A 57671-nucleotide genomic window follows, 5' to 3' on the forward strand; every position below is an offset into this window, starting at 1 on the left:
AAATAATTCATAGCGCCGCTCCATTTCTTCGACAACCCATTTTAATGCAGCAGTTGCCGCTTTGGCATCTGTGATGACAGGACTGACGAGATGAGGAATTTTATTATACGGAGCAAGCTCCACCATCTTAGGATCGATAAGCAGAAGCTTGACATCCCTCGGCGCCGATTTGAACAGCAGACTGACTAAGATCGTGTTGATGCATACGCTTTTCCCTGATCCCGTAGCCCCGGCAATCAACCCGTGGGGCATTTTTTTCAGATCTGCCACGACGGGCTTTCCGGAAATGTCGAGTCCGAGGGCTGCGGTCAGAGGGGACGGATTCGTTCTGAATTCCGAACTTCTGATCATTTCGCGCAAATAAACCATTTTACTATGCAGATTCGGCACTTCAATTCCGATCGTATTTTTTCCCGGAATCGGCGCTTCGATCCGAATATCTTTCGCTGACAGGCTGAGTTTAATATCATCTGACAGATTTGTAATTTTGTTTACTTTCACTCCGGGTTCAGGATGCACCTCAAATCTTGTCACAGAAGGCCCCTGGGTGACATGAACGACATTTGCTTTGACATTGAAGTTCTCAAGCGTGACGTCCAACAGCTCGCGCTGCTCGTGTATCCAGGCCTGATCATCCTGCTTTTGCGCCGGAGGCACATCAAGCAAAGACATATTCGGGAACTGATATCCTTGAGGCGCTTTTTCTTTTTGTTTATCTGATGCAAGCATCATGACATTAAACGGAACAGAGCCTTTCTTCGATCCCGGAGCAGCTCCTGTTTCCCGTTTCCGCGGAGCCTCAGGCCGCCCCTCAACTGTCCCTGTACTCTCCCGGTCCTGTTCGCTGTTTTCGGGTTCACCCGCGCTTGACGCTGTCTCTTCCGGTTCCGGTGAAAATGATGCATGCTCATGTCTCCAGCCAGCCTGGCTGCTTCCGCTTGTTTCTTCACGAGCGTCAGCCGGCGTGTTGGAATCTGTCCGGTTTTTGTTATCGGAAGGACCATCGCTCTGGTCGGATACTTCAGAACTGCGGCCAGTGTACTGCTTTTCTGGAATTGAAGCTTCCGGGTCAGGCAGCATTTCGTCCGAGCCGTTAGTCTCCCCATGTTCTTCTACGATGGTTTCTGCATCCTCTGCAGTTTCCTTCTCTTCTCCGGTTTCCTCGATCTGATCCAAAAGCTTTTCGATTTGTTCCGGCGTTTGCTCGGCGGGAATTGCTTCTTCTTCCGTTATGTTCCATGATGCGGTGGCTGTCTCTTCTTCAGCTTCATACCGCAGCGCTTTCTCTTCGGCAAGCCCGCCGCCTTCTGTCATTCGCTCTTGGCGGATTTCCGTTTCTTCCGGAGTATGCGTTGAGACAGAGGTTTCCGTTCGTTCGGATTCATGCCGCAGCGCTTTCTCTTCGGCGAGCCCAGAATCTTCTGTCATTCGCTCTTGGCGGATTTCCGTTTCTTCCGGAGTATGTGTTGAGACAGGGGTTTCCGTTCGTTCGGATTCATACCGCAGCACTTTTTCTTCAGCGGCTTCGCCACCTTCTGTGATTTGCTCTCGGCGGAAATCCGTTTCCTCCGACATATGCGGGACATCTTCAAATTCGGCTCGCCATGTCGGATTGCGACTCTCGCTTTTAGTCAGCGGACGGCCGTTCTTTTCAGTTTGCAAGGAAGGTTCTTCTCGTACCGGCTGCTTATTTCCGGCAACCTTCTGCTCTTTTTCAATTTCTTCGTTAAACAGCGTGACACGCGCTTCCATTTGTTTGTTTGCACGATATGTATAATTTTCCGGTTTGGCTCTTTTCTGTTCATGAAAGCCGTAAACCGGTGACGGGATGACGGACGGCCTAAAGGGTTTTTTCGCCGCTTTCTCTTCATGATGATAGGAATTTCCGGGTTTCGGCTGAGAAGCTGTGTGCCGGCCTGCCGGGCGGCGGGTCCTTTGTTCGCGGCTGTCATCCTTTTCCCGCGGCCGCGAGTTTTGATCAGGTATAACCGGGAAGCGGAATTTCCCTTTTGGATATTCATATACGACTTTTGCGTCGGAAATTTGCGGCATTTCTTCTTCTTTCTCTATAAATGAATCCGCCTCAAACTCTTCTATGTGCTTTTTTTGTTTTTCATTATCTTCATCATCGCCTAAAAACAGGCTGAACATTTTATTAAACCAGCTCATGAATCATCACTCTCTAACTCCCTTAAATTTTTCGGGGACGGTTTTAAGTATACCACTGCTTCCCCACCCAGAAAAGGACAAGTCCTTCTCATGTGTCCGCCCTCCGAATAAAAAAGCCGCCAAGTTTGTCTACCCAGCGGCTTCTTTTTTACATCTATTCGAAAGTTTTGTTCATTTTATGCCGTTAAAATGTAAAAGCTTCTCCTGCTTTACGGCTGTCATCAAGGACAAGAATGCCTTTTTCCTTCGGCGCGTCTGGGAGGTTCAGTTCCTTGGCAGAACAAATCATACCGCTTGACGCCACTCCGCGAAGTTCCGCATCTTTAATAATCATACCGCTCGGCATCACGGCTCCAACTTTGGCTACGACGACTTTTTGGCCGGCTTCAACATTAGGAGCTCCGCAGACGATTTGCAGCGTCTCGCTCCCTGCATTCACTTTGCAGACACTCAGTTTATCGGCATTCGGATGCTTTTCTTTTTCTTCGACATATCCGACTACAAACTTCGGAGAAAGATCGACGGTCAGCTCATCTTTCAAACCGTTGCGGACCAGAATTTCATTCACATCCTGGACAAAGGATTCGGAAAGCGCAACAGCTCCGCTTTCCTCAATGCTCACATATGAGGAGACATTAAAAATGTTATAGCCAGCTGTTTCCTTTGTGTCTTTATGAAAAATTTTCACGACGTCTCCGCAGCGCTCAAAAGCGATCTCTTCGCGCGGAATATCGTTCAATGAGATGAGCAGCGTATCGCCTACGCCTTCTGGATTATAAAATGCGTTCATGAGAAAAATTCCTTTCTATCATTTCTTTTTAGGGCGGTTTTTAGCCAGAATAAAGATCGGTTCAAGCTTTCCATCCTCATAAAGGAAAGAAAGCGCAGTGATCGGCACTGTTCCGTTTGCAAAAAAGCTCATCGACATTTGACCGAGAATATCGTATCCGGCATTGTTGCGGATGTCGGCAATAATCAGCACATCCTGGTGCGGGATTGACACCGCCAGTGTCCCTTCCGCGCTTTTCTCATACTCTGCGAGAATCGATTCGTTCAACACCCTGCTGGCGTCATAGCCGTCATTTGCTCTGAAAAAGTAGAAGTGATTGCCGGCGACTGCGTCTTCTTTGACAACGGTTTGGAGCGAGCGAAGGTTAAAGGAAGCCGTTTCCCGAATCCTTTCCTTTGTCCAGCCCTCTTTTTCAAGCATTTTTTCGTCGATCAGCCGGTATGTGTTGCCAAGATCGAGCGCGTAGTATATTCGTGTTTCAGCCGTGTGGCCGTCAAAAATCAAGGGAACGCCTGCACTGGATTTCTCGGGAAAGGAAGTCGATCGGATGACGGGATAGATGAGACTTTCCCGCCCTTCCATTTCCTGCGACTGGCCTTTCATGGCATTGAGTGCTTCCTCAGTATAATAGACGACTTCGTCAATCGCATCATCTTTTTTCTGCTCCCATTTGGCGATGATCCCCGGGAGTTCGAGTGTAATGCCTTTTCCTGTATTTTTATCCTCGATTCTCAAGGTGTCTTTTTCCCTGTCGAAATGAAAGGACCAGTTGTCATTTTGCAAACGTTTTTTTAATATATCGGAAAGTTTCCTTGACGTCATTTTCATAGAGGAACTCTCCTTTCGGCTACTTATTCAGGGAATCTGTCAAAAATTGCTCGATTTCCTCTTTCGTTTTTCGGTCTTTGCTGACAAAGCGGCTGATTTCGTTTCCTTCTTTAAATACGAGGAAGCTCGGGATTCCGAAAATGTCCCACTCCGCGCACGTATCAATAAATTTGTCACGGTCAACATAATAGAATGTAAATTCCGGATAGTTCGCCTCAAGCTCGGGCAAAAACGGTTCTACAAAACGGCAGTCCGGGCACCAGTCAGCCGAAAACATCAACAAGGATAAATCGTCTTTCACAACTTTTTGCAGTTCTTCATTCGTCTCGATTGTTTTCATCACTCAACGCCTCCAATATATGTTCTTATCATCCATTCGGATCATACCAGACAACCGGCTCCATATCCAGCCTTTTGCTGTCCACCTGCTTTTTTAAAAGATGGACGATTCTTTATGTATCTTACCCGTTTTAAAAAGGGAAAATCTTAACGATCCGATCCTCTTTCATATCATAAGCATAATTTTTTTGCTTTATCAAGCCATTCTCGTTTAACATGGTAAGTAATAGGGTAAAAATATCGGTTAAGGCGCCTTGCGCCGTGATCCCATGACAGTCAGGAGGAGCATGTATGGAATTTATCGTTTATCTTGCCGGAGAAATACATAGCAATTGGCGTGAAGAAGTGAAGGAAAAAGCAAAATCGCTCAAGCTGCCGATCACGTTTGTCGGACCGATGGAAAATCACGACCGCTCCGACAACATCGGTGAAGAAATTATGGGCAAGCAGGCTGATTCGATCGCGAAAGATGATGCAGCCTCGGATTTGAATAATTTTCGAACTTCCGTTTTAATGAACAAAGCGGATGTGGTCATCGCTCTTTTCGGGGAAAAATACAAGCAATGGAACACGGCGATGGATGCTTCATACGCGATTGCCAAAGGCAAGCCGCTGATCATCATCCGTCCTGAGTCACTCCATCATCCGTTAAAAGAACTGTCAAACAAAGCGAACATTACCGTAGAAACTGTCAATCAGGCGATTAAATCGTTGTCGTACGTATTTGAAAGCCGGTAGCTGTATCATCAAAAAGAGACCCTGTGCGTAAAGCGGCACAGGGTCTCTTTGTTCAATCATTTCGCAAAATCGATTGTACGGCAGAACTGTCGCAAGCTTTGACAAGCTTGAGCAGCAATTCTTTTGCAGCAAGGTAGTCATCAACGTGGATAATGGAAGCAGATGTATGGATATATCTTGAACAAATGCCGATCACGGCCGAAGGAACGCCTTCATTTGAGATGTGAACACGACCGGCATCGGTTCCTCCAGGGGAAACAAAATATTGATACGGGATGTCATGAGTCTCTGCCGTATCCAGCACAAAATTTCTCATTTCGCTGTGCGTCACCATCGTCCGGTCGAAAATCCTTAACAACACCCCTTTGCCGAGCTGGCCAAATTGATTTTTGTCGCCGCTCGCATCGTTTGCCGGACTTGCATCAAGCGCGAAAAACAAGTCAGGCTGTATCATATTGGCCGCAGTTTGCGCGCCTCTTGTGCCGAGCTCTTCCTGAACGGTCGCGCCTGAGTAAAGCGTGTTCGGAAGTTCTGCTCCTTGCATTTCTTTCAGCAACTCAATGCTGAGTCCGCAGCCGTAGCGGTTATCCCATGCTTTCGCCATGATCTTCTTTTCATTTGCCATCGGGGTAAACGGACAGATCGGCACGATTTGCTGGCCTGGTTTGACACCGATGCGTTCGGCATCTTCCCTGTCATCCGCACCAATATCAATCATCATGTTTTTGATATCCATTGGACGTCTCCTCTGCTCATCTGTTAAAAGATGAGGAGGCGTGCTCGCGATGACGCCGGGGATCGGCCCGTTGTCCGTATGGATTTCCACCCGCTGAGCCAATAAAACCTGGCTCCACCAGCCGCCCAGTGTTTGAAACCGAAGCAGTCCGTTGTCTGTGATTGATGTCACCATAAATCCCACTTCATCCATATGGCCGGCCACCATAATTTTCGGACTGTCTTCAGGTCCATGTTTAACGCCGAACACGCTTCCCAGTCTGTCCTGGAGGATCTCATCAGCATATTTTTCAAGCTCTTTTTTCATGAAACGGCGGACTAGATGTTCATTTCCCGGGGCGCCGGGGAGCTCCGTCAGCGTTTGAAAAAGCGTTCTCGTTTCCTGATTCATCTGTTTCCCTCTTTTCTTATGTATCTCTCTACATTTTACATAAGTGTGCGATGTGTTTCCAGAAGAGAGCCCATCCTTAACACGGACGGACATGTTCTGTATAATGAAAAAAACAAGCTTTGGAGGTGCTGAAAAGATGAAACTGCGCCATTTTCTTCTTGGGGCCGGCATCGGCATTGCCGCGGCCGTTGTTGTCAAACAATATGTCATGCAGCCTTACATTTCTTCTGAAAAAGCGCTGCGCATCGTCAAGTCCGCTTTTAAACAGAGAGGCCCGATCGACGGTTCATGGATATATACCGTTCCGGAAGCCTATACCGTAAACGGCGAAACCGTCATGGTGTACAAAACAGGCATTACACGTTCTGCTTTCGGAGAGCTTGAACAGTACGAAGTCATGGTTGATGCGAAGACAGGCATGATCGTAGATGTGATTGATACCGCAGCATAGCATATAAAAAATGCGGCCTGAAATGGCCGCATTTTTTTATATGGCGCGAATCGGCCGGTAGACCGGATGCCACATCGCATCCTGTACAGCTTGAATCACATCGCCCGGCTCATTTTCTGCAACTCCGTCTTTTATGGCTGCTTTAATAACAGCCGTTGCCACTGTTGCGGAAACCGTGCGCAAATCCTCAACCTCCGGAAGGAGCGCTGCGCCGGGCCGTCCGGTGTCAACCATACCTGCGATCGCAGCTGCGCTAGCGTAAAACATGTTGTCCGTAATCAGCCTTGCTTTTGATACGAGCGTTCCGAGACCGAGACCGGGGAATACAAAGGCATTGTTCGCCTGGCCGATCGCATAACGGGTGCCGTTGTAATCGACAGGCGCAAACGGGCTTCCTGTGGCGACGAGCGCCCGCCCTTCCGTCCATTTGATCAAATCTTCTGGTCTTGCTTCAGATAACGGCGTCGGATTGGACATCGGAAATATAGCCGGCCGTTTCACATGCTTTGCCATTTCTTTTACGATTTCTTCTGTAAATGCGCCCGATACAGTAGAGGTTCCAATCAAAATGGTAGGCTGCACTTGTTTTACCACCTCAAGCAGATCGATTGTATCCCCCGGGCCGTTCCGGCTAAAGTCTTTGACCTCGTCGGCAGGCCGTGCATACGGCTTTTGAATGTCCTGCAAGTCGTTCATATCATCTGTCAGCAAACCGTTCCGGTCAACACACCAAAAACGGCGGTATGATTCCTCTTCCGACACCCCCTCTTGAATAAGAGCGGCGCGAATTTGCTCTGCGTTGCCGATCCCGGCCGTCCCCGCTCCGAATATGACCACTTTATGATCTTTTAGGGGCATTTTCGATATTTTGACGGCCGCAAGCACCGCTGCAAGGGTGACTGCTCCTGTGCCTTGAATGTCGTCGTTAAAGGTGCAAATTTTGTCTTTGTATTTTTTTAAAATCTGACGTGCATTTTGCGTTCCGAAATCTTCCCAATGCAGCAAAACGCCCGGAAACGTCTCGGTTGCGATTTGAACGTATTGATCAATAAACGATTCATAACGCTCGCCTCTGATTCTTGAATGCTGATTCCCGACATAAAGCGGATCATTGAGAAGCCTTTCCTGGTTCGTCCCCGCATCAATGACAACGGGAAGGACCTTGTTAGGATCGATGCCCGCAGCCGCAGTATAAACGGCAAGCTTTCCGATCGAAATGGCGATGCCTCCGACTCCCCAATCCCCGATTCCGAGAATCCCTTCAGCATCAGTGGCCACAATCAAATCGATCCGGCTTTTTTTAGCGGCCAGATTTTCAAATGCTGTTTTCATGCCTTCAGGGTCATTAACCGACAAAAACAGCCCCCGCGGCTTTCTGTATTCATGGCTGTATTGCTGGATTGCCGTTCCGACAGTCGGGGTATAAACAATCGGCAGCATTTCTGTCATATGGTCGTTCAGAAGCCTGTAGAACAGCACTTCATTTCGGTCATGAAGCGCCGTTAAATAGACGTTTTTGCTCAAGTCATCAGGTTGTGATTGGAACTGTTTATACGCCCGTTTTGCCTGTTCTTCAAGCGTCAGCACCTTGGGAGGAAGCAATCCTGTCAAGCCGAGAGCTTCCCTTTCCTCCGGAGGGAAGGCAACCCCTTTGTTCAGCAGGGGCGTTGCAAGGACTTCAAATCCTCTTAATTGCGTCTCGATCACTTGTTCATTCAGATTATTGTGGCTCACCCGTCGTCTTCCTTTCAAAAGTTAGTTATCCTTAGGATGGATAACTACAAAGCAAACCATTCACCAAAATAGCTTAGCGCCTTTCTCTCTTTACTGACTCTGCAATCTCGCCGTTTTCATCCCATTTTAATGCCCTATAAATGGCGTCATGGTAAAAAATGTACCAGGCGTTTTTCTCGGCGGCTTTCGCCTGCCATGCTTGCTTCGCCGCAATCGATGTCATCGGATAATCGTCGTACGCCAGCACCCAGAGAGGATTCTGATGGGCATGCGTCGGCATAATATCAGCCATATGAAGGGCCGTTTCGCCGGCATCCTCAAGAACGATCACGGAATGACCGTCGCTGTGGCCGCCTGTATGATGCATCGTAATTCCCGGCAAAACTTCGAGCTTCTCATCGAAGGTCCTCACTTGATGCTGAACTGCTTCCCAGTTTTCTTTCCAATATGTATTTTTGGAGCGGATATTCGGATTTCTCATCTCTTCCCATTCGATCGCAGACGTGTAAATCGCTGCATTTGGAAACACGGAAACAAGGCTTTCTCCCTCATAGCGCGTCAATCCGCATGCATGGTCAAAATGGAGATGTGTCATCAGAACGGCGTTGATATCTTCCGTTGAGAGCCCGAGTGCTTTTAACGAGTCAGCAATTGACGATTCTTCGGTGACCCCGTAATTTCGTTTCTGCTTATCCGTCAGTTTGCCGCGTCCGATACCGGAATCGATCAGCAAATTTGTGCCGTCTTTCTGAACAAGTATAGGGTCTGTTCTCAGTTCGATCTGATTTTTCTCATTAACGTCATACTTTTTAGACCAAAGCGGCTTGGGCACAACGCCGAACATGGCGCCTCCGTCCATGTGTGTGACGCCTCCGTTCAGCCATGTCAGCTTGATTCGTCCGATTGTTAAAGTTTCCATGATCATCCCTCCTTCTCCTATCGTAGCAAAAAACGCAACCCGAAGCTTCATTTGAAAGCAAAAAAACAGACCGCCGGAAGCAGTCTGTTTTTTATGTTCGCCATTCAGCTTCTACTCTGTAGATCGGCTGGCCTTTAGCGGCGAACTTTTCTTCGTATTCGGTCATCACGTTTCCTTGAAAATCGCTTTGATGCAGATCAAGGCTGACGAACGTCAAAACGAGTCCGTATTCGGAAAAACTGGTAAGGGAGTACTCAAATAACCCGCGGTTATCGGTTTTGAAATGAATCGCTCCCTTGCCTCCGAGCACCTGCTCATACTTTTTCAAGAACGCTTGATTGGTCAGACGGCGCTTTGCATGGCGTTTTTTCGGCCACGGGTCGGAAAAATTCAAATAGACCCGGTCGACCTCCCCATCTGCAAAAACGTCTGAAAGCATATTGGCATTAATGTTCAAAAGCTTTACATTCGGCGCCTCTGTCTGCTTTACTTTATCAACAGCGGTTACGATGACGCTTTTAAATAATTCGATTCCGATATAGTTTACATCCGGATTTTGCAGGGCCATTCCTGAAATAAATTGCCCTTTTCCGGTTCCTACTTCGATGTGGATCGGGTTGTCATTTCCAAAAATGGAATGCCATTTCCCTTTACATTGAGACGGCTCGCTGATCACAATATGAGAGTTTTCAGCCAGGTAGTCATCCGCCCAAGGCTTGTGACGCATTCGCATGTACTTACACCTCTATTTGTTATATCGTCTTACAACATACCATGAAATCCCGGAATCCCGCAAGGCCTCTTCCAAAGCAAAAAAGACCGAAGATCGGCCTCCGGGTCTTTCGCGTATAAATTACAGCTTTCTGAACATTTTAATCCATATACTCCGAGAATGAAGGGAAGTGCCAATATTATGGGCTTAAATCAGCAAAATCAGATTCATCTATTAAAAGATATTCTCTCAGACCATCAGGCAGACTGCACCGGAACCGTCGCTGAGTGCGAACAGATGGAGCGGATTATCAAGTCTTTAATGGCAAATACGAATCTTGACGCCGGCCTGAAAGGCGTTCTCGAAGACATTTATTTGTACAGCCAGAGGGGAAAATCGTCCGCTTCAATCAACAGCCACATTCAGGAACACCAGGATCATCTCACACAATGGGTGGAAGATATCGGCTCATTTTCATGAAGCTCCGGCGAGACGCTTCATTAATGCGTGAAGCTGTTCCAGCCCTTGGTGAAAGCCTTCCTGATTGCCTTTCGCTTCTTGCCAGAGTGTTGTCATTGCTTTTTCCGCCAATACGTACCAGGCCATTCTCAGCCTGAGATTGTCCGTTAACGAAGAGCCGTAGCGTTCGAGCCAGCTTCCCCATTCCCGCTCTTCAACGTAATGATAAAGAAGCGGCCCCAGATCGATCGCGGGGTCTGCAATCATCGCTCCATCCCAATCGATTAAATAAAGCTGGTTCTGATCTGTAAGAAGCCAATTGTTATGATTCACATCGCAGTGACAGACGACCTTTTCTCCGGACTGTACATCATCGAGATGGTGCTCCAGATACAAAAGGGCTTGGTCAAGCTGCGGTATCGGATATTGCCGGGCCTGGATAAACTGCTTCAATTGAGTGATTACAGAGCTTGGCTGAAAAGGCTGCTTGCCGAGTCTCTTCAGCATGTCTAAAAGCTCTTTGGAGCTGTGAATTTTCCGAAGCATCTCAGCCACCGCCTGGCTGTTCATATCCTTCGGCTTCAGTTCTCTTCCCTTGAGCCAGTGCTGTGCTGTAATCACATCCCCGTTTTCCATTCGTTTTGTCCAAACGAGCTTAGGAACAATTCCTTCCGCGGACAGGACAGCCAAAAAAGGAGAGCTGTTGCGCTTTAAAAAAAGCTGCTGTCCATTATGTTCTGCATAATATGCGTCTCCTGTAGCTCCTCCTGCGGGGGAAATCTCCCATTCGCTACCTAGTAATTGTCCCAACCAGTTCATATCGATTTTCAACCCATCATTTCATTAAAAGATTTTAAAAAGCATCTGCTCCCTAGAGCGGGCAGCAAACCGCTTGTATTGTCGTCTCTTTATATTCAAATAAAAAGACGGCTATTGAGAGTCATTTGTGCTAAACAATAGCCGTCTTTTAAATTTTAGCGCTAGACGCCAAACTTCGTCAAGCAAAACTAAAAAATCCCTTTTGGTTCGTATAGAACATAGGTTCCGATGCCGTTCAGCCGAAGCCTTTTTTCCGCTTGAACCTTCCCATTGAAGAACGTAAAAGGATCGCAGTGCAGCAAGTACTGTTTCTGGGCGGGCAGCTCAAGCGTTTCCTTTTTTGCAGACGGACAATGCACCACTATGATTTCGTTCCAGGGATCAAATGCTGCAATGTTCTTCAGCTTGTAGGCCGTCACTTCTCCTGTACCGCTCATAAAAGAAAGATGTTCCTTGACTTCCTCCTCTTTTTGCAGACGAAAAGCGGGATGGCTTCTCCGCAGCCTGATCAGCTGGCGCACATATTCGACGTCCTCGCAAAGCTCCGCCCGCTTTTCCCAATCGAGCCTGTTGATGCCATCTCCCGACCTGTAGCTGTTGCTGTCCCCATTCTTTGTTCGGCAAAATTCCTGCCCGGCATGAAGAAATGGAACGCCTTGCGAAAGCAGGACGATCGACAGCGCGAGCCTTTGCCTGAGCCGTTTTGTGCAGGCATCTTCTTCCGAACAGAAGGCCATCTTATCCCAAAACGTATGATTGTCATGGCACTCCGCATAATTGATTGACTGTGGCGGCAGCAAGAATCCCGGTGAGCCGGCAATTCCATGTTGAAGCTCAGCTTTTTTTCCAGTGTCCCCTAAAGCATATCCGCGGTCACCGAGCTCAAATGTACTCCCTTTGACTGCGTTTCTGAACCGATCATTAAAAAAGCCGACCGCCGGAACTTTCCTGGCATTTTGCAATGTTGCTTTTTGCCCGCTTTCAAGCGGGGTATTTAAATCCCAGCCTTCTCCGAACAGGAGCGCGCCCGGCTTCACATTCTCGGCAAGCTTACTGATTTGGCGGACGGTTTCAATATCAAGAATGCCCATTAAATCAAAACGAATTCCATCGACATCATATTCTTCAAGCCAATAGCGGACAGAATCGAGAATATATTTTCGCACCATCAGCCGCTCAGATGCAATGTCATTTCCGACGCCTGTTCCGTCGGCTGGAAAACCGTATTCATTATGTCTGAAAAAATACCCGGGAACCGTTTTTTCAAAAGGGGATGTTTCCCTCTTGTACACATGATTATATACGGCATCCATGATCACGGAGAAGCCGTGTTTGTGCAGCGTCTGAAACATCGTTTTCAGCTCGGTGATTCTGCTTTTGGGGTTCTGCGGATCGAGCGAATAGCTTCCTTCAGGCGCATTAAAATGAAGGGGGTTATAGCCCCAATTATAGGATTGGTCCGGAGACAGCTCGTCAACTCCGGCAAAATCGTGAAAGGGCAGAACCTCGATATGGGTGACACCGAGCTCTTTCAAATAGGCAATTCCAGTTGAGAAGCCGCCGGACGTTTCAGTTCCGTCCTCTGTAAAAGCAAGATATTTGCCTTTATGGCGCATACCGCTGTCTTCATGAATCGAAAAATCGCGGATGTGAACCTCATATATAATCGCATCACACGGACTGTGAAGGCTTGGCGCACGGTATTTTTTCACTTTGACTTCCTCAGGATCTATTACAACGCCCTTTTCCCCGTTTACCGTAACAGCTTTCGCATAAGGATCGACTGTCAATAACGGCGTCCCGTTTACATAAAGCTTATATAAATAGGACCAGCCGTTCAGATCGCCTTCGACCGTTACCTCAAAAACACCCTTTTCTCTGCGCATCATTTGAAAAGTATTTGTTTGAAGCGAATCAGGGCTCTCCAGCTTGATCGCTGCCGTACTCGCGGTCGGCGCCCATACCTTAAATAAAGTACGCTCTTTTGAATAAAAAGCACCGAGACGGCCGTCATAAAAAAAAGCCTTGTCAAACGCCGCACTTCGCGTAACAGAACCAATTTGCAGGTCTGTCCAGACGCTTTCTTCACAGCATACTTTATGAACTCTTCCGAATGGAACGGGGCGGCTGCTTTCGAGAACATACTTGAATTTCTCCTCAAGCTCCTCCGTCGCTTTTACCGAAAGCTCTATCTTCCCTCCTTGATCATCTTCAAGCAGAAAAGGGGGGCTGCAGCTTGACGCGCGGCTCTTCGGAACTAAAACAGTGATCGTTCTCATTTCATCGAGATAAGCTTCAAAGGGGCGGCTGATACCCGGCATCTCAGTCTCTCCTTCATTCGAAAGATTTATGCTCTTAACCGAAGAGATTCGGTCCCTGTTTTGATGAAAACGGGCGCCCAGCCGATCACCTCTCCATCCGCTTGAAAGAGCACCCGCTCATTCGTATGAAAATAAATTTCTTTCGTCTTAAACGCCGTAACACCGTTTTTACCGATGTGTTTGCCGAATATCATTGCAAACAAGAGGCCGGCTTTTTTCAATAAGGAGCGGTCTTCAATAATGATCACGTCTAAAAACTCATCCCGCGGATTCGCGTTCGGTGCAATCTTCATGTCTCCGCCATAGTAGGGGTGATTTGAAACCGACGCAAACCAGATTTTTTTAAACGTACGCTTGTCATCCCCATTCTCATACGAAAGAACAAACGGTTTAAACGTAAACGCCGTAACAAAGAAAATCAGTGGCTGAATCAAATGATTCAGCCTGAGAGCAGCCGTCCATTTCGGCAAAGCAGTCATCTTTTTGACGGCGCAGGCATCAAATCCTAGGCTGAGATAATTGGCAAAATAAAGTTCGTTTTCACTGTCTTTCGTATGAAAGCTTCCGAGGGCATAGGTCCGGGTCAGCGATTGCCCTTTTCGCTTCATTTCTTTAATGACATTCGATTTTTTCACGGCAAAGCCGCGTTTAAAATCATTATTTAAGCCCGACGGGATGACGCTCAGCTGAATATCCCGCAAGCTGACTAAGCCGTTGAGCACTTCATGGACGGTTCCGTCCCCGCCGATCACCAGCAGACGCTTCAGCCTGTCATCCTGCATCGTTGATATTTGCCTTGCCAACACTTCAGCATGCCCGGGATGCTGGGTCATAAATGAGCGGTACGATATATTTGCCTTTTGAAGGTCTTTCTGCAATGATTTCCATACTCTGAAGGCCGTCGCATTTCCCGCCTTTGGATTTATGATGATATACCAATCGCTCATGATTCCATTCTCCATTTTATAGTATGAAAAAGCCGGGATAACGTTCTGGCGGTCAGCTCAGCCATTCCTGTCTCCGCATCGAGTCGGAGACGCCGTGCGACAACAGAATTTTCGCCGTTTTCAGCTGCTGGCTTTTAATCGGGGCGAAGTTCTTTTGCTGCTTCTCCAGCCACTCTTTCCAGTGTCTTTTGTCGCAAATGCTGATACCGTAAGGAGGTTCCGGATAATCGATATACGATGTCCGGCTGACAACGACTTTGCGCACAGGCAGTTCAATCCCCGATCCCTTTAACAAGCCGGAAAGAACCGTGCCTGTCCTGAGAAGCTCAACAGCCGGATTTAACAGTGACCGTTCTCTTCCTCTTACCGTTTTTTCTTTCCAAAAACGATCTTTGGAACCGATAAATGCGCTGTCCTTCTCACCTTCGAGAAATGATATACAGTAGATCTCAAGAGGTGTGAGAATCAAGACGCTGAGCTCTACCGCAGCCTGATTCACCTGCAGCACCGGCCGATACATGATGAAATATGAATCCGGCAGCTGCTGTGCCAAAATGTGCAGGATTTTATCGCTTTTTATTTCCCGGGAAAGCCTGGATATGTCAGAGATTGTCGAGCTTGCCCATTTCAGCTGAAACTCGTACACGTATTCTTTGAAAAACGACACGAGTTCCTCCCCTGCCGCAGGAATTCTTGCAATCAAGCTTTCATCCGTTTCTCCATCCAGTCCGTTAAACCATTCATCGGCTTCTTTTCCTTTATTAATATCGGATGCTTCTTTTTTTCTCTTTAATGTAAATGTCTTCTTTCTTTTTCCGACCGCTTCATCATCGGCGGCTTCTTTATCGTAATGAAGGCTGTCTTTCTTTTTCTCAGCTATCTCTTTAATTGACTGCCAGCGCTGCTTTTTCAAGCGGATAAACTGGTTGATATAATGATAAGGATCCTGTTCATACCTTGAAATGCAGTCCTGTATTTTAATAATCTGTGCCATCTGCGTTCATCTCCGAATCCTGCTTTTCTGCAGCCGGCCGTTCACCGAAATGGAAAACGGCTTGATGCTCATATTTGGGAAGCCTGTCTAAATGAGTTTGAAAGATGGTGAAATGCCCGGCCGTAAAAGACACCGCGTCTTCAAGAGGCTCCAGGCGGCCGTTAAAAGAAGCCGATCCATTCCACTTTCTAGCAACCGTCATATGTGGATGAAAAGGCCGTTTTTCAATTTCAAATCCCGCCGCATCTGCAGCATGCTTCACCCGTTCCCTCACGTGAAAGAGAGCGTCTGAGTATTCCGGTTCCGCATGAAGAATTCTCGGCTCCGACGGCTTGCCGAAGGTTCCGAAACGTTTCAATGCAATCTGAAACGGAGCCGTCTCAGCGGAGATCAGCTTGAGGCTGTCAGCAAGCATAGCCAGCTGCTCTTCTTCAGCGGAGCCGAGGAACACGAGGGTGATGTGGTAGTCCAAAGGATGCACCCATCTATGAAAAGAAAATTCCGGACGGCTGCTGACTGTTCGATAAAGCGGCTCACTAAGCTCCGCCGGAATTGGAATTCCAATAAAGTAATGCGGTTTGACTGACATATGTATGGCTTCCTCCTCATTCGTCTTCTCTATATTTTAACAAAAAATATAAGGACTTATAACCTCTCTATTTTCCACTTTCCGAGGCCTTATGATAGGATAATGACAGAATCATGTTTTTTGGAAAGGGTGCACAGCCGTGAAAGCCGTTCACAATATTGCAGAATTAATCGGGGAAACGCCCCTTGTCAAGTTGAACCGCGTTCAGCCCGAAAACGCAGCCCAAGTTTATATCAAGCTTGAATCTTTTAATCCGAGCGGAAGCGTGAAAGACCGCGCGGCCTACCAAATGATTGTGGATGCCGAAGAAAAAGGCCTGCTGAAACCGGGTTCAACCATCATCGAACCGACGAGCGGAAACACCGGCATCGGCCTTGCGATGAACGCTGCGGCAAGAGGCTACAAAGCCATTCTTGTTATGCCTGATACGATGACAAAAGAGCGGATCAACCTTCTGAAAGCGTACGGAGCTGAGGTCGTCCTGACGCCGGGGGATGAAAGGATGCCGGGCAGCATCAAAAAAGCGCAGGAGCTTGCTCGGGAAATTCCGGGCAGCTTTATTCCGATGCAGTTTGATAATGAAGCCAATCCGGAGGCTCACCGGAGATCAACCGCTCTGGAAATTGCCCGGGCAATAGAAGAAATCGGCAAACCGCTTGCCGCATTTGTTGCAACAGCAGGAACAGGGGGAACGATTACCGGAACAGGCGAAAAGCTGAAAGCGTTATTTCCGGGGATAACCGTTCATGTGGCAGAACCTGCAGGGTCGCCTGTTTTATCCGGGGGCAAACCGGGAAAGCACAAGCTTGTCGGGACAAGTCCGGGATTTATTCCAAACATTTTAAACGAAAACGTCTATGACGAAATCTTAAAGATCAAGGACGAAGAAGCCTATGAGATGACGCGCAGATTGGCGCGGGAAGAAGGAATCCTTGTCGGCCCTTCTTCTGGGGCCGCTTGCTTCGCCGCTGTTGAAACAGCTAAGAAGCTCCCTCCCGACAAAGTGGTCGTCTGTATGACAGCCGATACAGGAGAACGCTATTTATCAAGCGATTTATTTCAATTTGATTAAGAGAGAAAAGCCTGGTTTCTGTTGTGAAATCAGGCTCAGATTGTTGAAAAAATCCCAAAGCTAAGAGACGTTTTGGGATTTTTTCATCTTTTTAGCGTGAACCGCAACCCTTGCAGTCTAGGAAGGCCGAGCATTGGAGCTGGTTGTGATGACGGCAGTGTTCAGGCAGGACGACGCCTGCTCCGTTAGCCGCCGTTTCTCTTTTGTTCGTGAGCACCGACTTAGCAGGCCTGACAACGAATGCGAGGGTCTGCCGACACGGAAAGAAGCAGATAAAACGCCCGTAACCGAAAAAGAACAAAAAATAAAATGAATAAAACCGTTTCCTCACATGCAGCAATTCCTTTTCCTGCTTCAAAAAGCCCCTCTCCTGAAAACAGCAATGTTTAACAGCAAAAAAGCCGCTCTAGAGAGCGGCCGTCTTCGTTATGCTACACATGCATTCCTGTCCTGGCATCGTTGTGATCCGTTATATATTCAATCCGCTTGAAACCGCAGTCCTTTGCATTTTGATATAGAAGCTCCAGTTTTTTTTGATCTTTGCAGTATATCGTGACAAAACTCGAATCGGCTGTAAGCACAATCAGCTCGCAGCTGCTTTTCATATATGATTCATATGTGCTGACATCTTCAGGATGGCCATCCTTCGGAAAAGCCTTCAGATCGGCGAAGATGAGATAGTACCTTGCGTCTTCCAGCCTTTTTTTAAATGCTTCTCCTGTCATCACCTGCGGATCTTGAGGAAAAAGATTTTCATCTGACAATTCACCGTTTTCTACGAGATAGCATTCGCCATCGGCAAGCAGCCAATTGAAATCGGCCGGTTCAACCGGCTTCAGCATATCGAGAAGAAAGCGCCCGTACCCGTTCGGGATTTCAAATAAAACGCCTCGCTTATGACTCATGTCATCACTCTCTTTGCTACTTCGCCAATTCATAAATGGCCTGTGCATAAATCGATACAGCCTTCAGCAGATCATCAATTTCCATATACTCGTCTTTCTGATGGGCAACGTCGGGACGGCCTGGAAACAGCGGTCCAAATGCCACGCCGGCTTCCAGTGACCGTGCATATGTCGCCCCTCCGATCGAAATTAATTGTGCCGTTTCCCCTGTCTGCTCCTCATAGACCCGCTGCAGCGTTTGGATCAGCTCATGGTCTTTTGCTACATGATGGGGCTTGCTGTCTTTAAAGCTCACCAGCCGGGCGCCCTTTATTTGCGAAAGCCCGGATTTCACCCGATCGCTCTCTTCAGTCACAGGATAGCGGATGTTAATATGGGCTTCTCCGCCTTTTTCCTGTTCATACTGCAGCCGGCCGACATTCAACGTCAACTCTCCACTGATGTCATCGCGGCAGCCGATGCCGATTTTTTTCCCTCTCGTATCTCCGGCAAAAGCCCCGCTAACCGTTTGAACAAACTGGAGCCCGGCTCTGTCAAGGGATTGGGTATGTAAAAACTCGGACAAAATGAGGCCGGCATTGACACCGTTATTAGGCTCCATGGCGTGAGCTGATTTGCCGTACACGGTTAATGTCAGTCTGCCGTCTTCTTGAAAAATACGCCCTTCTGCACGCTTTTCTTTTACAAATCGGACAAATGACTCTTCAAAACCTGATGGGGCAGACCCCTCCAGGACGGCTTCGGCGTCATCAGGCACCATGTTCAGACGCCGGCCGGACCGGAAAGTCTCCAATGTTAAGTCCGCACCTGTTTCCGCTTGATCAGTTTCAATTTTTAAAGCCGCGTCAATCAGGCCTTTTTCCGCATAGATAATCGGAAAATCAGCATCAGGCGCAAAACCGGCCGAAGGCATCTCTTCGTGTTTAAAATAATGCTCCACACAGCGCCAGTCGCTTTCTTCATCAGTGCCGATAATCATTCTGATTCGCTTTGATAATGGGAGGCCGGAGTCTTTGACAATTTTTAATGCATGATACGCGGCCATTGTCGGCCCTTTATCATCAAGCGCTCCCCTTGCATAGATGCGGCCGTCTCTAATTTCTGCAGCAAACGGATCGCTCGTCCAGCCATCTCCGGGCGGAACGACATCAATATGGCAAAGCACGCCGATGATCTCCTCGCCTTTCCCCCATTCGATATGGCCTGCATACCCGTCAAGATTTTTGACCGTAAATCCGCTTTCTTCCCCTTTATTCAAAAGCGCTGTCAGGCATTCTTGAATTCCTTTTCCAAACGGCCGACCCGGACCCGCCGTCTCTTCATCAAGGACGCTGTTGATTTTTAAAAAACCTTGAATATCCTCTACGATCTCATTCCGTCTTTTTGACACTTCCTGTTCCCAGTTCATAATTTCGCCCCTTCTTTTTTTAGTTTAGCCAAAAACCCTTGCAAAAACACCCGATAACGAATAATATAGATATTGTTTTGCTATAATGTTCGTTATTGGAGGAAATGATGTTTAACATAAAAGAAAACCAAACCACAGTCAAAAAAGAAATCCTCGCCGGTATTACAACCTTCTTTACAATGGTTTATATCGTCGTGGTCAACCCTAGTATCCTATCCGGTACAGGCGTCCCGTTTGATCAAGTGTTCACTGCCACAATCATTGCTGCCGTCGTCGGAACGCTTTGGATGGCGCTTTCCGCCAACTTTCCGATCGCGATTGCACCCGGGATGGGGCTGAATGCGTATTTTGCAGTGTCAGTCGTCGGCTCGTCCAACGGCGAAATTTCTTACCAGACAGCGTTCAGCGCTGTTTTCGCGGCCGGTATCCTCTTTATTATCTTATCGCTAACACCTCTTAGAAAACAACTGATCGAAGCCATTCCGGCTAACCTAAAATACGGGATTACCGCCGGAATCGGCTTGTTTATCGCTTTTGTCGGTCTGAGAGGAGCCGGAATCATTACCGCCAATGAATCCAATTTGGTCGGACTCGGCAATCTGCACTCGCCCGGAGTGATCCTGGCACTAATCGGCTTGGCTTTCTCCGTCGTTTTGATGGTCATGAATGTGAACGGCGCTCTATTTTTCGGTATGATCTTAACCGGCCTGATCGCCTTTTTTACCGGCCAGCTTGAGTTTACCAAAGGGATTCTGTCAATGCCTCATCTGCCGGAAAAACTGATCGTCACAAACCCTTTCGCCGCTTTTGGAGATGTCGTCCACTACGGCCTTTATTCGGTTGTCTTCTCGTTCCTGCTCGTCACGATTTTTGATACGACAGGAACGATGATCGGTGTCGCCGAACAAGCCGGACTCATGAAAAACAACAAACTGCCGAATGCAAGAAAAGCCCTTCTTGCCGATTCGACAGCGACGACGATCGGCGCAATGTTCGGGACAAGCCCGACGACCGCTTATATCGAATCATCCGCAGGGGTGGCCGCAGGCGGAAGAACAGGGCTTACGTCTTTAACAGTCGCTGTGCTTTTCGGAGCGGCGCTGTTTTTCAGCCCGCTTGTGAGCGCGGTCTCCGGGATCTCAGCGATTACGTCGCCGGCATTGATCATTGTAGGAAGCATGATGATCGGCGCTGTCACCAACATTCGCTGGAAAGAGCTTGACGAAGCATTCCCGGCCTTTCTCGTCATTTTGACAATGCCGCTGACATCATCTATTGCGACAGGCATTTCCCTCGGGTTTATTTCTTATCCGATTGTCAAAGCCGCGAAAGGCAAATGGCGCGAAATTCATCCGCTTGTCTTCGTGTTTGCCGTTCTCTTTTTCATACACCTCTTCTTTTTGGAAGGGCATTAAACGACTGAACCCCGTCTTTTTTAAAAAGACGGGGTTTTCAGCATCAGGCTGAGCGCGATGACGAGGCAGCACCAGATCAACCCCGGATAGAAAAACCAGTCAATGGAATTCCGCCTGGCTTCATAAAAAGCGTCGCTTTCTTTGTCTGCCCCCAGCAAAAAAACGCGTTCCATCACCTTGTCAAAATGGACGGACAACAGACTTCGATAAGCGAAGGCAAAAACCAGGAGAGCGCCCGCTTTCATCCAGATCGGTCCAACCATGATCAGCGCCGTAAAAATGCCGATCATTTGCATAACCTGTCTTTTATAGTCCGGATGGCGCAGCATCACTTTAAAAAAGATTTCCTTAAGGCCATTTTGCACTGTACGGGCTTTAAAGATGTTCCGAGATTTTTTAAAGAACAGCCGCGGCCCTTTTGCCCCTCGTTTCCCCTGCTTCGGCACGCTTCCATCCAGGTTCAGCGACAGGAAAAATTTTGCGAGTCTCAGCTTTCTTCTGTTATCAAATTCAACCTCTTCATAAAATAGATACATGTTGCCGAGAGTGCCGCCGGCGGTCTTCAGCGCGGCCACAGACAGCACCATGCCGCTCAAGAGTACAACCGGCCAGGAAAACAACAAAACAACTGCACAAGCCGACAGCCACACGAAAAAGATCAGTCCGGCGTTCAGCACCCGGTGTTTCAGCTTGTACTGCCATCCGATGTTCCGCCTCTTCAAGACGGTGATCAAGGAATTGAGACAGAAATAAAAAAAGAATACGGCGAGACAAGCGGGCAGTTCAATCCCAAATTGTCTGACGAACAGAGGAGTAAACACGGCCGCCGCCAACAGCCATTTGCAAAACTGGATAAACAGACAATATAAATAGCCGCACCTTTTCATGTCCAGCACGAGTGTCTTTTTTTGCAACAAATAAAGCTGATCAGCTTCCATTAAAAATGTCCTCACAGACCCAAACAGCGTAAAAACGGCCGGAGCAAGCACAATCAATCCGGCCTGCCATCCGTTATCAAACGACCCTCCATTCAGCCATTTGATATATTGATAAACGCCGATTCCAGCCGCAGGCAGTACAATATACAGCGCAACCGTCCAATCGATGACCAGTTTGATGATCCGGAGCTGATAAAGACAGTCCGCTTTCAGCCTGCTGATAAACAGAGCCCGGCCGCTCATGCGGGAGCACCTTTTACAGCAAAGTAAAAGCAGTCAAGCAGCGAGCCACCCGAAAGGCCGGTTTTCTCCTGCAGCTCTTCGAGCGTACCTTCCAGCATCAGACGGCCATTTGAAATCAGCAAAAAACGGTCACAGATCTTCTCGGCGGTATCCAGCACATGCGTACAAAGCAAAATACCCGCTCCCCGCTTCTGCTCTTCTTTCAGCATATCCAAAAAGAGGCGGCTTGCGATCGGGTCGAGCCCGATAAACGGTTCATCGATAATATATAGATCAGGCTGCATGAGAAAAGCATGGATCAGCATCAGCTTTTGCTGCATCCCTTTCGAAAAGCTCCCCGGATAATCATGAAGCGCATGCTCCAGCGAGAATCGCTCGATGAGCCGATTCGCCCTCGGCAAAAACGAGGACTCGTCCTCCTGCAAAAACGTCCCTAAAGCCGTGATATGCTCCCATAAAGTCAATTCGTCGTAAAAACTGGGCTGTTCAGGTATGTATGCATAGTTTGACGTTTCAGCCCATTCAACCTGCCCGGCCATATGCCTTGTTAAACCGAGTATCGTTTTAATTGTCGTGCTTTTCCCCGCTCCATTCGGTCCGATTAATCCGACAAGCTCGCCTTCCCCCACAGTAAACGATATATTTTCGATCGCCGATTCCTTTTCTTCATAACCGGATTTCTCAATATGCACTTTTAATTTCATTATCTTTACCACCTCTCTTTTACTACGTATGAAGCTAGAAAAAGTTTAAAATTTTTTTGGCAAAAAAACGTGATCGTACTGCATGTTCTGCTCACGATTTTCATTTTTTCATTAATTTGGCTCCGGCTTTTTTCTGGATATTTGGCAAAGAGATCGTGTATAATATTTATTGATCATTTTCAAGAAATGGTCGCTAACCGTCCATGCTGCATTTTGGAGTCGTAAGTTGTGGTAGTCAAGTCCATTCGATCATACGATAGGGAGTGGTTGTTTGAAACCTTCAACAAACCGAATGCTAACCAGGATCAAATCAGTATACATGTTCATTCAAGAAAAAGGACTCGTTACAACCCAGGAACTGGTTGATGAATTTGGCACTACACCGAGAACAATCCAGCGTGATCTGAATGTGTTGGCATACAACGATCTAGTACACAGCCCCAGCAGAGGCAAATGGGAGACTACAAGAAAAAAAGTGAAAATCTCCTCATAGTAATATTCTGAAAAATTGAACTTTAGCGCTGAATATCATATAGGACAGCCATCAAACATAAAAAGCATCAAACCCGATGAAGTTTGATGCCCCATAAACCAGCTCTACAGGCACTCGACGAATCAGAGTGTCTTTTTGTTTTGCAATGCGGCAAGCTCGTGCTCAGAGAGCTCTCTGTATTCCCCCGGCAAAAGCTCTCCATCAAGATCGACATCCCCCATTTTCAGCCGCTTTAAATAGATGACGTCACGGCCGACCGCCTTCAGCATTCTTTTAACCTGATGAAATTTTCCTTCCGTTATTGTCAAAAGCAGACGTTCCACGCCGTTTTTGCTTGCCAAAAGCGACGCTTCAGCCGGTTTTGTGACATATCCTTCACCGATATCGACCCCTTTTTCAAGCTGATCGAGAGCCGCCTGATCAATAGGCTTATCGACATGTACTTCATACGTTTTAGGCACGTGTTTTTTCGGCGATAAAAGCTGGTGTGCCAACTGGCCGTCATTCGTTAAAAGCAGCAGCCCCTCGGTATCCTTGTCAAGCCTTCCGACCGGAAACGGCTCAAACCTCAACAGCTCCGGATCGAGCAAATCAACAACCGTTTCCTGGCGGCTGTCTTCTGTCGCTGACAGCACGCCTTGCGGCTTGTTCATCATCAAGTAAATAAATTCCTGATAAACGACGGGTTCGCCGTAAACCGTGATGTCGTCTGATTCCGGGTCTACATGCTCTTTTGCGTCTTTGATCAGTTGATCATTCACGCGTACCGCCCCGTTTTTCAGCATTTTTTTGACTTCTTTTCTCGAACCGTAGCCGCTGTTTGACAACAGTTTATCCAATCTCATGAAGACACTCCCTTTTTTTACATAAAAAGAAAAGCCCTTTTTAGGAGGCCTTTCTTTTGAAAAAGCGATTCAACCGCTGACCGAACATTTTTTCGAGCAGTTTCACACGGTAAGCCAAGTACAGATAAACCGATCCGCCGACCGCGGTTGTGATGAAAATGACGACAGCAGATTTGATCTGCCCGCCTTCATATGAAATAAACAGACTGAGTAGCGCCTGAACAAGCAGCAACATGATGCCCATGACCGCCGTCAGGATCAGCATCAGCAAAAACCGTTTAAACAGTTTGCGATACGAATAGCCGGCATGACGTTTAATCATAATAAATCCGTACAGGAGTGACGCTGAATAGCCGAGCGCCGTTGCCAAAATCGATCCGCTTCCTTGAAACAGCTTGATGAGCGGAACGTTAAGCCCGATTTTGATTACAATCCCGATCATCAGGCTGACAACCGCAAATTTCTGCTTGTTCACCCCCTGCAAAATCGCAGCGTTGACGGTGAAGAGCGAGAATAACAGCGCCACGGGCGCGTACCAGAACAAAATATCTCGTCCCATTTCAGGGAGCAGGCTTTCCGAGCCGTAAAAGAACGTGTAAACCGGACCCGATAAAAGAGCCATACCGACTGATGCAGGAAGAACGATAAAAAGAATGATCTGCATCGCCTGATCAATCTGTTTATTTAAAGCAGGGAAATCTTTGTTGGTAAAGTTTTCAGTCACCGCCGGGATCAATGTCAGGCCGAATGCCGTCGCGAGAGATACCGGTATCATCACAAGCTTTGGCACGTACAGCGTCACGATCGCCATCAAATCCTGGCTGATGTTTTGATAGCCGGCTGCAATCATCGCTTTATTAAACGTATTCGTATCAATGTACTGGTAAAGCGGTATCGCCAATCCGACAAAGATGTATGGGGCGGCATAGCTGAACAGCTCCTTAAACATCTGCCGATACGTAATATTGGCGGAAGGAACCAGGTTCGGCTTCAGCGCCAAAAGCGCCCCTTTTCTTTTCTGCCAGGAAAAATAAAGCGTGAACAGCCCCGCGAATGCGCCGATCAAAGCCGCAAAAGTCGCATAGCCGACAGCTACGACAAGCCCGCCGTCTAATACTTTGATCACCAAATAAGTAGCCGTTAATAGAAAGACGATTCTGGCAATTTGTTCAACGACCTGTGAAACGGCTGTCGGCCCCATCATCTGGTGACCTTGGAAAAAGCCTCTGATCAGCGCCAGGATCGGCACAACAAGTAAAGCGAGACTGACCATGCGAATGACATACACGACATGTTCAATCGTCAGCCCGTTGTTTTCTGTTCCGCCGAGGGCCATCTCCGCAAAAAACGGGGCAGACAAATATAGAATGGAGAAAGCAATGATGCCTGTGACGAGCATCATCGACATTCCGGCGCGCAGCATCCTTCTCGTTGTTTCATAATCGCCCATCGAGTTATATTTTGAAACAAATTTGGACACGGCCGCCGGAAATCCCATGGTCGCAATGCTTAAAAAAATCGTATATTGATTATAACCGTACTGGAACAGGGCACCGCCGGTGGCACCGACCATGGCTCCGAACGGAATCAAGTAAATCATTCCGAGGATCCTTGAAATATAGGTACCAAGCGTTAATACAAAGGTGCCTCTTAACAGTTTGCTTGACATGTTCCCAATCACCATTTTTCTTCAATAGATTCAACTTTTCTATTTTAACATACAGGCGCATTACTCAGGTAATAATAACATGGCTAAATTTTAACATCCCCATGTTTTAACGTTTTTTCATCCAGCCGATCTTTCGTTATAATAAGAAGATGGAGCGCGGATATTATCTGATGAAATCCCTCCCGCCTGCACAGAATGCAGGCTCTACAAGACAGGAAAGTTGAGGATATTGGTATGAAGTATTTTGATGTCATCGTCATCGGCGGAGGCCCCTCCGGGCTGATGGCCGCCATCGCGGCCGGTGAACAGGGGGCGGACGTTCTTTTGATTGACAAAGGAAACAAACTCGGCCGCAAGCTGGCCATTTCGGGAGGCGGACGGTGCAATGTGACGAACCGCTTGCCGGTTGATGAGATCATCCGGCATATTCCCGGAAACGGACGCTTTTTGTACAGCGCTTTTTCTGAATTTAACAACGAGGACATCATCAAATTTTTTGAGCGCCTTGGCGTCAAGCTGAAAGAGGAAGATCACGGAAGAATGTTTCCTGTCTCCGACAAGGCGCAGAGCGTAGTGGATGCACTTTTAACAAGGCTTGAACAGCTTCATGTAAGCGTGCGGACAAACGAAAAAGTGAAAACAGTCCTATACAATGAAGAAAAAGCGTGCGGGATCGTGACAGGCAGCGGCGAAGAAATTGGAGCGGGCTCTGTCGTTATCGCTGTCGGCGGGAAAAGCGTCCCGCATACAGGATCGACCGGAGACGGCTATGAATGGGCGGAAAAAGCCGGACATACGATTACGGAACTGTTCCCGACAGAAGTTCCGGTTACGTCTGACGAGCCTTTTATCAAGCAGAAAACATTGCAAGGCCTATCATTGAGAAACGTCGCTCTCAGCGTATTGAACAAAAAAGGAAAACCGGTCATCACCCACCAAATGGATATGATTTTTACCCATTTTGGACTTTCTGGGCCCGCTGTCCTCAGGTGCAGCCAATTTGTCGTTAAAGAGTTGAAAAAGCAGGAAAACGTCAGGCTGAAAATCGACTTGTTCCCTGATATTCATGAAGAACAGCTTTTTCAAAACATGCATAAAGAATTAAAGGACGCTCCGAAAAAATCACTCAAAAACATGCTGAAGCCTTGGATGCAGGAAAGGTATCTGCTGTTTCTTCTTGAGCGCAACAAGATTGATCCTTCTGAAACGTTTTCATCCCTTTCCAAAGACCGTTTCAGAGCTTTCGTCAAAGACTGTAAAGAGTTTACCGTCAACGTGAACGGCACTCTTTCGCTTGACAAAGCCTTTGTGACCGGCGGAGGGGTTTCCGTAAAAGAAATCGACCCTAAAAAAATGGCGTCCAAAAAAAAGGAGGGGCTTTATTTCTGCGGGGAAATCCTCGATATTCACGGCTATACGGGCGGGTACAATATCACATCCGCGCTTGTCACAGGCAGACTTGCAGGCATGAATGCAGGCGAATTTTCACTTTGCCGAAGAAAAAAATAAAATTGCTCCAAACCCTTGACAAATGTGGAATGGCAGAGTTTCAGCGCAGTGCTGAGACTTGTGCCTTTTTTGAAAAGTATGTTACGGTTAAAGAGTTTTGTTTCACCTGATTGTGGGGTAATAGGGGAAGCTAGGTCAAACTTCCTGAGAGAGAATGAATTTTATATGTGCAACTCATACTAAACATAATGATGGGAGTAAGGACGAAAAATGATTAGAGGGTGAGGATGATTTTGAAAAATATTTCAAGCGTTTTTTGGATTGTGATTGTTATCACAGCAGCAGCTGTATTATGGGGAATCGTTGCTCCTGATAACCTTCAGGCGTTAACGACTTCGATTCAAGGTTATGTTACGAACACACTAGGATGGTATTATTTATTGGTGGTTTCTCTGTTTGTCGCATTCAGCATCTTTTTGATCTTCAGTCCGATCGGAAAGATCAAATTAGGGAAACCTGAAGAAAAACCTGAATTCTCTCGATTATCTTGGTTTGCCATGCTTTTTAGCGCAGGTATGGGCATTGGTCTCGTATTTTATGGCGCGGCTGAACCGATCAGCCATTTTGCCATTAGCTCTCCATCAGGTGAAACAGAAACAGCCCAGGCCTTCAGAGATTCTCTGAGGTATACATTTTTCCACTGGGGATTGCATGCATGGGCGATCTATGCGATCGTTGCTCTTTGCATCGCGTACTTTAAATTCAGAAAAGACGCGCCTGGCTTGATCAGCGCGACGCTGTTTCCGGTCTTCGGCGACAAAGTCAACGGACCGCTTGGAAAAGGGATTGACTGCATCGCTGTCTTCGCAACCGTCGTCGGTGTAGCGACTAGTCTCGGAATCGGCGCCACGCAGATCAACGGCGGACTCCATTATCTATTCGGAGTACCGAACAGCTTTCAAGTGCAGCTGGCAATTATTGCAGTCGTTACCGTGCTGTTCTTAGTTTCCGCATGGAGCGGTATCGGAAAAGGCATCAAGTACTTGAGCAATACGAACATGGTGCTGGCCGGCATCCTGATGATCTTTATGCTGTTCGTGGGACCGACAGTGTTGATTATGAACTCGTTTACGGACACGATCGGAACGTATATCTCCAACGTGGTGCAAATGAGCTTCCGCCTTGCGCCTAATGATCCGGACAGCCGTGAATGGATCAATTCATGGACGATTTTCTACTGGGCTTGGTGGATCTCCTGGTCGCCGTTTGTCGGTATTTTCATCGCCCGCGTATCAAGGGGGCGCACAATCAGGGAATTTTTGATTGCCGTATTGTTTGCCCCTACTGTGCTGGCGTTTCTATGGTTTTCAATTTTCGGGGTTTCAGCGATGGATCTTCAGCAAAAAGGGACTTTTAACGTTGCAAAACTGTCTTCAGACACGATGCTGTTTGGCATGTTTGACCACTATCCGCTGGCGATGATTACATCTATCGTTGCCTTGGTGCTCATTGCCGTATTCTTTATCACTTCCGCAGACTCGGCAACATTTGTTCTCGGCATGCAAACGACTTACGGTTCACTGAATCCTGCGAATTCGGTCAAGATATCATGGGGAATCATCCAGTCAGCAATGGCTGCGGCGCTTCTGTATTCAGGCGGACTATCGGCCCTGCAAAACACCGCCATCCTGGCCGCACTGCCGTTCTCAGTCGTCGTGATTTTCATGCTTGTATCGTTGTATAAATCTCTGTCACAAGAGCGGAAAGAAATTAAACAGGCTGAGAAATTCCAGAAGCCAAGAAGCCCAAGGGTGAAAAAAGCATAATTAAGAGGAACAGTAAATAAATTTGACTTATGGTTATAAAAAGTGCTATCAGCAGTATGCTGATAGCACTTTTTATTCGAATTGAATGAAAATCATCAACTTTTTTCTTTTTAACGCTAAATAACCTCCTAGATATTACCGATAAGGAAACTGAAGGAGGTGCAAATTGGAAAATCTCATATTAAAAAATTTAAGGGAGTGTGGGTATAAATTGAAAAAATTAATTAGTTTTATTTCACTAGCAACAGTAGCTTTATTTTTTATTTTGCCAAACATTAGTTTTGCTTCAACATTTACTAACGCTGGTCCTAGCGATCCAGAAACAATTTATGGATACTCAGGAAAAAACACATGGTCACAGAAAGGTTACTGGGATCTAACTAATCTTGACAGCATTCCAGATACTGCCGTGGTTGAATCACTTAAACTCAATTGGAGTGTCAATTTTAATTCTGGAATGAATTACGCTAATACCTATGTTGCTTTATTTGACGAAAAAGGAAATGGAAGTTATATGGACACAGGTACTGCTAATCCTTATTTTAAAGGTGAAAAAGTTAAACAAAAGTGGAGTACCCAATTTTATGTAACAAAAGCACTTTATCCTACATATATAAAGCCTAAACTTTATATATTCTGGAATGATACTGTTTCAGCGCAAGGTGGAAGTTTTTCAATAGAGAACTAATTAATAACAAATAGGGGCTTACGAGTAGCCCCTATTTCACTTAAGGGGTAAAAATCGATTTTGGATTTTTTATGTCCTGTATAAAATTAACGCAGAAAAACAGTAAAGCTGTTCGCCTTGAGGATCGCATGCGGCTGATACGTCATATTTTATATCGACCAGCTGGTCTTCCGACAGCTTTTTTAAGAATTCATTGATCTCATGCTGCAAATCTTTTTCGTGTTCTTCATCAAATACGGCTACCTTCAGCATACGCTCTCTCCTTTCTATAATGAAAGGTATTCGCACACAGCCGAAGTTATGCTTAAAATCCTGATCGAAAGAACCTTGAAGGTCGCCGGCAGGAGGCTCCGAGCGTTTCCTGACATGTGATAAATAAAAAACTTCTTATCTGTACAGATAAGAAGCCGGACCCGCTTATTTTGTTTTCGGCTTTGTGTTTCCGGTCCATTCGAGCATGCCGCCGACCATATTGGTGACATCAAAGCCTTTATCCTGCAAATAGAGGCAGACATTTTCGCTGCGCTTGCCTGATCGGCAGACAAAAATATAAGGCTGCTCCTTTTGGAAGACATCGAGTTTTTCAGGAATATCCCCCATTTTAATGTGAACGGCTTCAGGGATCATTCCTTCAGCCACTTCTTCATCTTCTCTGACGTCAATAATGTTCAGCGTTTCTCCTTTTGCAAGCCTGTCTTTCAGCTCATCAGCCGAAATCTCTTTTATCGTCATCGTTACTGCTCCCTTCAATTGCCTTTAGGTGAGACTATTATAGCAAAAGTCGGGAGGCAATTTCTATTTCAGCAGGTTTTCTCTATCGTCCACTGTCAGGAAACACTGATTTCCCCAATGTCTGGAACGATCCGTCCTGTGCTGCAGAATCGGCTGTGAAGCTTCCCCCTATCAGACAAACAAGCATGACGGTGAAAAAACAAATGGATTTTTTCATATGAGCCCCTCCTTCATTTTATATATTTGATTCTTGGCATGCTGCGATTTTTCCAGGTAAAGCGCGCTTTTTTCATAGTCGCCGGACTTCATGTAGTAATCGGCTATATCTTTTGTCAGTTCGGCAACATGAGGCCATAGCCGTTTATCGCTCATGTATTCAAGCGAAAGTTCAATATCGAGCGGATGGCCCGCATCATACAGGGCGAAAATCAGCCTGAATTTCGCCGCGTATTCATCCTCCCCTTGTTCCGCCGCTCTGGTAAATCCCTCTTTGCAGAGACGTCTCGCTTCTTCGGGAGAACCGTTTTTGTACATGAGGTGGGACAGCTCAAAAAGGGTGTTAATGCCAAAGACCGATTGCTCATGGACACCGATTGAAAGAGCTTTTCTAAAGTGCTCCTCCGCCAAAAGCGGCATGCTGCATTTGGCGTAGTTCAGACCCATATTATGATAGATCAGCCCGATGATTCGCCGGTTTTGGAGGGAAACGGCCTGATCAAGCGCCCGGCCGTAGTGTTCCTCGGCTTGTTTGATGCGGAACAGTTCAAACTGAACCGACCCGAGAATCATTTCGCACCCGATCGTTTTGTCTATGTATTCTTTATGCTTGCTGAAAAGTGAGAGCGCTTTTTCGGAGTAGTTCAACGATCTGAAATGATCATCTATTTGGTAGTAGGCAGTCGCGAGCTTATAGTAAAATTCCGCTTTTTCAATTTCATCGGTCAGTTTATGCAGCTTCATTTCCGCTTTTTTGTAACAGCTGATCGCCTCAAGATAGTTTTTCTCATAAAACTCATACATGCCTGAAAAAAAGAAAAAATAGTACTGAATGATGTCATCCGCGTTCTTAACCGTTTCCTTCTGCCTTTTAATCTTCCGGAAGAGCTCGGCTGATTCTGCAAACTGCTCCATCATCAATTTGCAGCGGTAGTCCAAAAGCTGAAAATAGAGCTCCAAATCTCTGTTTTTCTCCATTTTAGAGAGCAGGTTTCGGATCTCGTATCTCAAAGATACAGCCTGGAGCGCTTCATGGCGCTTGATCATGGTGTACCACTGATTCAAGAGCCCGGCCGCTTTTTCGTATGCCGCTTTCGCTTCCACTTCTTCATTCATCCTTTCTTCTTTTTAAAAACACAAAAATTACATTTATTAACTTTATTTTACAGAAAATAATTGTTATTGGCAATTATTTTTATGAATAAGTGCAAGGAGTGGCATCAGCTCCAATATTTGAGCTGGCTTTCGAGGTTTTTGGCTGAAACAAGGCCTTTTTGGAATTGGTTCGGACAGGTGAGGTTGTATTTTTTAATTTTTAGGTTGATGGCATCGATCAGCGCTTCGCGCTGATTCGATTTGATCGCTTTTTCAATCTCTTGTTTAATTTCCTTTTGCAGCTTCAGCCACTCCGGCAGATAACGGGCGTTTTTAAGAGTTGACGAAAGCGCATCCCCTTCGAGCGCCTCTTTGCTGAGCGGTCTTCCAAAACCGGGGAGGGACTTGAAGTCGTCTTTCTTTTCGCTTTCCTTTACAGCTTGATCAATCCAGTGAAGATATCGTTTTTCAAATTCTTCACTCATGTGGGCCATCTCCTCTCATCACACCTGAAGCAAAGGTTCAGGTGTGTCTTGTCGTTACGACAGTTCCCCTCTGTTCTACGGCCTCCGCTTTTTTCAATACTTGATATGCCAGCCACATGACCGCATAGCTGAGCAGGCTGACGCTGAAAAAAGGAACAATTCCGGGCAGAAAGGCAAAAGCGATATAAAGCACGGCAGCAACCGCCATCATTGTTAATGTATACTGTAAATACGATATGCCCAGAATCAGCGAAAACTTAAAATACATCCGCTTCTTCCAATCGAAATGGGCGAGCAGCGGGAACATATAAAACAGCATAATTAAAAACAAAAACCCAAAAATCATAATGACGAACCGGAGAACGTGCAATAGGAAATGCTCCGGATAAATAAAAGCAAGGTCAACATAAATGATGATGCCAACTGCCGCCAGAATAAGACCGATGACGTTGGAACGAAAAAACTCGCCGCGGTACGCCTGCCAAAACGTTTTACATATCGGAATATCGGTTTTGCCCATAATCCATTTTCTCATCACGGAAAACAATGCAGTCGTCGCCGGCATAAACCCGAAGACGCCAAGGCCGAGCAGCGTAAAAACAAACCACAGCAGATTGGCGTAAAAAAACTTCAGCACCCATTCACAAAAACTCAGCACCCTTCCCATGGAGACGCTTTGTTCCACGAATTCCCCCCCTTTATGTATATTGCCGGGTATACAGAAGTTCACTGATTCCCATCGGCTTTTTTTCTTTGATGGAGCGCCATAATGCCTCGCCGGCTGCAATTGAATAGGCGCCTGCTTCGGCACCGGCCAGAATGTCGTAATTCCTCAACGGGTCTCCTCCGCCAAACAGCTCTTCCAAAAGCAGCGGATCTCCTCCGCCATGCCCGCCGGGCTGCCTGACGACGCGAATCGTTTCTTTCGATTCAAACAGCGGATAATAATCGATGGTCTGTTCGGGAACTTCAAATGGAACCCTTGCCGGCGCATGATATTCCTGCGTTTCAAGCCTTCCCTTTGTCCCGTTGATTGCAAGCCGGTAGCCTTCATACGGGGCTGAAAAATGGACGGAGTAATTCAGCAGCGCCCCTTTGTCGTATTTCAAAACGGCTGCATACGTGTCCTCGATATCGATTTCTTCATCGAAAATACACGCGTCAGGCCTGTAATCGGTATAGAGCAGATGCTGGCTTTCGTTGGTCTTGACATGATCGTCCTGCGGGTCGCCTGCCTGCCACCTCATATAATAGCGGCAATTCTTCTTGACATGGCATGTTCCGCAATAGCGTTTTTCCCCTTTTTCAGGATTCATTTCGCCGCCGGGTCCGTAGTAGTACAGGCCTCCATAGGCAAAAACCTCGCGAGGCGTTTGAGCAAGCCACCAATTGACAAGGTCGAAATGATGGGTTGACTTATGGACGGAAAGCCCGCCGGAGTATGCTCTCATCCTGTTCCAGCGTTTAAAATAGCTTGCGCCGTGATACGTATCGATGTACCAGTTCAAGTCAACCGACGTAATCGTGCCGAGCTTTCCTTCAAGTATCAGCTCTTTGATCTTGCGGTGGTACGGATTGCAGCGGTAATTAAACGTAACGGTCACTTTTCCTTTGCTCGCGGCTTCGGCTTTTAATACGGCTGCCGCATCCCGTGCCGTTGTCACCATCGGCTTTTCAGTGACCACATCGATATTCGCCTGTAAAGCGCCTAATATATAGCGGACATGCGTATCATCACGGCCTGCTACAATAATGGCGTCCGGCTTGATTTTATCAAGCATTTCGGTAAACGCTTTCTCCTTGAAAAACGGGACAGGACGAAGCGCCGGAAACCTGTCTTTGCAGACTTCTTCCCTTAGCGGATCGCTGTCCAGGAGCGCGGCGATGCGGTGTTCTTCCCCGTATTTTCCCACTAGAGGCTCGATAAACATGTTAAAAGCGCGGCCGCTCAGACCGCATATCGCATATGTTTTCATCGGTTCCTCCCCCTTTCATTTTCAGCGAAGCGCTTCGATGAGTTCCATCGCTTCAGGGGTTTTCTTCGCATAGACCGGTATGAAAGCTGCCATGTCTGTATTCAGCTGAAACGTATAGCCGTTCAAACGTTTTTCTCCTTTTTCAATGACAGCCGCATACAGCTGTACGTCCCCGTTTTTGCCCAGAGCGCTGTATGGCTCTTTTTCTTTCGAAGCAACTTTCAATGGCTGAAGTCCTTCAGGATCGTAAAAAGGTTTAAACATGTCTTCTGGAACGATAAACAGATCTCCTTCTTTCGCCGCAATTTCAACTAGAAGTTTTTCCGGTGCAGCCGGGAAAACGGTGATGTTGAGCTGTTCTTTCCCGGCTGCGCGCTGGACGTTTTCCTTTATTTCAGCCGGTGCATCCGAAAAGATCAATACGTCTGTTCCCCCGCCCCCATCCTTTCCGCATGAGGAAAAAAGAAGCACTGCTGCAAATAGAAGGACGGAGAAAGCGAAGTTCTTCACTTCGCTGCCTCGCGGGAAAAGCGGCCGGTCTTTTCAAGTTCTACAAGAGCCATGATCAATGCGCCGACACCGTGAAGATCGTTGGTGCATTTTTCCCGCCCGACATAATAATCGTATGTCCCTGCAGAAGTTCCGACGCAAATATCTTTTAAAAGCAAGCCTTCTTTTGCGCTCAGCTCGATTTTCTCTTCGACGAGTCCTTTGAAAGCCTTTGCGGCTCTATCAATATATGATGAATCGATATAGCCCATGCGAGCTCCTTTCGTCATCGCGTACATATATAAACACGAGCAGGAGCTTTCAAGCCAATTGTCCGGAAGTCCGCCTTTATCGACAACCTGGTGCCATAACCCTGTGCGTTCATCTTGAAAATTGGCAATGCTTTTGACCATCTCTTGAAGCACCCGGGTCCACTCCTGTCTCGTGTCATGCCCCTGCGGGAGCAGTTCGATCATATCGCTCAGTGCAAGCGCGTACCAGCCGATTGACCTTCCCCAAAATTCGGGAGAACAGCCTGAAACGGGGTCGGCCCAGGGCATTTCCCTCTTTTCATCCCACGCATGATAATACAATCCCGTCCGGCAGTCTTTCGTATGTTTTCTCATCAGTTTTTCTTCGAGGATGACCACATCGTACATTTCAGGCTCATTGAACGCTCTTGCATACTTAAGTGCGAAAGGCCCTCCCATGTACAACCCGTCAAGCCACATTTGGTAAGGATATTTATCTTTATGCCAAAACCCGCCTTCTTCTGTTTGATTCAGCGTATCAAAAAGGCCCTTCAGCTTTTTGGCGGCTTTACGGTAGCGTTCATCGCCCGTTTCATCATACAAAGGATAAAGGATAAGTCCGGCTTGTATGGCGTCCAGTTCATCCCTCCTGAAATAAAAATTCCCGCAGCCGTCAATGAGCTCATTGGCGTATTCTTTTACATAGTTGAAATATGCTTCTTTCCCCGTTTCTTCCCAGAGGCGAATCAAGCCGCACAGAAATACACCCTGATGGTAGTGCCAGCGTCCGGCCGGCGGCAGCTCCTCTGGTGTATACGCTTTCATTATTGTTTTGGCCGCTTCTTCGGCAATGTAAAGAGGCGTTTTTGTGATGAGAGATTGATTCATGTCATTCAATTCCTTTCATCAAAAAATATTAATATATTCCTTCTTCTCCAAACTTCTTCGCCATCCTGTTTGCAAATATGACAAGAATGAGACCGACAGCTGCTTTAAATAAACCGACGGCTGTACTGTAGCTGAACTGCCCCTGCTTTAATCCGGCCGTGTATACATACGTATCAAAGATCTCGGCCACTTCGCGGTTCGTTGCATTTAAAAGCAGATACACATGCTCAAAGCCGAGTTCGAGCGTATCGCCGATTTTCAAAATAAGCAAAACAACGATGACGCTTCTGATCGCAGGTAGTGTGACATGCCACATCCTCCTCAGGCGATTGGCCCCGTCCATTTTCGCCGCTTCGTAAAGCTGCGGATCGACAGCGGTAATCGCCGCCAAATAAATGATCGTCGACCAGCCGGCTTCCCTCCAGATGACCTGGAGAATGTACATCGGCCTGAACCAGCTTTCATTCAGCAAAAAGTTGATCTTTTCTCCGCCGAAGTAGTCGATGATCTCATTGATCAATCCTCCGTCAACCGTCAACAGAACGAATGAAAGCGATACCACAATGACCCATGACATAAAATGCGGAATATAGATCAGCGTCTGGACAAACTTTTTGAACAATGCGACTCTGACTTCATTCAATAAAAGCGCCAAAATAATCGGTATCGGAAAGAATACAACAAGGTTGAGGAAAAACAAAATCAATGTATTCTTCAGAAGCATAAAAAACGTCGGTTCGGTGAACAGCCTTTCAAAATGCTTAAAACCCACCCATTCGCTCCCCGTTATGCCGAGAAACGGCTGGTAATCCTGAAACGCTATGACAATCCCCCACATCGGCACATACTTAAAAAGCAAAAAATAAATCAGTCCCGGCAGAATCATCAAATATAAATATTTTTGCTGGAGAAGCTTTTCCCAAAAACGCGTCTTTCGTTTTTTTTCAACAATATGGGCCGGATTTTTTCCGGTCTGGACATCGGCTGCTTTCATAAACGGCCTCCCTTCGTGATGTTTGCTTTCACTTTATCCCACCATGAAAAAATAAATCTACAATCATATCATCACATCGGCCGCACCTCGCCCGGCAGCCGGCAAAACCTAATAAAATGAAACGATGGTTAGAAAATGATTATTGACAAATTCACACAAAAGTCGGATTAATTATATATGAACAACTCAAACGAAGATTTGTTGGGGGGGAATTTATGAAGAGAAAACAATATAAGTTTTACTATAAGCTGGTGACCTTCTTTCTCGTTCTGAGCACCATTCCGGTCATCATCGTCGGCTTTTTTTCCTATCAGAGATCAGCGGAAACCATTGAACAAAACGTTACAAACGAAAAGCTCCAAACCGTTGGCCAGACACAGCTAAATATCGAGCATATTTTAAAAACGGTTGACCATTCCTTCACCAATTACGTCCGTTCCTATCCTTTAATTCAGACACTCAGCCGCACCATTACACCAGAACGCTTTCAGCTGTATAACCAAATCAACAAGGAATTAAACGAACTGCAGACATTCGATACCGATCTGTCGGATATCACGCTGATCAGCCAAGAAAAAAAGTGGTATATCAACAATTCCGGTTTATATCCTTTAGATCAGGGAAAACAAGCCATCACGATCTCGCTTTACAACGCCTTAAAAAGCCGCTCCAGCTGGGTGCTTGAAAAAAACAACGACCTTGTCGCCACAAAAGAAGGGGCTTCGGGCAACTGCCTGTACAACGTCAATCTGGTCAAACAGCTTCCGCTGAACAGCATGGAAAACAGAGGCCTTGCGATCGCAAGTATTCCTTCTTGTTCGCTTGTCAAGCGCATGCCGCATCATTCAAAAACAAACAGCATGATGGTGCTTGATGACAACGGACGGATCATCCTTCACTCAGACCCGTCAATGATTGGGCAATCGATCAAACAAGACGATTATTTCAAAACGATCCGCCGGCATCAGGAAAAAAACGGCCAGTTTGATACAACAGTCAACGACACCGCCTATAACATTACATACCAGAAATCAGATTACAATAATTGGATATACATTTCGTTAACGACCATTCCGGAACTCTATCAGCAGACGGCATCAATCGGCTGGTTTACGTTTACGATCTGCGTCATTTTGTTAGCGCTTTCATACCTATTTTCCTGGTTTGGTTCTCGTCATTTTTACAGGCCAATCAAGGTTTTGTACGAATCCGTCTCAGGCTTTTCTGCGGGGGCCGCTTCCGGCCAGGAGAAACCGAAAAACGAATTTGAACTGATTGAACGGAATATTAAAGAGATGAAAAATAAAAACCATGATCTGAAGGTGCGCGTCGAACAGCAGGTCACCCAGCTGAAGCAGTATTTTTTAACAAGGCTTTTGCTCGGCAAGCTGAGCGAAGAAGAAATCAAAGACCGCTTTACAGGGCTCGGCTTCCCTGAAGATTGGAGCCACCTGTCCGTTTTTGCCTTGCAAATTGATACATTGAAAGACACATCATATGATAAAAAGGATCTTGATGTCCTGCTGTTTGCGATCAACAGCCTTGTCGAACGATCTGTGCCCAAGAATAAGCGCCTCCCGCCGGTTGTCATTGATAAAACGCAGACCATCATCATGCTGAACCGCGGACAGCCGCTGGACAGGTTTCAGGAGGACTTGGAGCATACAGCATCATCCATCAGGGATAAAATTCATGAGGAGCTTGGATTGTTCGTCAGCATCGGCATCAGCCAGCCGTTTACAAGCCTTGCAATGTCGAAGCGCGCTTATTTGGAAGGGCTTGAAGCGCTGACATACCGTCTGAAATCAGGAAAACACGCGGTGATTTTCTATGAGCATCTTGACCGTAACAAAGCGTTTTTAACCCAGTTTCCAAAGCAGATCCAAAATGAACTGTTTGAAGCTATTAAAACGTGCAACCGTAAACAAGCGGCCGAACAGCTTCACCTTCTCCTTGAATCGATTTGTTCTGAAAACATGAATCCGCATCACTGCCAGGTAGCGATTGCAAGGCTCTTGAACAACTTGATTGAATTTATGCATTTGCTTGGAATCGAAATTTTTGAACCGAACGAAAATACGATGCTGTACGACGACGTCTTTGAGCTGACGACCATCGAGGAGATCGAAAGTTGGCTGAACGCGCAGATCATCGTCAAAATGATCGATACCCTCAGCATCAGAGAAGAATCACAATACAAAAACATCTCAGAAAAAATCGTCCATATTATCCAGCAGGAATTCGACACGGACTTGACGCTCGAATCGATCGCAGGAAGGCTTCATTACAACCCCAACTATTTAAGCAGCATCTTCAGGAAAGAAATGAAAATATCGTTCAGCGAATACTTGTCATCCTACAGGCATCATGTCGCGAAAAACTGGCTGACAGAAACGACGCTGTCCGTAAAAGAAATTTCTGAAAAACTGAAATACAAAAATCCGCAGAATTTCATCCGCTCATTTAAAAAGCTGGAAGGAATCACGCCCGGCAAATACCGCGAGCTGAAAACTCATTCGGCATAAAAAGACAATCCCGGCTTCCCGGGATTGCCTTCTATTTTTCTGCTTTTTTAAATGACTCTTCATATTCTTCTATTACTTGATCTCCGCCGTTCGTCCGCCATTTTTCAACCGCTTTCTCGAACTGGCTTTCATCCGTTTTGCCGAGGATGAATTGATATGTGGCATCGTCAATGATCTTTTGCAGTTCATCGCCTCTTTCAGATGCGGCCGGTGAGTACAAACTTTCGGCCGGATTTGAGACGATGATCTCATTATTGTCCTCTGTCAGCTCTTCATATTTTGTGCGGAGCGGATCTCCCGTATTTTTCAAATATTGTTTATCAATGCCGACGAGAGAGACGAGCGGCTGAATTTCCGCCTGCCAGTCTTTCAGTTTTTCATCAATTCGTTTGAATTGTTTTTCCCCTTCTTTTTTATAGTGAACCCCTTCGATCCCGTAAGTCATCAGGCTGTAAACATCCTCTTCGGCGATCCGGTCGAAAAAGGCCAGAATCCTCTTCAGCTCTTTTTCTGTTTTGACGCTTGTTTTCGGGAAGGCAAAGATTCCGTTATGCCCGCCTGATGCCCAGACGCGTTCCTTTCCGTCCGGTCCTTTGATCCGATTGATGATCTCAAGCTCCATTTTATCATCGACAGACTGGTCTCTTAAATTGACGGCATCGACCATATTTCCGACATAAATGCCGGCTTTCCCTTGTGAAAACATCTCCTGCTGCTGCGTTTTGCTCGTAACCGGGAAGTCTTTGTTGATCAGCCCTTCATCATACAGTTTTTTCATATATTTCATCGTATCCATGTACTCTTTTGTCATGAAGTCAGGCGTGAACTTGCCGTCTTTTTCCTCCCAGTCAGTCGGCATGCCTATATAGGACCCCAATGTTTTAAAGGCGCCGTAGATCAAATCGTTTCTGTCGGTAAAGCCGATCGTATCGTTCTTTCCGTTTTGGTCAGGATCTTTTTCTGTAAATGCCTTCGCTGTTTCGTAAAGTTCATCAACCGTCTTTGGTATATCGAGCCCAAGGTTGTCAAGCCAGTCTTTACGGATGACAACCCCCTGTCTTGATAACGGGCGCTCCCTGTAGATGCCGTAAAGCTTTCCGTCGATTGAAGCGTTTTTATTGATCAGCTTGTTCATCTTGCTTAAATTCGGATAATCCTTTAAATAAGGACCAACCTCCCAAAACATCCCCGATCTGAACGCATTCATGACAGATGAATTTTTAATGTCCTGAATGGTGACGACTTTCGGCAGGTTTCCGGCGGCGAGCGCTGAGTTTAAGCGGTCTTCTTTTACTGCATCAGGCACCCACATTAAATCGAGCTTTGTATTGGTGAGCTCCTCGATTTTTTTAATCGCTGTATCCTTCGGCGGCTGCTGATGATAAAGGATTACCATCCAGCTCAAGTCCAAAGGCGAGTTCAGATCGACTTTCTCATCCTTTGTAGAAGCCTGATCTGCTCCGCTTTTCGAACAGCCAAACAGTCCGCCGGCCAAAAGCGCGAACGCAAAAATCGCTATCAGCCATTTTTTCCCCATATTGTCCCCTCCGTTTTTATCCTTTAATTGACCCTAAAAGAGCGCCTTTTGCAAAGTGCTTTTGAATAAACGGATACACGAGCAGCACCGGTATGGTTGCAACGACAATGACCGCCATTTTGATCGTTTGTTCCGGCGGCGCCGCGGCTGCCCCCATCTCCGTCATATCCCCTTGCATACCGCTTGATACGATGACAATCTGGCGAAGCAAAACTTGTATCGGCCATTTTGTCGCATCGCTCAAGTACAGAATCGCTTGCATGTACGTATTCCAATAGGTGACGGCGTAAAACAGCGAAATTGTCGCAATCGCCGGCAAAGACAACGGAAGAATGATGCGGAAGAAAATTCCGATGTCATTGCAGCCGTCGATTTTGGCGGATTCCTCGAGGCTTGACGGTATGTTTTGAAAAAAGTTCTTTAAAATGATCAAGTTAAACGCATTGATGGCCGTCGGAAGAATCAGAGACCAATAGGTATCGAGCAAGCCGAGCGATTTTACAACGAGAAAGGTTGGGATCATCCCTCCGCTGAACAGCATCGTGAACACAACCAAGAACATGAGGACGCGCCTTCCCATCAGCTCCTTTCTCGACAACCCGTATGCCATTAAAGAGGATAGAAACATGCTGACCGCCGTCCCTGCGGCTGTGACAAGAATAGAAATGATTAAGCTTCTGTACACAATGTCAGTTGAAAAAATATACCTGTACGCATCCAGCGAAAAAGTTGTCGGTATTAAGATAAACTTTTTCGAAATGACCTCCTCAACTGTCGCAAAAGAGGCTGCGATAACATGAATGAACGGCAGCACACAAACCAATCCGAACCCTGTTAAAAATGAATAATTCAATATGTCAAACACGCGGCTTCCAGCAGAATGCCTGATCGTCATTTCCCCCTCCTTGTAAGCGCTGTCAAAATATTACGATATCGTGTCTAAAATGTAGCAAACAGAAAGGAGAGCGTCTATAATCATTTTTTAAGCAGGATCAGAAAAGCGGAGAAAAAGATCATCACCTTAGAAGATGATACGTCAGTCTTCATCAAGGATGTCTGAGGTGCTGACTTTCGGCTTGAACCCCAGTTCCCCAATGGCGGAATCGATCGACCACGGCCGCCCCTTATTGTCGCTGACAGCATAATATGTACCGTATGTTTTGACGGATTCGATTGCGGCTTTAAAGATTTGGACGAGGTCGGGGTGGGATAACAGCGTTTTTTTGCTCCTCGGTTTTGCGCGCAGCGTTTCTTGCTCATTTTCAGCGGCTGTCCCGATCCGCAGATTGATCACGGAAACCTTGGCGTCTGATTGGTGCGAGAAAAGATAGCCGAGATTTTCGGACGCCAATTTTAGCAAGCCGTACAAGCTTTTGGACTGCGGGTAGTCATCCGTGTTGATCTTCCTCCCCAGCAGAGAATCGCCGTTCTTTTCATACACATCTGTCACATGGTTGCTGCTTGCAAATACCACCTTCGGCACGCCGAGCTCCGCCGCCGCCCGCAAAATCGTATATGTCGCTTTAAAAAAGATATCCGTCATTTTCTCAAACTCCCGCCGGTCAAGCAAATCGCCTGTCGGCTTGACAGCCAAAAGGTTGATCACCGCATCCGTATTCAGAGGAATGCTTTTCACGACTTCATTGTAATCTGCCGCATCCACCCGGACAAACCGGACAGCCGGCTTTTCATCCGGTTCTTTTAAATCCAGCACTGTCACCTCGTATCCTTCGCCTGCCAATCCGCCCGCTAACACGCGGCCGACCGTGCCGTTCCCTCCGATGATCGTCACCTTTTTCACAGTGATTCACCTCCTGTTTTACAGCCATGTTTTTAAGAAACCGATCGCTTTATGCCTCATTCCGGCTGTCTCGAAGTGCCCTGAATGAGAGCGAAACACTTCATATTGTTCACCGGCGCCTTTTTCTTTATACACATCGGACAGCTTTTCTTCAATGAGGTCAATTCCTTGAACTGGCGTTAGTTTATCTGCGGTTCCGACCAGGCTTAAATGGGGCCTTGGAGCGATCAGGCTTTCGATTTGAGCGGTTGAAAAGTGCTTGACCAGCCCTGGAACATACGAATAGAGATTGTGACGGTCCAAATTCTGCGTCTTGATTAATGTTTCGCTGTCCACCTGCGCGCATATATCAACGCATACGCTGACCCGTTCATCCAATGCAGCAGTCCACCAGGCCATCAGACCACCCATCGACATGCCGAGTGAAGCGATGCGGCTTTCGTCTGTGTCCTCACGCATGCTCAGGTAATCGATGGCTCTGATGCTGTCGAAGACCATCATTCCCCACATCACCCGTCCTGTCCAAAGCATTTCTTTAAATATCTCACTCTCCGTTTTGCCCCGCCTGTCTCCGAAAGCCCAATGGTCAATCGCAAGCACGGAAAATCCCAAGGCCGTCAATTCCTCGGCGAACGGCGGCGTTTGCAAGTAATCCGCTCCTTCAATCAGCTCCTCCTTCCCCCTTTCATAACGTCCTCCGTGTGAATGACAGTAAAGCACGGCCGGCCGCTTGCCGTTCATCTGTTTCGGTTTTGCAAAATAGGCCGGTACCGCTTCAATTCCATTTAAATCAAGCAAAAGCGTTTCAAGAATAAAAGATGACTTTTCTTCAATTTTAAGAGTACTCACATCAATGCTTTTTTTCTCCGGCAAATCGCCGAGCAGTTTGAAAAGTTGACTGCGCATCGTGTTCCCCTTTCTTTTTTCCGTTTGATTCATTAATACGATTTGAAAGGGCGTTTTACCTTTTTCCAGATGATAAGTTGACGGAAGTTCACCACAAACAAGGCGCTGGTCAGCATGATAAACAGTAATATCCAGGGTGATGAAAACAAAAGAAGCAGCGAGAAGCACCCCATGAGAAAGAGGCAGCCTATTTTGTAAACGCGACTGGACAGCAGCTTGTAAGCAGCGGCAAGACCGCACAGCGAGTTGCAGATGAAAAAGGCGTTTGCGATCAGGACCAGTGTCTCAACATTAAGAAAGTGAAACATCAGGCAGACAAAAACGACGGTATGAATGAAAAACATAAGCCCCAGTGCTGCCATCGGCTGATTTCCCCTTGATCTGCGGGCAAACAGCCCGCCGGCCTGCGATGCCACCAGCCTGGCTGCTCCGCCTGTCACCTGAAAATAAGCGCACATGCAGAGTACAGCGGTGAGCACAGCGATCACCGGCAATGCAAAAGATCCGAACAACGGCGTCAGCATCATCGCCAGCTTCAATTGTCCGTTTGCGAAGAACCCCGGATCAATCCATTGAACAGCTGCCGCAGTCGCCACATATATGAGCGTTACCGTCAGACTGCTGATCACGACGGCCCGGGGAATCGTTTTCCCGCGGTTTTTCACTTCCATGCTGTAGTTGCCGACGATTTCCCATCCAACTAATGCCCAGAACAGCAGCAGCAATCCGCGGCCAAAATCGGCAAACTGAAATGTTCCGTCTACGAGCGGCCCCTCACGAAAGTAAGGCACAGAAGCTGCGCTGCTTCCAAACAGAATGAGGGCCGCGGCAGTGGAAAAAATGAGTGCAACCATGCCGACAAATGAAAGGTTAAAGCAAAGAACTACCATACAAAAGATAAAAAAAATGAAGCCGTACAGTTCAGCAGGAAATGCCGTGCCGGCCGCAAGAGAATGAATATATTCGCCGGCCGTCATTAATACGGCGGCGGGGCCGAAGCTCGCAGCCATGATAAAATAAAAGACTGCCAACTTTTTAACACGGGAACCGAACGCTTTTTCAGCCGCATAAGCAATCCCGGCATCATTCGGATACTCGACGCTCAATCTGGTAAAAATCCAGGCAAATAAAAAACCGATTCCCAACATCAACAGCCATGCAAAAATCGCATAGTCCCCCGCTGTCTGATGAATCATCGGCGGCAGCAGAATGATTCCCGACCCTAAAATAGGCCCCGTCATCAGCCCGCTTAATAATAAAGGGCCAAGCTTTTTTTCTCTCATACTGATACAATCCTTTCGCAAAGTCGTTTAAAATGATTGTAATCTTGTTTAATTCATCAGTAAAATAGATATTATCGATCTGTAACTTCGAATTTTTCGATATAAAATAAAAGGGAGATGGACGAGATGGAGATCCGACATTTGAAAACATTCAAAACCATCGTGGATATCGGCGGTTTTACCCGTGCTGCCGATTATTTGGGATATGCGCAGTCAACTGTGACTTCGCACGTTCAAGCAATCGAACAAGAATTAAGAAAGCCGCTGTTCTACAGGCTGGGGAAAAAAATGATGCTGACAGAAGCAGGAAAACACCTTCTCCCTTATGCCGCAGAAATGGTCGAACTGTATGAAAAAGCGAGGCACATTCCGGAAAACGACCAGGAGCCGTCGGGAAACTTGATCATCGGCGCCTCGGAATCTTTAACGGTTTACAGATTGCCTGCCATTCTTCACGAATTTACTAACAAGTATCCGCAGGTCACGGTCACATTAAAGTCTTCCACGTGCTGGCAGCTGAGAGATGAATTGAAGCAGGGAAAAATCGATGTCGCTTTTCTTTTGGACAACGATAGGAAAGAAAACGACCTTCATGTTGAAAAGCTGGTCAATGAGCCAATGGTGTTCATCTTTCCAAAGGAACACCCGGCAGGACAAAAGGCCCTTGATGATTTGACTTTTACCGCAAATGAAACGTTTTTATATACGGAGCACGGCTGCAGCTACCGTGATTTTTTTGAGGAGTATTTACGTCAAAGGGGAGTCATTGCCGACCATACGATGGAGTTTTGGAGTGTCGAAGCAATTAAACAGTGCGTGATGTGCGGTTTGGGCGTATCCCTTCTTCCTTTGATCACAACGCGCACTGATATCGAAGAAGGAAAGCTTCAGGGCACGCTTGTCCGCGACGCCCTGTTTTCCACTCAAATGGCTTATCATAAAAACAAATGGCTTTCTCCTGCAATGGCGGCTTTTACAGATATCGTCCGCACGAAAGCAAGAGACTGGGCACAGGCATAACGTTCCTATATCTAAATGCCTTCGGTATTCATCAGCACGATCCGCCAGCCGTCCGGATCTTCCACTGTTGCCCCTTTGTCCTTCCAATACGGATTTTCTGGCGGCACTTCGTGATGGCCCATATCAGCGAGCCTTTTTAAAATACTCTTGATTTCCTTCTGATCAGGAATATAAAAGACGAGCAGATTGTCTTTGGTCGGTGCCGGACAAGGGCTGCCTCCAATATGGGAGGTGAATTCAAGGTGATATTGGACATTCGGCAGGCCGAACATGACGCCATGATACCCTTGATGTCCGGAAAAACCGCCAAGCTTTTTCAGGCCCAGCCCCTTTTCGTAAAACGCAACGATTTCGTCAAAACGGTCTGTAGGCCGGGCGATTCTGACCTGTGCGGCGGAAAAATCGGAAAAATGCATCATCATCATCTCCTTTTTTCCCATTTTAAGCGGTCATGGATCATTTGAAACGAAGCGAACGGCTGAAATATTTTCATCCTTTCGGCGGAATGACAGGGCTTTCAGATTATTAAAAAAAATCCCAAAACGGCTTTTAGTTTTGGGATTTTGTCATCCTTTGTCCCGCAATCCTTGCAGTCTGGGAAAGCCGAGCATCGGAGCGGTCTTCCACAGGATGTGGTGACGGCGGTGTTAGGCGGTTAGCCGCCTGATCTTTTCTCCTATCGTAAGCACCGGCTTAGCAGGCCTGCCAACGAATGCGCGGGTTTGTCGGCACGCTGAAAAGCCCCTTCGGATTGAAGGGGCTTTTCCATTAATTTGCGACAATATTTACAAGCTTTCCAGGTACAGCAATCACTTTTCTGATCGTTTTCCCTTCGAGCTGTTCTTTTACTTTTTCATTGTTTTTCGCCAGCTCTTCAAGCTGTTCTTTGTCGGCGTCGGCTGGAACGTTCAGCTTCGCTTTCACCTTTCCGTTCAGCTGAACGACGATTTCGACTTCGTCATCAACGAGCTTTGCTTCATCATAGACAGGCCATGCTTCATACGTGATCGTTTCCTCATGTCCAAGTCGGCTCCACAGCTCTTCAGCCAAGTGAGGCGCAACAGGAGACAGCAATTTCACGAAGCCTTCCATGTATTCTTTCGGAAGCTGATCAGCTTTATATGCTTCATTGATGAAGACCATCAGCTGAGAAATACCTGTATTGAAGCGCAGACCTTCGAAATGGTCTGTTACTTTCATGACCGTTTCGTGGTAGACGCGCTCAAGCGTTTCGCCGGCTCCTTCAACGATCTTCTCGTTTAACCCGCCATTGTCATCGATGAACAGACGCCATACGCGGTCAAGGAAGCGGCGGGCGCCGTCAAGTCCTGTCGTTGACCAGGCGATCGATGCATCCAAAGGCCCCATGAACATTTCGTACAGCCGGAGCGTGTCCGCACCATGAGTCTCCACTATTTCGTCCGGATTGACGACATTGCCTTTGGATTTGCTCATTTTTTCGTTGTTTTCACCAAGAATCATTCCTTGGTTATAAAGCTGTTTGAACGGCTCTTTCGTCGGAACGACCCCGATGTCATAAAGGAATTTATGCCAGAAGCGCGCATACAATAAGTGAAGAACGGCGTGTTCCGCACCTCCGATATACATATCGACAGGAAGCCATTCCTGTAATTTTTCAGGGGAAGCCAGTTCGTTCGGGTTTTTCGGATCGATGTAGCGCAGGAAGTACCAGCAGCTTCCCGCCCATTGCGGCATCGTATTCGTTTCGCGTCTTCCCTTTTTGCCTGTTTCAGGGTCTGTCACTTCCACCCATTCTTTAATGTTCGCAAGAGGGGACTCACCCGTTCCGCTCGGTTTGATTTCCGACGTTTTCGGCAAGATCAGCGGCAGCTCTTCTTCAGGAACCGGAGTCGATGTGCCGTCTTCCCAATGGATGACCGGGATCGGCTCGCCCCAGTAGCGCTGACGGCTGAACAGCCAGTCGCGGAGGCGGTATGTTACCTTTTTCTCGCCCTTCCCGTTTTCCTCAAGCCACTGAATCATTTTTTCGATCGCAGCCGCTTTATCAAGGCCGTTCAGAAAATCTGAATGGATGTGTTCGCCGTCGCCTGTATAAGCTTCTTTCTCAACATCTCCGCCTTTGACGACTTCTTTGATCGGCAGCCCGAATGCTGATGCGAATTCGTGGTCCCGCTCATCATGGGCAGGGACGGCCATGACCGCTCCGGTTCCGTATGTAGCCAAGACATAGTCCGCGATCCATACCGGAATTTTTTCCCCGTTTGCCGGATTGACGGCGTAAGAACCTGTGAAGACGCCTGTCTTTGTTTTGGCAAGGTCTGTCCGCTCCAAGTCGCTCTTTGATTGAACTTCTTCGATATAGGCGTCGACCGCGTCTTGCTGTTCAGGCGTCGTGATTTTTTGAACCAAATCGTGCTCCGGAGCCAAAACGGCATATGTGGCACCGAATAATGTATCAGGCCGCGTTGTGAAAACCGTAAACGTTTCGTCTGTGCCGTCGACCGCAAAATGAACATGCGCCCCTTCGGAACGGCCGATCCAGTTGCGCTGCATCTCTTTGATGCTTTCCGGCCAGTCGAGTTCTTCCAGATCTTCAAGCAGACGGTCGGCATAAGCGGTAATCTTCAGCATCCACTGCTTCATTGGACGGCGTTCTACAGGATGGCCGCCGCGTTCGCTTTTGCCGTCGATGACTTCTTCATTGGCAAGAACGGTTCCAAGCGCAGGACACCAGTTTACAGGGACTTCATCTACATAAGCGAGACCTTTTTCGTAAAGCTTTAAGAAAATCCACTGCGTCCATTTATAGTAGTCCGGATCTGTTGTATTGACTTCTCTGTCCCAGTCATACGAAAAGCCGAGCGCTCTGATCTGGCGGCGGAAGTTGTCAATGTTCTGCTCGGTAAAGACGGCAGGATCGTTTCCCGTATCCAGCGCATATTGTTCCGCAGGAAGCCCGAATGCATCCCAGCCCATCGGATGGAGGACATTGTACCCTTGCATCCGTTTCATGCGGGACAAAATGTCAGTTGCCGTATAGCCTTCAGGGTGTCCGACGTGAAGGCCTGCGCCTGACGGATACGGAAACATGTCCAATGCATAAAATTTCGGTTTGGATTTATCTTCACGCGTGGCGAACGTTTTATTTTTAAGCCAATAGTCCTGCCACTTTTTCTCGATTGTTTGATGGTCAAAACTCAATTGTAAAAACCTCCTTTGAATATGAGTACGGCTTCTTTGTATTCAAGTATGGACGGGACTGGCAGCGTTATATTCAGATTATTCTAAAATCAAAAAAACTCTCCCATCCCTAAGAAGGGACGAGAGATTTCCCGCGGTACCACCCTTGTTAGTGTGCATGGGGCACACTCACTTGATATCTGTAACGCAGATACGCGGCAGCAGCTCATCACTGCTGCAACTCTGAGGCGAGTTCGGAAGCTCATTTGATTGACTTTCACCAGCCGTCAACTCTCTGAAACAAAATGGGCTTCTTACTGCTCCTCTTCACTGTTCTTGCCGTAACCGTAATCTTATCTGTATTTTATAGAATTCTGTTCATAAGTGCAAGCAGGTTTGTATACAATGGGAATGTGCTGAAAAAAGGGTAAGAGTGAGGATCTTAATCGTGTGGAGATTTGTTTTGCCGTTCGGAGTTCTGTACATTTGCCTGCTGTTCTCTGACAAAGTCAAAGCTTCTCAATACAGCTTCACCGCCGTAGCCGGCAATGATCGATAACACGACAAGCTGAATTCCAGAATCAGGTTCCGCAGATAAAACAAGCAAAATAGAAGCAACCATTCCGACAAGAATATCTTCAAAAAATCCAAGGTAAATGAATCGTTTCGTTGTTCTCGGTTTCTCGAGGCGCCCTCTTTTTTTAACGTGCCCGAGAACCCCCATAATCCCTCCAATCAAACAAGCAACCAAAACTTGATGCAGCATCTTCATCACCTTCCTAAAGCCCTTAGTTTAGTCAAGCGACTTCAGGCCATCGAGCAGCCCCCCCTAGACCCCTTGCGATGATATTCGATACTACCATACAGAAAATGTGTTCTGTCTGAGAAGAAAAAAAGCTTGTTTCTTCCATTATATGTGAAGATTTGGTTGATAATCTTGATTCCTTCGATTCATTTTCATATAATTACAATTACCTATTTTTTCTATAACACTTATGCATCTGATTGAGCGGAGAGCTGCTTTTCCTTCCTGTCGTATAAAAACGCCGTTCCTATTGCGAACAGCAGCAATACGAGCAGAACCGCGAGCAAAAGCTGCATATTGAAATAATCAACCAGCATTCCGCCAAAAAGCGGCCCGATCATTCTTCCGCCGGTCGCCATACTGTTGACAAACCCTTGATAAAACCCTTCTTTTCCCCTCGGAGCGAGACGGTTGGCGATTGTCGGCACAGCCGGCCATACAAGCATTTCGCCAATGGTTAGCACAACCATCGCGGCAAGAAACGCCGGAAACCGTTCAGCGCCAAACAAAATTCCGTATGCCATCATAAAAATGACAAATCCGATGACGATTTGGTTTTTCAGCGATTCGGCAAACCGTTTCACAAAAAAACCGATCAGCGGCTGACCGAAAACAATGAGCGCCCCGTTCACTGTCCAAAGTACGCTGTACTGCCCAAGAGATATCCCCAGCTCCTGGGTGTGTGAAGCGATGGTCGAGGACCATTGCGAATAAGCGACCCAGCCGAGCAGGTAGCCCGTACATATAACCAAAAGCGCGGAGAATCTAGATTTCCCGCTGACTGAATCGGCATGATCCAAAACAGAAGACTGCATGGCTTTTTCAGACCGGATGCGTCTAAATCCGAAAATCGCAATCAAGAAAAAGACGGCATATAGCATCGCATTCGCCAGAAAAACATACGTAAATGAAAAAGACGCGACAATTCCGCCGAGCGCTGAACCAACTGCCACCCCTGCATTTTGCGCCACGTATACAGCATTGAACGGCTTTCTGCCGCCTTCCGGCCAAACCGAGCCGGCCATTGCATAGCATGCCGGAAACACGATCCCTGATCCAAAACCGGCCAATGTTAAGAAAAGAATGTATTGGAACCACTCATGAAAAAAGACGAGGCCTGAAAGGCTCGCAAACGTGATCACAATTCCAAGTACGACCGTTTTAAATCCGCCGATTTTATCGAATAAATATCCTCCGAACAGGTTGCCCAGCACATTTGCCCCTGAGTTCAGCATCAGCACAAATCCGGCCGCTGTCAGCGACTTTCCCAAATGCTGATGGATATAGATGGTATTCAGCGGCCATAAAAAAGATGCCCCTGTGACATTGATAAACATTCCGATGACCAAAAGCCATAATGTGCGCGGCATAGCGTTTCCTTCTTTCTCTTTAGCATTCCCTCTAGATTCTATTCGTTTTGCCCATTTTTTTCAATTGACACGATTTCGATTTTCAACATAAAAAACCCCCTTTTTAAAGGGGGAATTTTTTTATGATTGCGTCATCCATTTTGGCTTTCCGAAACCGGCGAATTCCCGATCGATCGCATCTTCGAAAGCTTTGGATTTTACCGCTTCTTTGAGATCTTTGGCGAATGGCTTGTCTTTGTTTTTTTCATCCACTACCACTTGATTGCGGTAGCGGTCAGGCATGTTCTCAAGCGCCAGCGCGTCCTGCAACTTCATATTAGCGGAGAGAGCGAAATTACCCGGGACAGCCGCGATATCCAGGTCATCGACCGCTCTTGGAAGATTGGCAGATTCAAGCTGTTTAAATGTCAGCTTTTTCGGATTTTCCGCAATATCCTGCACAGAGGCTTTCAATGTGTCGACATCGCTTTTCAGCCGAATCAGCCCCTGATCCTGGAGCGTTAAAAATGCCCTGGCGGCATTGGCCGGATCGTTTGGAACAGCCACTTCCGCCCCGTTTTTGACATCGTTCAAGTCGTTATATTTGGCAGAATAGAGACCCATCGGAGCGGTCGGCACAGAAATGAGTGCAGCAAGATGTTTATTGTTTTCTTGATTGTATGATTTCATAAAAACCTCATGTTGAAACAAATTGGCGTCGAGTTCGCCTTCGCTTAACGCCGTGTTCGGCTGTACATAGTCGGTGAATTCGACCACTTCAACTTTGTAGCCTTTTTTCTCAAGTTCAGGCTGAATCGCTTTTTTGACCATATCGTAATACGGTCCTGCAGTAGCGCCTATTTTGATCGTTTTACCATCGCTTTCGGCATTGTTTCCGCATGCGGTCAGAAGCGCCATGCTCAAGGCCAGTCCCAGCACGGAAGTCCATTTTAATATCTTGTTCATGTATATCTCCTCCTCCAAAATAAAAAAAACTCTTTCAGCGCCTGAAAGAGTTGTTCAACTTATCTTTCAGAATGCGCCTGACATTCTGCTGGATTTAGCACCTTGCTCTGCTGCAGGTTGCTGAGATTTCGCCGGGCCAGTCCCTCCATCTCTCTTTATAAGCTGCATATTCAGTTTTTTAAATGATTTCTTTATTTTACGTTTGAATATTTAGATTTGCAAGAAGTTTTTTGGTATAAACATTTTTTTCTTTTTAAGCTAAAATATAGTTATCAAACACGAAAGGAGACGAATCATGGAATCTATCATGCTGATCGGGTTTTTATCCTTTATTTTTTCCATCTGCTACCTTGTATTTCATTTGATCAGAAGAATCTTTTCTCCAGGCAAAAGGTTTTCCAGAAAACTCTTTTATCCTTGTTTTGCAGGCGGACTTCTCCTCCTGATCATCTCTGCGCCTTATTACAGTGAGGAAACATATGCCGTAAATGAGACAAAAACAGAGGACCTGACAACCGAGCTTCAGGAACTGAAAACTGAACACAGCGCTGTACAAAAGGAGCAAACCGCATTAAAGCAGCAGCTCAATCAAGCAAACGAAAAACTGAAGGCAGCCAAAACGGAGAATGACACATTAAAAAAAGAAAATGAAAAACTGACAAAAGAAAAAGACTCGCTTACGAAAAAAACAAAATCGCTGTCAGAAAAACTGGCTAAGGCTGAAGAAAAAAGCGGCAGTGCCGAAGCCACTGTAAAAGAAAAGAACGCCACCGCTCAGGCCGGAACGTCACACAGCGCGCCCTCCCCTAAGAAAAACAGCGGTGAAAGCAAACAAGAGTGCAAAATCAAAGGAAGCGTCAACCATATTTATCATACACCAGGAAGTACATATTATGACCGCACGAAAAACGTCGCCCGCTGGTTCTGCACAGAACAGGAGGCGCGTGATGCGGGGTACAGACCTCCGAAACGTTAAAAAAGCCGGCATACCGCCGGCTTTTTTCTTAAAGCTCTCTTCTTAATGCTGTCAGCACGTTCGTTCTTGTCGCTTTAATGGCCGGGTTCAGGCCTGAAAGAATGGCGACGCCTGCACTGATCAAGGTCGCGATAAGGACAAGACTGACCGGAATGTACGAGAAGGTGATGCTGAAGTCTGCCGCACTCGCTCCTCCTTCTGAAACCGATGATAAAATAGGTGGTATAATCTTGTTCACTAAAAAGCTGACACCGTATGAAATGATAACACCTAAAACAGATCCTAAGATACCGATATAGGCGCTTTCCAGCAGAAACATTTTCCTGATCACGTTCGGGCTTGCCCCGATCGCTTTCATAATGCCGATCTCCTGCGTCCGCTCTGTAACCGCCATTGTCATCGTGTTGAAAATGCCGATCGCTGAAATCAAGACGGCAATGACTCCGACGAAGATCAGACCGATTTTAAAAGCCATGAAAAAAAGATTAATGCTTTCGAGTTTTTTCGTTATTGAATCGACGTAGTAGCCTTCATCCTCCAAATCTGTTGTCAGCTGTCCGACATGTTCAAAGTTATCCGCGTAAACCGAAAGCTTTTTTTCGATCGTGCCGCTGTCTTTGTCCGCCTTCAGAAATCCGGTGATGTCTTTTTGCATGTCGTTGCTGACATAGACTGTTGAATCGCTTGCCCATTCATAAGAAGGTTTTTTCGTAACTCCGACAACTTTCAGATCATATGTTTTCGCTTTCCCTTCTTCTCCTGTTTTTTCATCCATTTTTGAGATCTTTAATTCAATTGTTTTGCCGAGAATATCTTCTGCGTATCCTTTTGGTTCTTTTACTTCCTCAGCATTATTTTCCATCTGCTTTTCATAATCTTGGGCTTCTTTTTTCGTCCAGAGATTCTTCCCGAAATGGTAGCCGACGACGATTTCATTCGGTGTTTTCGCTACGCGGCCGCGATCGAGTTTAATATTGGCTTTTTGTTCAGCAGCCATGTCAGTAATCGTGATATTCGACATTTGATTGTTTGTCCTGTTGCCCAACTTTGCTTCAGCAGGTGCGAACACCTGCGTGCGCTCGATAATCGCGGACACATCTTTGCGATTTTCGAATTCTTTCAAGTCTTTCTTTTGAACTTTCTGATCGCTTTGCCCTTCTTTTCCGACAACATTTATCTCAGTCACGATTTGCTCTTTCATCAGCTGTTCAGTCAGCGATTTTTGCAGGCCGAATCCGACCGATGCGAGCACGATTAAAAACGCGCAGGCCACCGTTGTTGCGAGAATGGTCATGAATACACGCAGGCGGTTTTTCTTCATATTTCTTCTAATGAACTTCAACTGATCCTTAAACTTCAACAGTCTCTTCCCCCTTCTCTAATACGCCGTCAGATAACTGAAATTTCGTTTTGGCGATCGATGCCACCTCGTCATCGTGCGTGATGATGACGAATGTAATACCGCGCTCCCTGTTCAGCTGCCGAATGAATTCGAGGATTTCCTGCTCTGTTTCGGAATCGAGGCTTCCGGTCGGTTCGTCGGCTAAAATGATTGACGGATTCAAAATCAAAGCGCGGGCGATGCTGACGCGCTGCTGCTGTCCGCCTGAAAGCTCATTCGGATAGTGTCCAGCGTGGTTTTCAAGGCCGACGCGGTGAAGCATCTCATTGACGCGCTGCTTCCGCTCAGACGGATGAACACCTTTTAAAGTCAGAGGCAGTTCGATGTTTTCGTAAGTCGTCAAGCTCGGAATCAGCTGAAAACTTTGAAAGATGAAGCCGAAATGTTCAAGCCTGAATGCCGCCCATTCTTTTTCGCTGTACTTTGTGACATCCGTACCGTCAATGACGATCTTACCTTTTGTCGGGGCGATATAGCCGGAAATCAAGTTCAACAGCGTCGATTTTCCGGAACCGCTCCGTCCGACAATGCAGGCGATTTCGCCTTTTTCAACGGTAAGCGAGACATCCTTTAACACTTTAACTTCATTTTCCCTCCCCTTTTTACCGACTTTAAATGAGTGGTGAATATGCTCTACACTGATCATTTGTAAATCTCCTCTCCATTATGGATTACAGCTGTTTTATTTTTTTGAAAATCAAGAAGTAACTGATTAAGAATCCGACTGCCGAACCGATCAACATACCGAAGATATAGCTGAACAGGCTAGAAGAAGTGGCTGCGCCGAATCCCCAGATGCCAAATAAAATCACGAGAATTTGAATCGGGCGATCCATTTTTCTCCAGAGAAAAAAATGTCCGTTCCGTTCAAGCTGCTGTTTGATAAAGCAAAAATAGCCAATGATATAAAACAAGATCCCCATGGCGAGCGGAATAAGCGTAAAGGCCAGGCTGCCGTCTTGAATGCCGAATTGGTTGAGGTACATGATCGGCGTTATATAATCCAATAGTTCTGTTTCACCATAAAAGAAAGCAGGGTGCCCTCCAAAGAAACTCCGGATGATTCGAAAGTTGGCCAACGGAAGCCCGATCAGCAAATACGGCAGAATCGACGTTGAAAATGCAACGATCAGCTGGGCCAGCGGATTGCCGGTTATCGCGCCCGCCGCCATAACAAGCGAGTAGACCATAAAGCAGAAGATGACCGACCCGATAAAATACTCATGGAAATGGACGACGTCAACCTTATATAAAACAATCAAGGCATAAGATAAAAAGTAAGATAATAGCTGGGCTGTTAAAAGAATTGAAATGCCGAAGAAATATTTCGTATTGAAAATGACGCCTCGCTTATAAGGAAGGCCGAGTGTGAATTCAAGCGTCCCTCTGCTCCTTTCAAACCCGATCTGGCTGAGCGCAAGCGCAACTCCGCCAACCCAGAACATTCTCATAGCCCCGCCTATCTCATAGTTTTTATATAAAACGCACTCCATATCGGGAAATTTTTTCAGTTCTGAAAGGCATCCTTTGTACTGGAAATAATCATTCAAAAGCGTAAGCGGTTCACTCAGCATCACCGCTGCAAATACAACTAAAAAAATCCAGAAATGCTGTTTCCACTCTTTATATAAAAGTCCGCGGTCTACCATCTTCGCTTACCTCCATACTTCGCGATGAATACTTCCTCTAGACTGACCGGAAGCTCGTTCCAAACTTTCGGAGACAAACTTTTTAGAAATTGTTTGCTCACATCGTCTGCTTTCGGAATCAACACCGTATAAAACACGCCGGTGTGATCCAAAACAGGGATTTCCCTTTCCCTGATTTTCAAATTGACATCTTCTTCAAATGCCATTTGGATTTTAATAAAATCGCCTTTCAGTTCATCAAGATCCATGATGTTCGACAATGTATTGTCTTCGAGAAAACCGATTCGGTTGCACATTCTTTCAATATCCTCAAGCCGGTGGGATGTGATGAGAATCGTCGTGTTGTTTTCAGCCACTTCATCGACCATCAGCTGGAGAACATCTTGTCTTGTGACGGCATCAATGCCGTCTGTCGGTTCATCGAGCAGGATGACCGCCGGCCGGATCGCAAATGACAAGATCAGCGACATTTGCTTTTTCAATCCTGTAGACAATTCCCTGTACTTTTTTGTTTCAGGAATATCGTAGCGGTTCATTAATTCATTAGCGTATGTAACATCAAAGTCAGGATAAATGTTTCGCAAAATATTGACGAGCTGTTTGTAATTGTATTTTTCGAAATAGGTGTTTTGAACGGGCATATAGACGATATTGCGCTTGACGAGCGGATGGTCCTTCACCTTGACGCTGCCGAAGTAGATATCTCCCTCATCAGGCAGCAGGATTTGCTGAATCAGGCGGAGAAGCGTTGTTTTCCCTGAGCCGTTTCTGCCGAGCAGTCCGAAAATCTCTCCTTCCTCAAGCTTAAAGGAGATGTTTTTGAGTATTTGTTTTCCGTCAATCGTTTTTGATACAGATTTGAGCTCAATCATTCACTTCCCCTCCTCTCACTTCTTCGTCGATTTCCGCCATCCACTCCTGCAGCTTTTTAGTGTCGATCCCAGCGTAATGCGCATCGATGATCAGCTGCTTTAACTGCTCTTTAATCATCGCAATCTTCCCTTCATCAAGCGTAACTTTCGCGTTTTCTGAAATATACGTTCCTCTCCCCCTCAACGTTTCAATTATTCCTTCCCGTTCAAGTTCTTTATAGGCTTTGCTGACAGTATTCGGGTTTGCAATGATAATGGTTGCAAGCTCTCTGACAGAAGGAAGTTTATCTCCAGGCTTGATTATCCCTTTTAAGCAAAGCTCTTTCATCTGCTGGATAATCTGCTCATAGATCGGGGTAGAGCTTCTCGGATCGATTTGAATCATCTATCTCCCTTCTTTCTCGTTCAATCTCAGGTCATTCACTTTTAAAAAAACACGTATCCCAAATTTTCTTGAATTATAAAGCCCAGCTTCGCAAGAACAAACAAGAACGAACAGGCAATGATAAACGCCACGACCACCATCGGCGTTATTTTTTTATGTTTATCACTCATGAGTATTACTCCTTTACATGTGTGTGTTAATTGTATTACTCGATATAGTACACCTAATACATTAAATACATCGTCCTTTTTTGTCAATCACTTTTTTTCAAAAAAATGAACCCTTTCAAAAAGGGTTCATCTTTCATACGATCTCTG

The 57671-nt window shown here is 46.6% G+C and carries 59 protein-coding genes, 1 riboswitch and 1 other annotated feature (2 of these 61 running past the window's edge); of the genes, 13 read left to right on the forward strand and 46 right to left on the reverse strand.

What is annotated here, in order from left to right:
- From CP943_RS16250 to CP943_RS16265, 4 genes are all read right to left on the reverse strand, one after another.
- Window positions 1–2169, reverse strand: partial view of a DNA translocase FtsK gene (locus tag CP943_RS16250; protein WP_105981148.1) — the 5' portion only. The gene continues 738 nt to the left of window position 1, outside the view; only the first 2169 of its 2907 coding nucleotides appear in the window; its start codon is at window positions 2167–2169; its stop codon lies off the left edge, out of view.
- A 184-nt stretch (window positions 2170–2353) separates the two neighbouring features.
- Window positions 2354–2959 carry a YtpR family tRNA-binding protein gene (gene ytpR / locus CP943_RS16255; protein WP_039072918.1) on the reverse strand — a complete coding sequence of 202 codons (606 nt, stop codon included), beginning with the start codon at window positions 2957–2959 and terminating at the stop codon, window positions 2354–2356.
- Window positions 2960–2977: 18 nt separating this feature from the next.
- Window positions 2978–3787, reverse strand: coding sequence for a DUF1444 domain-containing protein (locus CP943_RS16260; RefSeq protein WP_020452613.1), 810 nt, complete (start codon window positions 3785–3787; stop codon window positions 2978–2980).
- Window positions 3788–3806: 19 nt separating this feature from the next.
- Window positions 3807–4127: a thioredoxin family protein gene (locus tag CP943_RS16265; protein WP_003184462.1), complete on the reverse strand. Its 321-nt coding sequence runs from the start codon at window positions 4125–4127 to the stop codon at window positions 3807–3809.
- 290 nt (window positions 4128–4417) lie between these two features.
- On the opposite strand from CP943_RS16265, the gene CP943_RS16270 reads away from it, so the two are divergent.
- Window positions 4418–4864: a YtoQ family protein gene (locus CP943_RS16270; RefSeq protein ID WP_020452614.1), complete on the forward strand. Its 447-nt coding sequence runs from the start codon at window positions 4418–4420 to the stop codon at window positions 4862–4864.
- 52 nt (window positions 4865–4916) lie between these two features.
- Here CP943_RS16270 and CP943_RS16275 read toward each other — a convergent pair whose 3' ends face one another.
- Window positions 4917–5990 (reverse strand): M42 family metallopeptidase, encoded by a 1074-nt coding sequence (locus CP943_RS16275; RefSeq protein WP_039072919.1) that lies wholly within the window; start codon window positions 5988–5990, stop codon window positions 4917–4919.
- A 136-nt stretch (window positions 5991–6126) separates the two neighbouring features.
- On the opposite strand from CP943_RS16275, the gene CP943_RS16280 reads away from it, so the two are divergent.
- A complete protein-coding gene (locus tag CP943_RS16280) occupies window positions 6127–6441 on the forward strand; it encodes a PepSY domain-containing protein (RefSeq protein WP_020452616.1) in 315 nt (104 codons plus the stop codon).
- Between the two features lie 36 nt (window positions 6442–6477).
- On the opposite strand, the gene CP943_RS16285 is transcribed toward CP943_RS16280, so the two are convergent.
- From CP943_RS16285 to trmB, 3 genes are all read right to left on the reverse strand, one after another.
- Window positions 6478–8175: an NAD-dependent malic enzyme gene (locus CP943_RS16285; protein WP_165395384.1), complete on the reverse strand. Its 1698-nt coding sequence runs from the start codon at window positions 8173–8175 to the stop codon at window positions 6478–6480.
- Between the two features lie 73 nt (window positions 8176–8248).
- On the reverse strand, window positions 8249–9094 hold the full coding sequence (locus CP943_RS16290) for a YtnP family quorum-quenching lactonase (RefSeq protein WP_023855520.1): 846 nt from the start codon (window positions 9092–9094) through the stop codon (window positions 8249–8251).
- 91 nt (window positions 9095–9185) lie between these two features.
- Window positions 9186–9827 carry a tRNA (guanosine(46)-N7)-methyltransferase TrmB gene (trmB, locus tag CP943_RS16295; protein ID WP_023855521.1) on the reverse strand — a complete coding sequence of 214 codons (642 nt, stop codon included), beginning with the start codon at window positions 9825–9827 and terminating at the stop codon, window positions 9186–9188.
- A gap of 180 nt (window positions 9828–10007) precedes the next feature.
- On the opposite strand from trmB, the gene CP943_RS16300 reads away from it, so the two are divergent.
- Entirely contained in the window at window positions 10008–10286 is a 279-nt protein-coding gene (locus tag CP943_RS16300) for a YtzH-like family protein (RefSeq protein ID WP_020452620.1), read from the forward strand.
- Here the strand turns inward: CP943_RS16300 and CP943_RS16305 are convergent.
- From CP943_RS16305 to thpR, 5 genes are all read right to left on the reverse strand, one after another.
- Entirely contained in the window at window positions 10281–11084 is an 804-nt protein-coding gene (locus tag CP943_RS16305; protein WP_020452621.1) for a phosphotransferase family protein, read from the reverse strand. The genes CP943_RS16300 and CP943_RS16305 overlap by 6 nt on opposite strands.
- A gap of 188 nt (window positions 11085–11272) precedes the next feature.
- Window positions 11273–13405 (reverse strand): type I pullulanase, encoded by a 2133-nt coding sequence (gene pulA / locus CP943_RS16310; RefSeq protein WP_026579061.1) that lies wholly within the window; start codon window positions 13403–13405, stop codon window positions 11273–11275.
- Window positions 13406–13431: 26 nt separating this feature from the next.
- Window positions 13432–14352, reverse strand: coding sequence for a YegS/Rv2252/BmrU family lipid kinase (locus CP943_RS16315; RefSeq protein ID WP_026579060.1), 921 nt, complete (start codon window positions 14350–14352; stop codon window positions 13432–13434).
- A 52-nt stretch (window positions 14353–14404) separates the two neighbouring features.
- On the reverse strand, window positions 14405–15346 hold the full coding sequence (locus tag CP943_RS16320) for a hypothetical protein (protein ID WP_026579059.1): 942 nt from the start codon (window positions 15344–15346) through the stop codon (window positions 14405–14407).
- Complete coding sequence (gene thpR / locus CP943_RS16325; RefSeq protein ID WP_020452625.1) at window positions 15330–15935, reverse strand: RNA 2',3'-cyclic phosphodiesterase; 606 nt, start codon at window positions 15933–15935, stop codon at window positions 15330–15332. Before thpR ends, CP943_RS16320 begins: the two co-directional genes overlap by 17 nt.
- A 139-nt stretch (window positions 15936–16074) precedes the next feature.
- On the opposite strand from thpR, the gene cysK reads away from it, so the two are divergent.
- Window positions 16075–17007 (forward strand): cysteine synthase A, encoded by a 933-nt coding sequence (gene cysK, locus CP943_RS16330; RefSeq protein ID WP_020452626.1) that lies wholly within the window; start codon window positions 16075–16077, stop codon window positions 17005–17007.
- Between the two features lie 133 nt (window positions 17008–17140).
- Entirely contained in the window at window positions 17141–17320 is a 180-nt protein-coding gene (locus CP943_RS22490) for a hypothetical protein (RefSeq protein WP_026579058.1), read from the forward strand.
- A gap of 118 nt (window positions 17321–17438) precedes the next feature.
- Here the strand turns inward: CP943_RS22490 and CP943_RS16340 are convergent, their stop codons facing one another.
- Together CP943_RS16340 and pepV are read right to left on the reverse strand one after the other, a co-directional pair.
- A complete protein-coding gene (locus CP943_RS16340; protein ID WP_020452628.1) occupies window positions 17439–17912 on the reverse strand; it encodes a DUF2691 family protein in 474 nt (157 codons plus the stop codon).
- A gap of 16 nt (window positions 17913–17928) precedes the next feature.
- Window positions 17929–19320 (reverse strand): dipeptidase PepV, encoded by a 1392-nt coding sequence (gene pepV, locus CP943_RS16345; RefSeq protein ID WP_105981149.1) that lies wholly within the window; start codon window positions 19318–19320, stop codon window positions 17929–17931.
- A 107-nt stretch (window positions 19321–19427) separates the two neighbouring features.
- Between pepV and CP943_RS16350 the strand changes: the two genes are divergently transcribed.
- Entirely contained in the window at window positions 19428–20735 is a 1308-nt protein-coding gene (locus tag CP943_RS16350; protein WP_020452630.1) for an NCS2 family permease, read from the forward strand.
- Between the two features lie 20 nt (window positions 20736–20755).
- Here CP943_RS16350 and CP943_RS16355 read toward each other — a convergent pair whose 3' ends face one another.
- Window positions 20756–21916, reverse strand: a complete 1161-nt coding sequence (locus tag CP943_RS16355) for an ABC transporter permease (protein ID WP_105981150.1) — start codon at window positions 21914–21916, stop codon at window positions 20756–20758.
- Window positions 21913–22620: an ABC transporter ATP-binding protein gene (locus CP943_RS16360; RefSeq protein WP_020452632.1), complete on the reverse strand. Its 708-nt coding sequence runs from the start codon at window positions 22618–22620 to the stop codon at window positions 21913–21915. The genes CP943_RS16355 and CP943_RS16360 overlap by 4 nt, the downstream gene beginning before the upstream one ends.
- 271 nt (window positions 22621–22891) lie before the next feature.
- Between CP943_RS16360 and CP943_RS16365 the strand changes: the two genes are divergently transcribed.
- Entirely contained in the window at window positions 22892–23113 is a 222-nt protein-coding gene (locus tag CP943_RS16365; protein ID WP_003184500.1) for a DeoR family transcriptional regulator, read from the forward strand.
- Window positions 23114–23235: 122 nt separating this feature from the next.
- Here CP943_RS16365 and CP943_RS16370 read toward each other — a convergent pair whose 3' ends face one another.
- Together CP943_RS16370 and CP943_RS16375 are read right to left on the reverse strand one after the other, a co-directional pair.
- Window positions 23236–23958: a pseudouridine synthase gene (locus CP943_RS16370; protein WP_020452633.1), complete on the reverse strand. Its 723-nt coding sequence runs from the start codon at window positions 23956–23958 to the stop codon at window positions 23236–23238.
- Window positions 23959–23998: 40 nt separating this feature from the next.
- Window positions 23999–25627 carry a putative polysaccharide biosynthesis protein gene (locus CP943_RS16375; protein ID WP_020452634.1) on the reverse strand — a complete coding sequence of 543 codons (1629 nt, stop codon included), beginning with the start codon at window positions 25625–25627 and terminating at the stop codon, window positions 23999–24001.
- Between the two features lie 234 nt (window positions 25628–25861).
- Here CP943_RS16375 and CP943_RS16380 point away from each other — a divergent pair, with 234 nt between their 5' ends.
- From CP943_RS16380 to CP943_RS16390, 3 genes are all read left to right on the forward strand, one after another.
- Entirely contained in the window at window positions 25862–27136 is a 1275-nt protein-coding gene (locus tag CP943_RS16380; protein ID WP_105981151.1) for a BaiN/RdsA family NAD(P)/FAD-dependent oxidoreductase, read from the forward strand.
- Between the two features lie 230 nt (window positions 27137–27366).
- Window positions 27367–28902: a glycine betaine transporter OpuD gene (gene opuD, locus CP943_RS16385; RefSeq protein ID WP_105981374.1), complete on the forward strand. Its 1536-nt coding sequence runs from the start codon at window positions 27367–27369 to the stop codon at window positions 28900–28902.
- Between the two features lie 166 nt (window positions 28903–29068).
- On the forward strand, window positions 29069–29590 hold the full coding sequence (locus tag CP943_RS16390) for a hypothetical protein (RefSeq protein WP_103750243.1): 522 nt from the start codon (window positions 29069–29071) through the stop codon (window positions 29588–29590).
- A gap of 69 nt (window positions 29591–29659) precedes the next feature.
- Here CP943_RS16390 and CP943_RS16395 read toward each other — a convergent pair whose 3' ends face one another.
- The 10 genes from CP943_RS16395 to CP943_RS16435 form a co-directional block, all read right to left on the reverse strand.
- Window positions 29660–29842, reverse strand: a complete 183-nt coding sequence (locus tag CP943_RS16395) for a sporulation protein Cse60 (protein WP_003184510.1) — start codon at window positions 29840–29842, stop codon at window positions 29660–29662.
- A gap of 165 nt (window positions 29843–30007) precedes the next feature.
- The gene (locus tag CP943_RS16400; protein WP_020452637.1) at window positions 30008–30322 is read right to left on the reverse strand and encodes a rhodanese-like domain-containing protein; all 315 of its coding nucleotides are present in this window, start codon (window positions 30320–30322) and stop codon (window positions 30008–30010) included.
- Between the two features lie 82 nt (window positions 30323–30404).
- Entirely contained in the window at window positions 30405–30539 is a 135-nt protein-coding gene (locus CP943_RS22850) for a hypothetical protein (protein WP_023855526.1), read from the reverse strand.
- Window positions 30536–31654 (reverse strand): response regulator aspartate phosphatase, encoded by a 1119-nt coding sequence (locus CP943_RS16405; RefSeq protein ID WP_023855527.1) that lies wholly within the window; start codon window positions 31652–31654, stop codon window positions 30536–30538. Before CP943_RS16405 ends, CP943_RS22850 begins: the two co-directional genes overlap by 4 nt.
- A gap of 104 nt (window positions 31655–31758) precedes the next feature.
- The gene (locus CP943_RS16410; RefSeq protein ID WP_023855528.1) at window positions 31759–32118 is read right to left on the reverse strand and encodes a DnaJ family domain-containing protein; all 360 of its coding nucleotides are present in this window, start codon (window positions 32116–32118) and stop codon (window positions 31759–31761) included.
- Window positions 32119–32155: 37 nt separating this feature from the next.
- Entirely contained in the window at window positions 32156–32803 is a 648-nt protein-coding gene (locus CP943_RS16415) for a YesL family protein (RefSeq protein WP_023855529.1), read from the reverse strand.
- Window positions 32804–32816: 13 nt separating this feature from the next.
- A complete protein-coding gene (locus CP943_RS16420) occupies window positions 32817–34094 on the reverse strand; it encodes a Gfo/Idh/MocA family oxidoreductase (RefSeq protein ID WP_059231742.1) in 1278 nt (425 codons plus the stop codon).
- Window positions 34095–34115: 21 nt separating this feature from the next.
- On the reverse strand, window positions 34116–34604 hold the full coding sequence (locus CP943_RS16425; RefSeq protein ID WP_059231740.1) for a hypothetical protein: 489 nt from the start codon (window positions 34602–34604) through the stop codon (window positions 34116–34118).
- Complete coding sequence (locus CP943_RS16430; RefSeq protein ID WP_059231737.1) at window positions 34601–35722, reverse strand: glycoside hydrolase family 88/105 protein; 1122 nt, start codon at window positions 35720–35722, stop codon at window positions 34601–34603. The genes CP943_RS16425 and CP943_RS16430 overlap by 4 nt, the downstream gene beginning before the upstream one ends.
- 28 nt (window positions 35723–35750) lie before the next feature.
- On the reverse strand, window positions 35751–36716 hold the full coding sequence (locus tag CP943_RS16435; protein ID WP_023855849.1) for an ABC transporter permease: 966 nt from the start codon (window positions 36714–36716) through the stop codon (window positions 35751–35753).
- Between the two features lie 215 nt (window positions 36717–36931).
- Here CP943_RS16435 and CP943_RS16440 point away from each other — a divergent pair, with 215 nt between their 5' ends.
- A complete protein-coding gene (locus CP943_RS16440; RefSeq protein ID WP_026579047.1) occupies window positions 36932–39241 on the forward strand; it encodes a helix-turn-helix domain-containing protein in 2310 nt (769 codons plus the stop codon).
- 31 nt (window positions 39242–39272) lie between these two features.
- On the opposite strand, the gene CP943_RS16445 is transcribed toward CP943_RS16440, so the two are convergent.
- The 5 genes from CP943_RS16445 to CP943_RS16465 all read right to left on the reverse strand — a co-directional run bounded on the left by CP943_RS16445 (window position 39273) and on the right by CP943_RS16465 (window position 44768).
- Window positions 39273–40778 carry an extracellular solute-binding protein gene (locus CP943_RS16445; protein WP_105981152.1) on the reverse strand — a complete coding sequence of 502 codons (1506 nt, stop codon included), beginning with the start codon at window positions 40776–40778 and terminating at the stop codon, window positions 39273–39275.
- 16 nt (window positions 40779–40794) lie between these two features.
- Window positions 40795–41673 (reverse strand): carbohydrate ABC transporter permease, encoded by an 879-nt coding sequence (locus tag CP943_RS16450; RefSeq protein WP_020452647.1) that lies wholly within the window; start codon window positions 41671–41673, stop codon window positions 40795–40797.
- A 141-nt stretch (window positions 41674–41814) separates the two neighbouring features.
- Window positions 41815–42579 (reverse strand): NAD-dependent epimerase/dehydratase family protein, encoded by a 765-nt coding sequence (locus CP943_RS16455; RefSeq protein ID WP_105981153.1) that lies wholly within the window; start codon window positions 42577–42579, stop codon window positions 41815–41817.
- A gap of 18 nt (window positions 42580–42597) precedes the next feature.
- Window positions 42598–43485: a dienelactone hydrolase family protein gene (locus CP943_RS16460; protein WP_026579043.1), complete on the reverse strand. Its 888-nt coding sequence runs from the start codon at window positions 43483–43485 to the stop codon at window positions 42598–42600.
- Between the two features lie 32 nt (window positions 43486–43517).
- Window positions 43518–44768: an APC family permease gene (locus CP943_RS16465; RefSeq protein ID WP_105981154.1), complete on the reverse strand. Its 1251-nt coding sequence runs from the start codon at window positions 44766–44768 to the stop codon at window positions 43518–43520.
- A 126-nt stretch (window positions 44769–44894) separates the two neighbouring features.
- On the opposite strand from CP943_RS16465, the gene CP943_RS16470 reads away from it, so the two are divergent.
- Entirely contained in the window at window positions 44895–45788 is an 894-nt protein-coding gene (locus CP943_RS16470) for a LysR family transcriptional regulator (RefSeq protein WP_020452651.1), read from the forward strand.
- Window positions 45789–45799: 11 nt separating this feature from the next.
- On the opposite strand, the gene CP943_RS16475 is transcribed toward CP943_RS16470, so the two are convergent.
- From CP943_RS16475 to CP943_RS16495, 5 genes are all read right to left on the reverse strand, one after another.
- Complete coding sequence (locus CP943_RS16475; protein WP_026579041.1) at window positions 45800–46207, reverse strand: VOC family protein; 408 nt, start codon at window positions 46205–46207, stop codon at window positions 45800–45802.
- Between the two features lie 349 nt (window positions 46208–46556).
- Entirely contained in the window at window positions 46557–48971 is a 2415-nt protein-coding gene (gene leuS, locus CP943_RS16480; protein ID WP_023855841.1) for a leucine--tRNA ligase, read from the reverse strand.
- 112 nt (window positions 48972–49083) lie between these two features.
- Window positions 49084–49290 (reverse strand) — a binding site (T-box leader).
- Window positions 49291–49392: 102 nt separating this feature from the next.
- Complete coding sequence (locus CP943_RS16485) at window positions 49393–49722, reverse strand: DUF4257 domain-containing protein (RefSeq protein ID WP_016885609.1); 330 nt, start codon at window positions 49720–49722, stop codon at window positions 49393–49395.
- Window positions 49723–49943: 221 nt separating this feature from the next.
- Window positions 49944–51125, reverse strand: a complete 1182-nt coding sequence (locus CP943_RS16490) for an MDR family MFS transporter (RefSeq protein ID WP_105981155.1) — start codon at window positions 51123–51125, stop codon at window positions 49944–49946.
- 120 nt (window positions 51126–51245) lie between these two features.
- On the reverse strand, window positions 51246–52070 hold the full coding sequence (locus tag CP943_RS16495; protein ID WP_020452655.1) for a MetQ/NlpA family ABC transporter substrate-binding protein: 825 nt from the start codon (window positions 52068–52070) through the stop codon (window positions 51246–51248).
- A 56-nt stretch (window positions 52071–52126) separates the two neighbouring features.
- A riboswitch (SAM riboswitch) is annotated at window positions 52127–52234 on the reverse strand.
- 131 nt (window positions 52235–52365) lie between these two features.
- Here CP943_RS16495 and CP943_RS16500 point away from each other — a divergent pair.
- Window positions 52366–53046 (forward strand): sunset domain-containing protein, encoded by a 681-nt coding sequence (locus CP943_RS16500; RefSeq protein WP_105981156.1) that lies wholly within the window; start codon window positions 52366–52368, stop codon window positions 53044–53046.
- Window positions 53047–53074: 28 nt separating this feature from the next.
- On the opposite strand, the gene CP943_RS16505 is transcribed toward CP943_RS16500, so the two are convergent.
- The 7 genes from CP943_RS16505 to CP943_RS16530 form a co-directional block, all read right to left on the reverse strand.
- Window positions 53075–54406 carry an ABC transporter permease gene (locus tag CP943_RS16505; RefSeq protein ID WP_020452657.1) on the reverse strand — a complete coding sequence of 444 codons (1332 nt, stop codon included), beginning with the start codon at window positions 54404–54406 and terminating at the stop codon, window positions 53075–53077.
- The gene (locus tag CP943_RS16510; RefSeq protein ID WP_023855839.1) at window positions 54396–55094 is read right to left on the reverse strand and encodes an ABC transporter ATP-binding protein; all 699 of its coding nucleotides are present in this window, start codon (window positions 55092–55094) and stop codon (window positions 54396–54398) included. Before CP943_RS16510 ends, CP943_RS16505 begins: the two co-directional genes overlap by 11 nt.
- A 25-nt stretch (window positions 55095–55119) precedes the next feature.
- Entirely contained in the window at window positions 55120–56097 is a 978-nt protein-coding gene (locus CP943_RS16515; RefSeq protein ID WP_035338158.1) for an ABC transporter permease subunit, read from the reverse strand.
- Window positions 56091–56969, reverse strand: coding sequence for an ATP-binding cassette domain-containing protein (locus tag CP943_RS16520; RefSeq protein WP_023855837.1), 879 nt, complete (start codon window positions 56967–56969; stop codon window positions 56091–56093). Before CP943_RS16520 ends, CP943_RS16515 begins: the two co-directional genes overlap by 7 nt.
- Complete coding sequence (locus tag CP943_RS16525) at window positions 56962–57354, reverse strand: GntR family transcriptional regulator (protein ID WP_003184565.1); 393 nt, start codon at window positions 57352–57354, stop codon at window positions 56962–56964. Before CP943_RS16525 ends, CP943_RS16520 begins: the two co-directional genes overlap by 8 nt.
- Window positions 57355–57395: 41 nt before the next feature.
- A complete protein-coding gene (locus CP943_RS22855) occupies window positions 57396–57524 on the reverse strand; it encodes a hypothetical protein (protein ID WP_020452661.1) in 129 nt (42 codons plus the stop codon).
- Window positions 57525–57650: 126 nt separating this feature from the next.
- Window positions 57651–57671 carry the 3' portion of a YtzC family protein gene (locus tag CP943_RS16530; RefSeq protein ID WP_065643617.1) on the reverse strand. It continues 252 nt past the right edge of the window, so only the last 21 of its 273 coding nucleotides appear in the window; the start codon falls outside the window, past its right edge — the gene reads right to left on this strand; its stop codon occupies window positions 57651–57653.

This window comes from Bacillus paralicheniformis (assembly GCF_002993925.1).
Classification (GTDB): Bacteria; Bacillota; Bacilli; order Bacillales; family Bacillaceae; genus Bacillus; species Bacillus paralicheniformis.

Bases quoted from the DNA above. Each gene is read 5' to 3' on its own strand.
- trmB (WP_023855521.1), bottom strand. From the start codon at position 9,827: ATGCGAATGCGTCACAAGCCTTGGGCGGATGACTACCTGGCTGAAAAC.
- CP943_RS16445 (WP_105981152.1), bottom strand. From the start codon at position 40,778: ATGGGGAAAAAATGGCTGATAGCGATTTTTGCGTTCGCGCTTTTGGCC.
- CP943_RS16375 (WP_020452634.1), bottom strand. From the start codon at position 25,627: ATGTCAAGCAAACTGTTAAGAGGCACCTTTGTATTAACGCTTGGTACC.
- CP943_RS16435 (WP_023855849.1), bottom strand. From the start codon at position 36,716: ATGAAAGCAGCCGATGTCCAGACCGGAAAAAATCCGGCCCATATTGTT.
- CP943_RS16360 (WP_020452632.1), bottom strand. From the start codon at position 22,620: ATGAAATTAAAAGTGCATATTGAGAAATCCGGTTATGAAGAAAAGGAA.
- thpR (WP_020452625.1), bottom strand. From the start codon at position 15,935: ATGTCAGTCAAACCGCATTACTTTATTGGAATTCCAATTCCGGCGGAG.
- pulA (WP_026579061.1), bottom strand. From the start codon at position 13,405: ATGCCGGGTATCAGCCGCCCCTTTGAAGCTTATCTCGATGAAATGAGA.
- CP943_RS16270 (WP_020452614.1), top strand. From the start codon at position 4,418: ATGGAATTTATCGTTTATCTTGCCGGAGAAATACATAGCAATTGGCGT.
- CP943_RS16475 (WP_026579041.1), bottom strand. From the start codon at position 46,207: ATGATGCATTTTTCCGATTTTTCCGCCGCACAGGTCAGAATCGCCCGG.
- CP943_RS16300 (WP_020452620.1), top strand. From the start codon at position 10,008: ATGGGCTTAAATCAGCAAAATCAGATTCATCTATTAAAAGATATTCTC.
- CP943_RS16450 (WP_020452647.1), bottom strand. From the start codon at position 41,673: ATGACGATCAGGCATTCTGCTGGAAGCCGCGTGTTTGACATATTGAAT.
- pepV (WP_105981149.1), bottom strand. From the start codon at position 19,320: ATGAACTGGGAACAGGAAGTGTCAAAAAGACGGAATGAGATCGTAGAG.
- CP943_RS16495 (WP_020452655.1), bottom strand. From the start codon at position 52,070: ATGAACAAGATATTAAAATGGACTTCCGTGCTGGGACTGGCCTTGAGC.
- CP943_RS16340 (WP_020452628.1), bottom strand. From the start codon at position 17,912: ATGAGTCATAAGCGAGGCGTTTTATTTGAAATCCCGAACGGGTACGGG.
- CP943_RS16485 (WP_016885609.1), bottom strand. From the start codon at position 49,722: ATGAAGATGCTGCATCAAGTTTTGGTTGCTTGTTTGATTGGAGGGATT.
- CP943_RS16290 (WP_023855520.1), bottom strand. From the start codon at position 9,094: ATGGAAACTTTAACAATCGGACGAATCAAGCTGACATGGCTGAACGGA.
- CP943_RS16520 (WP_023855837.1), bottom strand. From the start codon at position 56,969: ATGATTGAGCTCAAATCTGTATCAAAAACGATTGACGGAAAACAAATA.
- CP943_RS16500 (WP_105981156.1), top strand. From the start codon at position 52,366: ATGGAATCTATCATGCTGATCGGGTTTTTATCCTTTATTTTTTCCATC.
- CP943_RS16280 (WP_020452616.1), top strand. From the start codon at position 6,127: ATGAAACTGCGCCATTTTCTTCTTGGGGCCGGCATCGGCATTGCCGCG.
- CP943_RS16370 (WP_020452633.1), bottom strand. From the start codon at position 23,958: ATGAGATTGGATAAACTGTTGTCAAACAGCGGCTACGGTTCGAGAAAA.
- CP943_RS16440 (WP_026579047.1), top strand. From the start codon at position 36,932: ATGAAGAGAAAACAATATAAGTTTTACTATAAGCTGGTGACCTTCTTT.
- CP943_RS16405 (WP_023855527.1), bottom strand. From the start codon at position 31,654: ATGAATGAAGAAGTGGAAGCGAAAGCGGCATACGAAAAAGCGGCCGGG.
- CP943_RS16265 (WP_003184462.1), bottom strand. From the start codon at position 4,127: ATGAAAACAATCGAGACGAATGAAGAACTGCAAAAAGTTGTGAAAGAC.
- CP943_RS16465 (WP_105981154.1), bottom strand. From the start codon at position 44,768: ATGAGAGAAAAAAAGCTTGGCCCTTTATTATTAAGCGGGCTGATGACG.
- CP943_RS16350 (WP_020452630.1), top strand. From the start codon at position 19,428: ATGTTTAACATAAAAGAAAACCAAACCACAGTCAAAAAAGAAATCCTC.
- CP943_RS16260 (WP_020452613.1), bottom strand. From the start codon at position 3,787: ATGAAAATGACGTCAAGGAAACTTTCCGATATATTAAAAAAACGTTTG.
- CP943_RS22850 (WP_023855526.1), bottom strand. From the start codon at position 30,539: ATGAAAAAATCCATTTGTTTTTTCACCGTCATGCTTGTTTGTCTGATA.
- CP943_RS16315 (WP_026579060.1), bottom strand. From the start codon at position 14,352: ATGAGCGATTGGTATATCATCATAAATCCAAAGGCGGGAAATGCGACG.
- CP943_RS16355 (WP_105981150.1), bottom strand. From the start codon at position 21,916: ATGAGCGGCCGGGCTCTGTTTATCAGCAGGCTGAAAGCGGACTGTCTT.
- CP943_RS16510 (WP_023855839.1), bottom strand. From the start codon at position 55,094: ATGATCAGTGTAGAGCATATTCACCACTCATTTAAAGTCGGTAAAAAG.
- ytpR (WP_039072918.1), bottom strand. From the start codon at position 2,959: ATGAACGCATTTTATAATCCAGAAGGCGTAGGCGATACGCTGCTCATC.
- CP943_RS16430 (WP_059231737.1), bottom strand. From the start codon at position 35,722: ATGAATCAATCTCTCATCACAAAAACGCCTCTTTACATTGCCGAAGAA.
- CP943_RS16460 (WP_026579043.1), bottom strand. From the start codon at position 43,485: ATGCGCAGTCAACTTTTCAAACTGCTCGGCGATTTGCCGGAGAAAAAA.
- CP943_RS16275 (WP_039072919.1), bottom strand. From the start codon at position 5,990: ATGAATCAGGAAACGAGAACGCTTTTTCAAACGCTGACGGAGCTCCCC.
- CP943_RS16400 (WP_020452637.1), bottom strand. From the start codon at position 30,322: ATGACGATAAAAGAGATTTCGGCTGATGAGCTGAAAGACAGGCTTGCA.
- CP943_RS16525 (WP_003184565.1), bottom strand. From the start codon at position 57,354: ATGATTCAAATCGATCCGAGAAGCTCTACCCCGATCTATGAGCAGATT.
- CP943_RS16320 (WP_026579059.1), bottom strand. From the start codon at position 15,346: ATGGCACAGATTATTAAAATACAGGACTGCATTTCAAGGTATGAACAG.
- CP943_RS16490 (WP_105981155.1), bottom strand. From the start codon at position 51,125: ATGCCGCGCACATTATGGCTTTTGGTCATCGGAATGTTTATCAATGTC.
- CP943_RS16305 (WP_020452621.1), bottom strand. From the start codon at position 11,084: ATGAACTGGTTGGGACAATTACTAGGTAGCGAATGGGAGATTTCCCCC.
- CP943_RS16470 (WP_020452651.1), top strand. From the start codon at position 44,895: ATGGAGATCCGACATTTGAAAACATTCAAAACCATCGTGGATATCGGC.
- CP943_RS16395 (WP_003184510.1), bottom strand. From the start codon at position 29,842: ATGCTGAAGGTAGCCGTATTTGATGAAGAACACGAAAAAGATTTGCAG.
- CP943_RS16420 (WP_059231742.1), bottom strand. From the start codon at position 34,094: ATGAAAACATATGCGATATGCGGTCTGAGCGGCCGCGCTTTTAACATG.
- CP943_RS22855 (WP_020452661.1), bottom strand. From the start codon at position 57,524: ATGAGTGATAAACATAAAAAAATAACGCCGATGGTGGTCGTGGCGTTT.
- CP943_RS16380 (WP_105981151.1), top strand. From the start codon at position 25,862: ATGAAGTATTTTGATGTCATCGTCATCGGCGGAGGCCCCTCCGGGCTG.
- CP943_RS16410 (WP_023855528.1), bottom strand. From the start codon at position 32,118: ATGAGTGAAGAATTTGAAAAACGATATCTTCACTGGATTGATCAAGCT.
- CP943_RS16515 (WP_035338158.1), bottom strand. From the start codon at position 56,097: ATGGTAGACCGCGGACTTTTATATAAAGAGTGGAAACAGCATTTCTGG.